This is a genomic window from Mesorhizobium sp. WSM1293, from assembly GCF_000513875.1.
Lineage (GTDB): Bacteria > Pseudomonadota > Alphaproteobacteria > Rhizobiales > Rhizobiaceae > Mesorhizobium > Mesorhizobium ciceri.
Genome location: NZ_AZUV01000033.1, coordinates 1 through 47,500, shown reverse-complemented (window position 1 = coordinate 47,500; position 47,500 = coordinate 1). Strand labels below are relative to the sequence as shown.

At 63.8% G+C, this 47,500-nt stretch carries 46 protein-coding genes and 1 tRNA gene (1 of these 47 cut by a window edge); 20 read left to right on the top strand and 27 right to left on the bottom strand.

Annotated elements, in window-relative coordinates; all coding sequences use genetic code 11:
• Nucleotides 1-1,236, top strand: the 3' portion of a protein-coding gene (locus M729_RS0127975) for a M23 family metallopeptidase (protein WP_027163525.1). It extends 732 nt beyond the left edge of the window; only the last 1,236 of its 1,968 coding nucleotides appear in the window; its start codon lies beyond the left edge, outside the window; the stop codon is at nucleotides 1,234-1,236.
• 6 nt (nucleotides 1,237-1,242) lie between these two features.
• Here the strand turns inward: M729_RS0127975 and M729_RS0127970 are convergent, their stop codons facing one another.
• Nucleotides 1,243-2,802, bottom strand: coding sequence for an MFS transporter (locus M729_RS0127970; RefSeq protein WP_027163524.1), 1,560 nt, complete (start codon nucleotides 2,800-2,802; stop codon nucleotides 1,243-1,245).
• 151 nt (nucleotides 2,803-2,953) lie between these two features.
• On the opposite strand from M729_RS0127970, the gene M729_RS0127965 reads away from it, so the two are divergent.
• Nucleotides 2,954-3,586 (top strand): TMEM175 family protein, encoded by a 633-nt coding sequence (locus M729_RS0127965; RefSeq protein WP_027163523.1) that lies wholly within the window; start codon nucleotides 2,954-2,956, stop codon nucleotides 3,584-3,586.
• On the opposite strand, the gene M729_RS0127960 is transcribed toward M729_RS0127965, so the two are convergent.
• The 8 genes from M729_RS0127960 to M729_RS0127925 all read right to left on the bottom strand — a co-directional run bounded on the left by M729_RS0127960 (nucleotide 3,560) and on the right by M729_RS0127925 (nucleotide 15,277).
• On the bottom strand, nucleotides 3,560-5,065 hold the full coding sequence (locus M729_RS0127960) for a L,D-transpeptidase family protein (protein WP_027163522.1): 1,506 nt from the start codon (nucleotides 5,063-5,065) through the stop codon (nucleotides 3,560-3,562). The two genes, M729_RS0127965 and M729_RS0127960, sit on opposite strands and share 27 nt — an antisense overlap.
• 150 nt (nucleotides 5,066-5,215) lie before the next feature.
• Nucleotides 5,216-5,581, bottom strand: coding sequence for an MmcQ/YjbR family DNA-binding protein (locus tag M729_RS0127955; protein ID WP_013529465.1), 366 nt, complete (start codon nucleotides 5,579-5,581; stop codon nucleotides 5,216-5,218).
• A gap of 59 nt (nucleotides 5,582-5,640) precedes the next feature.
• Complete coding sequence (gene clpB, locus M729_RS0127950; protein ID WP_013529464.1) at nucleotides 5,641-8,247, bottom strand: ATP-dependent chaperone ClpB; 2,607 nt, start codon at nucleotides 8,245-8,247, stop codon at nucleotides 5,641-5,643.
• Between the two features lie 219 nt (nucleotides 8,248-8,466).
• Complete coding sequence (locus M729_RS0127945; RefSeq protein WP_027163521.1) at nucleotides 8,467-9,411, bottom strand: DUF4167 domain-containing protein; 945 nt, start codon at nucleotides 9,409-9,411, stop codon at nucleotides 8,467-8,469.
• 303 nt (nucleotides 9,412-9,714) lie between these two features.
• Entirely contained in the window at nucleotides 9,715-10,587 is an 873-nt protein-coding gene (gene prmC, locus M729_RS0127940) for a peptide chain release factor N(5)-glutamine methyltransferase (protein ID WP_027163520.1), read from the bottom strand.
• Nucleotides 10,580-11,659: a peptide chain release factor 1 gene (gene prfA, locus M729_RS0127935; RefSeq protein ID WP_013529461.1), complete on the bottom strand. Its 1,080-nt coding sequence runs from the start codon at nucleotides 11,657-11,659 to the stop codon at nucleotides 10,580-10,582. Before prfA ends, prmC begins: the two co-directional genes overlap by 8 nt.
• A 10-nt stretch (nucleotides 11,660-11,669) precedes the next feature.
• The gene (gene ptsP, locus M729_RS0127930) at nucleotides 11,670-13,940 is read right to left on the bottom strand and encodes a phosphoenolpyruvate--protein phosphotransferase (protein WP_013529460.1); all 2,271 of its coding nucleotides are present in this window, start codon (nucleotides 13,938-13,940) and stop codon (nucleotides 11,670-11,672) included.
• 83 nt (nucleotides 13,941-14,023) lie between these two features.
• Nucleotides 14,024-15,277 carry an aspartate kinase gene (locus M729_RS0127925; RefSeq protein WP_013529459.1) on the bottom strand — a complete coding sequence of 418 codons (1,254 nt, stop codon included), beginning with the start codon at nucleotides 15,275-15,277 and terminating at the stop codon, nucleotides 14,024-14,026.
• Nucleotides 15,278-15,535: 258 nt separating this feature from the next.
• Here M729_RS0127925 and M729_RS0127920 point away from each other — a divergent pair, with 258 nt between their 5' ends.
• Complete coding sequence (locus M729_RS0127920; RefSeq protein WP_027163519.1) at nucleotides 15,536-17,392, top strand: CHASE3 domain-containing protein; 1,857 nt, start codon at nucleotides 15,536-15,538, stop codon at nucleotides 17,390-17,392.
• Nucleotides 17,393-17,403: 11 nt separating this feature from the next.
• On the opposite strand, the gene M729_RS0127915 is transcribed toward M729_RS0127920, so the two are convergent.
• Entirely contained in the window at nucleotides 17,404-17,973 is a 570-nt protein-coding gene (locus tag M729_RS0127915) for a putative glycolipid-binding domain-containing protein (RefSeq protein WP_027163518.1), read from the bottom strand.
• A gap of 285 nt (nucleotides 17,974-18,258) precedes the next feature.
• Between M729_RS0127915 and ubiG the strand changes: the two genes are divergently transcribed.
• On the top strand, nucleotides 18,259-19,008 hold the full coding sequence (gene ubiG / locus M729_RS0127910; RefSeq protein ID WP_027163517.1) for a bifunctional 2-polyprenyl-6-hydroxyphenol methylase/3-demethylubiquinol 3-O-methyltransferase UbiG: 750 nt from the start codon (nucleotides 18,259-18,261) through the stop codon (nucleotides 19,006-19,008).
• Between the two features lie 2 nt (nucleotides 19,009-19,010).
• Here the strand turns inward: ubiG and M729_RS0127905 are convergent, their stop codons facing one another.
• Both M729_RS0127905 and M729_RS0127900 read right to left on the bottom strand, forming a co-directional pair.
• Nucleotides 19,011-19,529 (bottom strand): flavin reductase family protein, encoded by a 519-nt coding sequence (locus M729_RS0127905; RefSeq protein WP_013529455.1) that lies wholly within the window; start codon nucleotides 19,527-19,529, stop codon nucleotides 19,011-19,013.
• A gap of 142 nt (nucleotides 19,530-19,671) precedes the next feature.
• Nucleotides 19,672-20,562 (bottom strand): DMT family transporter, encoded by an 891-nt coding sequence (locus tag M729_RS0127900; protein WP_013529454.1) that lies wholly within the window; start codon nucleotides 20,560-20,562, stop codon nucleotides 19,672-19,674.
• 96 nt (nucleotides 20,563-20,658) lie between these two features.
• On the opposite strand from M729_RS0127900, the gene M729_RS0127895 reads away from it, so the two are divergent.
• Entirely contained in the window at nucleotides 20,659-21,144 is a 486-nt protein-coding gene (locus tag M729_RS0127895; RefSeq protein WP_027163516.1) for a MarR family transcriptional regulator, read from the top strand.
• Nucleotides 21,145-21,240: 96 nt separating this feature from the next.
• Here the strand turns inward: M729_RS0127895 and M729_RS0127890 are convergent, their stop codons facing one another.
• From M729_RS0127890 to M729_RS0127870, 5 genes are read right to left on the bottom strand one after another with little or no spacing between them, the layout of a single operon-like run.
• Entirely contained in the window at nucleotides 21,241-21,903 is a 663-nt protein-coding gene (locus M729_RS0127890; protein WP_084652740.1) for a hypothetical protein, read from the bottom strand.
• A gap of 14 nt (nucleotides 21,904-21,917) precedes the next feature.
• Nucleotides 21,918-22,343, bottom strand: coding sequence for a DUF1178 family protein (locus M729_RS0127885; RefSeq protein WP_013529451.1), 426 nt, complete (start codon nucleotides 22,341-22,343; stop codon nucleotides 21,918-21,920).
• A complete protein-coding gene (locus M729_RS0127880) occupies nucleotides 22,340-23,206 on the bottom strand; it encodes a carbon-nitrogen hydrolase family protein (protein WP_027163514.1) in 867 nt (288 codons plus the stop codon). The genes M729_RS0127885 and M729_RS0127880 overlap by 4 nt, the downstream gene beginning before the upstream one ends.
• Nucleotides 23,207-23,216: 10 nt before the next feature.
• Nucleotides 23,217-23,486, bottom strand: coding sequence for a glutaredoxin 3 (gene grxC, locus M729_RS0127875; RefSeq protein ID WP_027163513.1), 270 nt, complete (start codon nucleotides 23,484-23,486; stop codon nucleotides 23,217-23,219).
• Between the two features lie 27 nt (nucleotides 23,487-23,513).
• On the bottom strand, nucleotides 23,514-24,314 hold the full coding sequence (locus tag M729_RS0127870) for a ComF family protein (RefSeq protein ID WP_027163512.1): 801 nt from the start codon (nucleotides 24,312-24,314) through the stop codon (nucleotides 23,514-23,516).
• 65 nt (nucleotides 24,315-24,379) lie between these two features.
• Between M729_RS0127870 and M729_RS0127865 the strand changes: the two genes are divergently transcribed.
• On the top strand, nucleotides 24,380-25,255 hold the full coding sequence (locus M729_RS0127865; protein WP_024503791.1) for a methyltransferase domain-containing protein: 876 nt from the start codon (nucleotides 24,380-24,382) through the stop codon (nucleotides 25,253-25,255).
• A gap of 27 nt (nucleotides 25,256-25,282) precedes the next feature.
• Here M729_RS0127865 and M729_RS0127860 read toward each other — a convergent pair whose 3' ends face one another.
• The 5 genes from M729_RS0127860 to argJ all read right to left on the bottom strand — a co-directional run bounded on the left by M729_RS0127860 (nucleotide 25,283) and on the right by argJ (nucleotide 28,459).
• Nucleotides 25,283-25,468, bottom strand: a complete 186-nt coding sequence (locus M729_RS0127860; RefSeq protein ID WP_013529446.1) for a Flp family type IVb pilin — start codon at nucleotides 25,466-25,468, stop codon at nucleotides 25,283-25,285.
• 109 nt (nucleotides 25,469-25,577) lie between these two features.
• Nucleotides 25,578-25,892, bottom strand: coding sequence for a hypothetical protein (locus M729_RS0127855; RefSeq protein WP_013529445.1), 315 nt, complete (start codon nucleotides 25,890-25,892; stop codon nucleotides 25,578-25,580).
• 128 nt (nucleotides 25,893-26,020) lie between these two features.
• The gene (mutT, locus tag M729_RS0127850; protein ID WP_027163511.1) at nucleotides 26,021-26,443 is read right to left on the bottom strand and encodes an 8-oxo-dGTP diphosphatase MutT; all 423 of its coding nucleotides are present in this window, start codon (nucleotides 26,441-26,443) and stop codon (nucleotides 26,021-26,023) included.
• Nucleotides 26,436-27,188 carry a GNAT family N-acetyltransferase gene (locus M729_RS0127845; protein WP_013529443.1) on the bottom strand — a complete coding sequence of 251 codons (753 nt, stop codon included), beginning with the start codon at nucleotides 27,186-27,188 and terminating at the stop codon, nucleotides 26,436-26,438. Before M729_RS0127845 ends, mutT begins: the two co-directional genes overlap by 8 nt.
• A gap of 29 nt (nucleotides 27,189-27,217) precedes the next feature.
• Nucleotides 27,218-28,459: a bifunctional glutamate N-acetyltransferase/amino-acid acetyltransferase ArgJ gene (argJ, locus tag M729_RS0127840; protein WP_027163510.1), complete on the bottom strand. Its 1,242-nt coding sequence runs from the start codon at nucleotides 28,457-28,459 to the stop codon at nucleotides 27,218-27,220.
• Between the two features lie 459 nt (nucleotides 28,460-28,918).
• On the opposite strand from argJ, the gene M729_RS0127835 reads away from it, so the two are divergent.
• Nucleotides 28,919-29,518 carry a TetR/AcrR family transcriptional regulator gene (locus M729_RS0127835; protein WP_027163509.1) on the top strand — a complete coding sequence of 200 codons (600 nt, stop codon included), beginning with the start codon at nucleotides 28,919-28,921 and terminating at the stop codon, nucleotides 29,516-29,518.
• A gap of 228 nt (nucleotides 29,519-29,746) precedes the next feature.
• On the opposite strand, the gene M729_RS0127830 is transcribed toward M729_RS0127835, so the two are convergent.
• On the bottom strand, nucleotides 29,747-30,664 hold the full coding sequence (locus M729_RS0127830; RefSeq protein WP_027163508.1) for a peptidylprolyl isomerase: 918 nt from the start codon (nucleotides 30,662-30,664) through the stop codon (nucleotides 29,747-29,749).
• A gap of 246 nt (nucleotides 30,665-30,910) precedes the next feature.
• Here M729_RS0127830 and secA point away from each other — a divergent pair, with 246 nt between their 5' ends.
• The 4 genes from secA (at nucleotide 30,911) to M729_RS0127810 (ending at nucleotide 38,290) form a co-directional block, all read left to right on the top strand.
• Nucleotides 30,911-33,643: a preprotein translocase subunit SecA gene (secA, locus tag M729_RS0127825; RefSeq protein WP_013529439.1), complete on the top strand. Its 2,733-nt coding sequence runs from the start codon at nucleotides 30,911-30,913 to the stop codon at nucleotides 33,641-33,643.
• 450 nt (nucleotides 33,644-34,093) lie between these two features.
• A complete protein-coding gene (locus M729_RS0127820) occupies nucleotides 34,094-35,494 on the top strand; it encodes a lipopolysaccharide biosynthesis protein (protein WP_027163507.1) in 1,401 nt (466 codons plus the stop codon).
• Entirely contained in the window at nucleotides 35,494-36,774 is a 1,281-nt protein-coding gene (locus M729_RS0127815; RefSeq protein ID WP_013529437.1) for a GNAT family N-acetyltransferase, read from the top strand. The genes M729_RS0127820 and M729_RS0127815 overlap by 1 nt, the downstream gene beginning before the upstream one ends.
• Before the next feature lie 232 nt (nucleotides 36,775-37,006).
• Entirely contained in the window at nucleotides 37,007-38,290 is a 1,284-nt protein-coding gene (locus M729_RS0127810; RefSeq protein WP_027163506.1) for a hypothetical protein, read from the top strand.
• A gap of 97 nt (nucleotides 38,291-38,387) precedes the next feature.
• On the opposite strand, the gene M729_RS0127805 is transcribed toward M729_RS0127810, so the two are convergent.
• Nucleotides 38,388-38,472, bottom strand: a tRNA-Leu gene (locus M729_RS0127805).
• 274 nt (nucleotides 38,473-38,746) lie between these two features.
• On the opposite strand from M729_RS0127805, the gene M729_RS0127800 reads away from it, so the two are divergent.
• On the top strand, nucleotides 38,747-39,334 hold the full coding sequence (locus M729_RS0127800; protein WP_013529435.1) for a YqaA family protein: 588 nt from the start codon (nucleotides 38,747-38,749) through the stop codon (nucleotides 39,332-39,334).
• Nucleotides 39,335-39,368: 34 nt separating this feature from the next.
• Nucleotides 39,369-39,887: a disulfide bond formation protein B gene (locus M729_RS0127795; protein ID WP_027163505.1), complete on the top strand. Its 519-nt coding sequence runs from the start codon at nucleotides 39,369-39,371 to the stop codon at nucleotides 39,885-39,887.
• A gap of 165 nt (nucleotides 39,888-40,052) precedes the next feature.
• On the opposite strand, the gene M729_RS0127790 is transcribed toward M729_RS0127795, so the two are convergent.
• Complete coding sequence (locus tag M729_RS0127790) at nucleotides 40,053-40,610, bottom strand: HNH endonuclease (RefSeq protein WP_006328497.1); 558 nt, start codon at nucleotides 40,608-40,610, stop codon at nucleotides 40,053-40,055.
• Nucleotides 40,611-40,738: 128 nt separating this feature from the next.
• Complete coding sequence (locus tag M729_RS0127785) at nucleotides 40,739-41,380, bottom strand: DNA-3-methyladenine glycosylase (RefSeq protein WP_013529433.1); 642 nt, start codon at nucleotides 41,378-41,380, stop codon at nucleotides 40,739-40,741.
• A 74-nt stretch (nucleotides 41,381-41,454) separates the two neighbouring features.
• On the opposite strand from M729_RS0127785, the gene gluQRS reads away from it, so the two are divergent.
• Nucleotides 41,455-42,330 (top strand): tRNA glutamyl-Q(34) synthetase GluQRS, encoded by an 876-nt coding sequence (gene gluQRS / locus M729_RS0127780; RefSeq protein WP_027163504.1) that lies wholly within the window; start codon nucleotides 41,455-41,457, stop codon nucleotides 42,328-42,330.
• A 148-nt stretch (nucleotides 42,331-42,478) separates the two neighbouring features.
• Complete coding sequence (locus M729_RS0127775) at nucleotides 42,479-43,375, top strand: DMT family transporter (RefSeq protein WP_013529431.1); 897 nt, start codon at nucleotides 42,479-42,481, stop codon at nucleotides 43,373-43,375.
• Between the two features lie 94 nt (nucleotides 43,376-43,469).
• Here M729_RS0127775 and M729_RS0127770 read toward each other — a convergent pair whose 3' ends face one another.
• A complete protein-coding gene (locus tag M729_RS0127770; RefSeq protein WP_032809466.1) occupies nucleotides 43,470-44,321 on the bottom strand; it encodes a YihY/virulence factor BrkB family protein in 852 nt (283 codons plus the stop codon).
• 55 nt (nucleotides 44,322-44,376) lie between these two features.
• On the opposite strand from M729_RS0127770, the gene M729_RS0127765 reads away from it, so the two are divergent.
• The 5 genes from M729_RS0127765 to M729_RS0127745 all read left to right on the top strand — a co-directional run.
• Nucleotides 44,377-45,243: an SDR family oxidoreductase gene (locus tag M729_RS0127765; RefSeq protein WP_084652739.1), complete on the top strand. Its 867-nt coding sequence runs from the start codon at nucleotides 44,377-44,379 to the stop codon at nucleotides 45,241-45,243.
• A 24-nt stretch (nucleotides 45,244-45,267) separates the two neighbouring features.
• The gene (locus M729_RS0127760; RefSeq protein WP_013529428.1) at nucleotides 45,268-45,459 is read left to right on the top strand and encodes a twin transmembrane helix small protein; all 192 of its coding nucleotides are present in this window, start codon (nucleotides 45,268-45,270) and stop codon (nucleotides 45,457-45,459) included.
• A gap of 25 nt (nucleotides 45,460-45,484) precedes the next feature.
• Complete coding sequence (locus M729_RS0127755) at nucleotides 45,485-46,066, top strand: cob(I)yrinic acid a,c-diamide adenosyltransferase (RefSeq protein ID WP_013529427.1); 582 nt, start codon at nucleotides 45,485-45,487, stop codon at nucleotides 46,064-46,066.
• A gap of 28 nt (nucleotides 46,067-46,094) precedes the next feature.
• Nucleotides 46,095-46,895, top strand: coding sequence for a rhomboid family intramembrane serine protease (locus M729_RS0127750; RefSeq protein WP_027163501.1), 801 nt, complete (start codon nucleotides 46,095-46,097; stop codon nucleotides 46,893-46,895).
• A 198-nt stretch (nucleotides 46,896-47,093) separates the two neighbouring features.
• Nucleotides 47,094-47,500: electron transfer flavoprotein subunit beta/FixA family protein (locus M729_RS0127745; RefSeq protein WP_032809465.1), on the top strand; the 407-nt coding region annotated here is incomplete at its 3' end.

Below are 47,500 nucleotides of genomic sequence, written 5' to 3'. Positions count from 1 at the left end.
TCCTACGACGTCAAGATCGTGCCGGAAAACGTCTCGGTGGCGCCGCGAGCCACCGTTGACGACCAGGCGCCGGCTTTCGCCGAGGAAATCATCCCCTTCACCAAGGATCTCGACGTCACCGAGGCTTTTGCTGATTCGGGCTACACAGGGGAAGACGCCACCGGAATGGCCGAAGCCATCGCCAAGTTGCTCAATGCGACGGCGCTCAAGGCTGGAACCGTGCTGCGCGTCGGCCTCGAGGTTCACGGCGATGCCGCCAAGGTCGTGCGCACCAGCGTCTACGACCGGACCCAGCACATCGTCACCATCGCGCTCAACGATCGCGGCCAGTATGTGCCGGCGCAGGAACCGGATCCGAACCCCGAATTGCTGACGGCCTTCGATGATTCGTCGGCGCCGGTGGTGGTGCGCGGCAACCTGCCCAACGTCTATGACGGCATCTATCGCGCCGCCTACTCCTACGGCATGTCCAAGGCGATGACGCAGCGGTTGATCAAGCTGCTGGCGTCCGATGTCGACTTCCAGTCTCGCCTCAGCCCCGCCGACCGCATCGAAGTCCTGTTCTCGCAGCCCGACGGCGACGATCAGACCTCGGACAGCTCCGAGCTTCTCTACGTCTCGGCGACGTTCGGCGGCCAGACCCGCAACTTCTACCGCTTCCAGATGCAGGACGGCGGCACCGACTATTTCGATGAGGACGGTTCGAGTGCCGAGCAGTTCCTGTTGCGCAATCCCTTGCCCGCCGGGAAATTCCGCTCCGGGTTCGGCGCCCGCAGGCATCCGATCCTCGGCTATGTCCGCATGCACACCGGCGTCGACTGGGCAGCCCCCATCGGCACGCCGATCATCGCCGCCGGCAACGGCACGGTCGAGAAGGTCGGCTGGGCCGGCGGTTACGGCAAGCAGATCATCATCCGCCACGCCAATGGCTACGAAACCTCATACAATCACCAGAGCGCCTTTGCCAAAGGCATCGAACCGGGCGTGCACGTCCGCCAGGGCCAGACCATCGGCTTCCTCGGCCAAACCGGCCTCGCCACCGGCCCGCATCTTCACTACGAGCTGATCGTCAACGGCACCAAGGTCGATCCGATGCGTGTCCGCCTGCCGGTCGGCAAGGTGCTGAAGGGCGATGACCTCGTCGCCTTCAAGCGCGAACGCGAACGCATCGACGAACTGTTGAAGCAGGAAGACAGCGATTCGCTGAAGGTTGCGAGCGCCAAGATCGACGGTTGATCGGCTTCAGCCTGGCGTATCTTCGGCCTTTCGCGGCCATGGCAATCGATCACCGGGAATGGTCGTCCATGCGATGACAGCCGCAAGCAGGCAAAGCAGCGCGGTCACCGAAGAAACCGCGGCAAACGCGGCGTCGCTGGCGGCGAGCCTTGTCGCATCGATGGCCGGGGCAAGCCCGGCTGGCGCCGGTTCACCAAATCCCGGGATGCCGGACGTTGCGCTCGCGTCCAGTGCATTCGCGTAGACCCACGCGGCAAGCGAGCCCATCGCCGCCACCGCGATCAGACCGCCGATGCGTGAGACGGCATTGTTGATGCCGGAGGCCGCCCCCGTGTCCTTGTCCTCCACCGCCGTCATGATCGCGGTCGACAAGGGCGACACGACCAGAGCCATGCCGAGCCCCATCAGCCCCATCAGCGGGAATGTTCCGGTCCAGAAATTGTGGATGCCGGCGTAGGTGAGCAAGGCCAGCCCGGCAAACGCAAAAGCCACGACCAGGCTGCCGCAGGCGATCGGAAAACGCGGTCCGATCCGGTCCGACAGCTTGCCGACAGGTCCCGACAAAAGCGCGATCGATGCCGACAAGGGCAGGAAGATGAAGCCGACCTCGGCCGTGCTCAGCCCCCAGCCGGCGATCAGCAGCATTGGCAGATAGAAAAGGTTGGCCGACAGCGCAAAATAGAGGAAGAACGTCGCCACATTGGCGCCGGCGAAAGCACCGACGCGAAACAGGCTGAGGTCGATCATCGGCTCGCCCTGCCGAAGCTCGAAGACGATGAAGACAGCCAGCAATACGACGCCCGCGGCAATGCTCGGCCCTGCCATGAGGCCCCCGCCGCTGGCGCTCATCGAGGTCAGCCCATAGGCAAGCGCACCGAAAGCCAATGTCGCGAGCGCTGCACCGCCGAGATCCAGGCTGCGTTTCTCCGTCGGCGCATCGGCCGGAACCTTGGCCAGCAGAAGCCAGATCGAAATCAAGCCCAGCGGCAGGTTGATGGCGAAGATCGCCCGCCAGATGCCGTCACCGAAGGCCGACAGCACGAAGCCGCCGAACACCGGGCCAAGTGCCGTGGTCAGCGCCGAAGCCGCCGCCCAGATGCCGATCGCGCGGCCGCGTTCTTTCTTCGGGTAGGCCTTGGCGATGATGGCGAGGCTGCCAGGCACCATGATTGCCGCACCGATGCCTTGCAACGCGCGAAATGCGATCAGCACAATTGCATTCGGCGCCAGCGCACAGGCAAGCGAAGCGAGGATGAACAGCGCGATGCCGGCCACGAAGGCGCGGCGCAGACCGAATCGGTCGCCGGCAGCGCCCCCGGCCAGGATCAGCGCCGACAGCGTCAACGCATAGGCATTGGAAATCCACTGCGCCTCGGCAAGGCTTGCGCCGAGATTGACGCGGATCGCTGGTGTAGCGATGGCCAGGATGGAGCCGTCTATGAAGCCAAGCGCCGAGGCCAGAATTGCCGCGACCAGCACAAATCGTCGCCGCGACTGCGGACAAAACGTTCCATTCGTGACCGGATTGGTCAGCGGGACGGCGGCGGCTTCACTTGGTGAATGCATGAAACCTTGCTTAAACCCCCAGCGCACCGGCAACAACCAGCCAGTGGCTTGCTGTCGCTGAAACCAGCCGTTTGGCCAGGGTCGCACCCTGTCAGGTGCAAATGGCGGCAACCATGCTAGGTTTCCGGAAGGTGCCGATGGGGAAACATCGATGAAGCGGCCACTTGAAGCATCGGCTGAGGGACGCGGCCGTATCGTCGGGATCACCGACGGCGTATTCGCCATCGCGCTCACCCTGATCGTTCTCGAAATCAGGGTGCCGGCGCACGAGGCGATCCATTCCGAACGCGACCTGCTCGCCGCGATCGCCGACCTGGCGCCGCGTTTCCTGACCTACGCCTTGAGCTTCCTGACGCTGACCATCTTCTGGTTTGGCCAGCAGGCGCAGCATGGTCGGATCGCCAAATCCGATCGACGGCTTGCCACGCTGAACCTTTGCTTTCTCGCCTTCATCGCCTTGCTGCCCTTCTCGACCGACCTTCTGGCCGACTTCCTCGAGTTCAGAACCGCGGTGCTGGTCTACTGGCTCAATCTGCTGGCGCTCGGCGTCACGCTATTCGCGAGCTGGCGTTATGCGGAGAAAAGCGGCTTCGTAGCAGAGGATGTCGATGCGGAAACCAAACGCACGGTCTATCTGCGCATCATCAAGGCACAGATCCTGTGGGCGGCCGGCGCCGCACTCTCGCTTGTCAGTCCCTTGCTCAGCGTCGGCTTCATCCTGATCGTGCAGTTGGTCTATGCCGCCGCGCTTCGCGGTTCACTGCTGCGCAAGGTTATCGGCTGAGGGCCCGCCGACAAACTCCACCGTCACGCCCGGCGAAACCAATTTGGCCAGCTCCCGCGCATCCCAGTTGGTCAGGCGTACGCAGCCATGGCTCTCGGTCTTGCCGATCTTCGACGGATCGGGCGTGCCGTGGATGCCGTAGGTCGGCTTATCCAGGGCGATCCAGACCGAACCGACGGGACCGTTCGGGCCCGGCGGAATGGTCAGGACCTTGTCGTTTTGACCCTGCTTGAAATTGATGCTGGGATTGTAGGTGTAGTTCGGATCGAGCGCCACGCGCGACACCGTGTGTATGCCGGACGGTGACGGCGTATCCGACGAGCCGATGGTTGCGGGATAGGCGGCGACCAGTTTGCCGCCGGCGTCATAGGCGAAAACCTCTTTCTTGTCCTTGTCGGCGACGATACGCGCCACCGGCGTCGAAACCAGCCTGCCGAAATTGGCGACCTTGATGATCGTGCCGGGACGATTGAAATCGACCTCCGGGTTGAGCGCCTTGAGATAATTCTCGTCCATGTGAAAGCGCTCCGCGAGCGCCTCGGTCACCGACGTATAGCCCATGCGGTCGAGTTGCGCCTTCTGGCTGTAGTCTTCCGGGATCGACGCGACATAAGGACCGGCCGCGTCCTCCGCTGTGATCGTGTAATTGGCGAAAGCATCGCCGCCGGATTGCGCAAGTGCCGCCTGGATGGCGACCGCGTCGGTCGATCGCAGATTGGCGCCGGTAATCTGGTTGTAGGCGGCGAGCGCCTTGTCGACATTCGAACCGAAACGCCCGTCGATGACGCCAGGCGAAGCGCCACCCCGGTCGAGCAGCACCTGAAGGGCGGCGACATCCTGGCGCGCTCCCAGCGAAAGTGCCGGGGCAACGGTGGTCTTGTCGCCGGCCTTTGGCGGCAGAGCCGCCTGATCGGCGGGTGTCGTCGGCTGGGCAGGGTCTATCGCGGCCTCGTTCAGCGGCTGGCGCTTGATTGTACCCGGCTTAGCCGGCTGCGGCGCGTCGGGATAATTGTCGTCGTAATTGCCATCGTCCTGCGGCGCTGGCGGGTAGGCTTCGACGGAATTGTCCCCATAGGGATCGTACTCATCCGCCGGCGGCGGGATAACGCGGCCTTCCTCTTCCAACTGCTTGCGCCGGAACCGCGCCATGTCTTCCGGATCGTCGAGATAGTAGCGGTCGTCGCCTTCGGGGGCGCGGCCCAGTTCGCGCAGTCGTGTCTCGCGGCGCAAGGCGCGGCGATCGAGCCGGGTCTGCGGCGGCTGGATGGCGATGACCTTGCCAGTATCGGCATCGACGATCACGCGGTTGCCCCTGGCGTCGTAGTAGATGTCGAGATTGCCGTCCTGGGCGACAAGGATGCCCCCGGTATCGGCAGCGCGGACAACCCTTGGCGCATTGTCCGTCGTCGGCGCGGCGAACGCCCCGGAAGACACAAGCCCGGCGGCTAGCGCCGAGAGGGCAAAGATCGTGCGGAACATGGTGGCCAAATTCTCCGGTCCGTAAATTTGCCGCCGCCGGCATTGTCTTCTGGCGAACCCCTTCGCCAGCAAACCAGTTACACCATCCTATGGTTCCAACATGAACCGGGCATGAAGATGGCGGTTTTCCGGCGCCTCAAGGAATATAGGCTAGCTTTCGGCAAGTCCCAATTCCTTGCGCGCCTGCCTGGTAAGCTTCAGGGCGACAAGGCGATGGCTCTCGCGCAGATAGTCCTTCAGCGCGGCATCATCCATGCTCTGGCTTGTCCGACGCTGGATCCATGTCATGCCGCGCGAGGCAAGATAGGGTGCGGGCCGTAGCCCCGGCTGTTCCTTGAGCACATCATAGGCGATATCGGAACATTTGAAGGTGACGAAGAGCTGCTGGCCATCGTCCCAGCCGCCGATCGCGAAGACCTTGGCCCCCACCTTCCAAACATGGGCGCCACCCCACTGGACGACATGGGTCGTCGAAGGCAGCGAGTCGCAGAAGCTGTTATAGTCGTCCAGTGTCATCCCCGCCCCACGTTTTATATGAAAACGCCGCGCGTCCAGGAAGGACGCGCGGCGCAGGATCAGGCTGCCGCTTCCGCCGCGACGATCGTCGGTTTGGAGCGGAAATTCAGCCGGTCGGAACCGGCTGTCACCTTGACGGTCGAGCCGTCGAGGATGTCGCCGAGCAGGATCTTCTCCGCCAGTGGGTCCTGCAATTCCTTCTGCATCACCCGCTTCAGCGGTCGCGCGCCATAGGCCGGGTCGTAGCCCTTGGCCGCCAGCCAATCCACCGCCTCCTGGTCCAGCGATAGCGTGATCTTGCGGTCGACAAGCAGGCTCTCGAGCCGCTTCAGCTGGATCTCGACGATGCGGCCCATATCCTGCCGGCGCAGCCGGTGGAACAGGATCACCTCATCGACGCGGTTGAGGAACTCCGGCCGGAACGATGCCCTGACGACGTTCATCACCTCGTCGCGCACCAGATCGACATCCTGGTCCTCGGTGAGGTTGACGAGATATTCGGCGCCGAGGTTCGACGTCATGATGATCAGCGTGTTGCGGAAGTCGACCGTGCGGCCCTGGCCGTCGGTCAGGCGGCCGTCGTCGAGCACCTGCAACAGCACGTTGAACACATCCGGATGCGCCTTCTCGATCTCGTCGAACAGCACGACCTGATAGGGCCGGCGCCGCACCGCTTCGGTCAGCGCGCCGCCTTCCTCATAGCCGACATAGCCGGGAGGCGCGCCGATCAGCCGGGCGACCGAGTGCTTTTCCATGAACTCCGACATATCGATGCGCACCATGGCGCTCTCGTCGTCGAACAGGAAGCTCGCCAGCGCCTTGGTCAACTCGGTCTTGCCGACACCCGTCGGTCCGAGGAACATGAACGAGCCGATCGGCCGGTTCGGATCCTGCAGGCCCGCGCGGGCGCGGCGCACCGCTTTCGACACAGCTTGCACCGCCTCGCCCTGGCCAACGACGCGCTTGCCGATCTCGTCTTCCATGCGCAGCAGCTTGTCGCGCTCGCCCTGCAGCATCTTGTCGACCGGAATGCCGGTCCAGCGCGAGACGATATGGGCGACGTGGTCGGGGGTAACCACCTCTTCGACCATGCCGGCTTTGCCGTCCTGGGCCTCGGCCTCCTTCAGCTTCTTTTCCAGTTCCGGAATCTTGCCATAGGCAAGCTCGCCGGCGCGCTGGAATTCACCCTTGCGCTGGGCAATGGCAAGGTCGTTGCGCGCCTCGTCGAGCTGCTTCTTCAGGTCGGCGGCGAGCCCGAGCTTCTGCTTCTCGGCCTGCCACTTGGCGGTGATCTCGGTCGATTCCTCCTCAAGGCCGACGAGTTCCTTTTCCAGGCGGGCGAGCCGGTCCTTCGAAGCATCGTCCGTCTCGACCTTCAGCGCCTCGCGCTCGATCTTGAGCTGCATGATGCGGCGATCGATCTCGTCCAGCGCCTCGGGCTTGGAATCGACCTGCATGCGCAGCCGCGATGCGGCTTCGTCGACCAGGTCGATCGCCTTGTCCGGCAGGAAGCGATCGGCGATGTAGCGGTTGGACAGCGTCGCCGCCGCCACCAGCGCTGAATCCGAAATGCGCACCTTGTGGTGCTGCTCGTATTTCTCCTTCAGGCCGCGCAGGATCGAAACGGTGTCTTCCACCGTCGGCTCGTCGACGAAAACCGGCTGGAAGCGCCGGGCAAGGGCTGCATCCTTCTCGACATGCTTGCGATACTCGTCGAGCGTGGTGGCGCCGACGCAGTGCAGTTCGCCGCGCGCCAGCGCCGGCTTCAACAGGTTGGACGCATCCATGGCGCCATCCGCCTTGCCGGCGCCGACCAGCGTGTGCATCTCGTCGATGAACAGGATGATGTTGCCGCTGGCCGAGGTGACTTCGGAGAGCACGGCCTTCAGCCGCTCCTCGAACTCGCCGCGATATTTGGCGCCGGCAATCAGCGCGCCCATGTCGAGCGCCATCAGCTGCTTGTCCTTCAGCGATTCCGGTACGTCGCCATTGACGATGCGCAGTGCCAGGCCTTCGGCGATCGCCGTCTTGCCGACGCCGGGTTCGCCGATCAGCACCGGATTGTTCTTGGTGCGGCGCGACAGCACCTGGATGGTGCGGCGGATCTCGTCGTCACGGCCGATCACGGGGTCCAGCTTGCCGGCACGGGCATCCGCAGTCAGGTCGCGCGCGTACTTCTTCAGCGCGTCGTAGCCCTGTTCGGCACTCGCCGAATCGGCGGTGCGGCCCTTGCGGACATCGTTGATGACCTGGTTGAGCGCCTGCGCGGTGACGCCGGCCTTGGCCAATATGTCGGCGGTCTTGGCCGACTTTTCCATGGCGAGCGCCTGCAAGAGCCGCTCGACCGTGACAAAACTGTCGCCGGCTTTCTTGGCCAGTTCCTCGGCGGTCGAAAACACTTTCGCCAGCGGCTGGGCCAGATAGAGCTGGCCATTGCCGCCCTCGACCTTGGGCATCGCTTCGAGCGCCGTCTCGACGCCAAGCTTGACGTCGCGGACGTTGCCGCCGGCGCGTTCGATCAGCGACGCGGCCAAGCCCTCGTCGTCGTCGACGAGCACTTTCAGGATATGTTCAGGGGTGAATTGCTGGTGGTTGCGGGAAAGCGCCATGGTCTGCGCGGACTGGATAAAGCCGCGCACGCGCTCTGAGTATTTCTCAAGGTTCATATCTGTCTCCTTCCATCACCGGCCCGCTTTGCGGCACCGGATCCGATTGCGGTGACGGACCCGCTCATTCGAGCCGGGTCCAGTTGAGGCTGATATGGTGCACAGGCCCTGAACCCTCAAGACGTCCCGATATCGGCAACCACATAATATTGCACGGCCGCCCAAACGAAAACGGCGGAGATTTCTCTCCGCCGCTCAATGCCTTGAAATGCCGTTGGGTCAGTTGTCGATATCGACATTGACCGGTTGGGCGTTGCCGCTGTCGGCCGGGGCCGCAGCCACCTCGCCGGCGTCGGTCCCGGAATTGGCATTGTCACTACCGCCATCAACCTGATCGGCGTTGACGCGCGGGCGGCGCGGACGACGCGGACGACGGGCAGCACCGCTTTCGGCGGCCGCCTCGTTGAGTTCGGCCTGGGCGGCAAGACCTGCCGGGGAAAGGTTCTCGAACGACGGAGCCGGTTCGGCCGGCGTCACAGATTCGGCCGGCGAAACGGCTTCGCCCTGGATCGGGGTCTCGTTGCCCTGGGGCTGACCACCTTGCTCGGCGGACGATGAAAAGTCGCGCTGGCCGTTCTGGCCATAGCCGCCATTGGGGCGGCGATCACGATGGCGCCCGCCATTGTTGTCGCGGCCGCCATTGTTGCGCCCGCCATTGTTATCGCGGGCCTCGCGGCCACCTTCCCGGTTCAGCGCGACCTCGGCCGGCGTACCTTCGATAACCGGCTGCGGGCCGGCGCCATGGTTGACCACCGGGATCTGGACGTCGGAAGCAGCGTTGCTGTTGTTGCCGCTATTGTCGAAATCGTCGCGGTCCTCATCGCCGTCATCGTCGAAATCATCGCGATTCTGCTGCGTGTTCTGGATTGGCATCTGCGCCTGTGCGGCCGCGATGATGCGATTGTAATGCTCGGCGTGCTGGAGATAGTTCTCCGCCATGACCCGGTCGCCGGAGCTGTGTGAATCACGGGCAAGGGTGGCGTATTTTTCGGCGATCTGCTGAGCCGAACCGCGGATCTTCACGTCCGGGCCATTGCTCTCGTAGTTGCGCGTCAGGGGATTAGGCCCCTTGCGGTTGTTGTTGTTATTGTTGTTATTGTTACCACCGCCGCCGCCATTGTTGTTGCGACCGCGCATGCGCCTGTTCTGCTGTTGTGGCCTCATCAAACTCTCTTCATTTTGAAATTTTCGAAAAACTCTTCACGAACGGAGGCGCTCATGCAGCCAGCCGTTTCGTCTCTTCACCGGCGTTCGCCCGCATCGATTGCGTTGGCGCCACGTGTCATCCTGTTCCGGTTACATCACTTGCCGGACGATTCCCGCACGAAGCTTGGGCATCGTTTGCGCAAGAAGGCAGCTATTTCCAAGGAAAACCGAATCGCTAAGAGCACTGCCTGCTTCGTCTCATCCGGTTAAGGCGACCCTAGCCGCATTCCCCGGCATTGCCAAGCGCTTTTTTGCACTGCGTCAAGGCTTTATCCTTTCAAAGACAATAACCCTGTCGTTTCCACCGAGGTCACGGAAAACACTGCCCGGCACGTAGCCGGCTGCAGTGAATATCTCGCAGACCTCGTTGCGTTGCGTATGGCCGATCTCGACCGCAATTCTGCCTTCAATTTCCAAAAACCTTGCCGCTTCCGCAGCGATGGTTCTGTAGGGGTTCAGACCGTCCGCGCCGCCATCCAGGGCTAGGCGCGGGTCGAAATTGCGGACTTCGTCCTGCAGATTTCCAATGTCTTCGGAAGATATATAGGGAGGGTTTGCGACAATTACATGGTACCGGCCGGAAACTTTTTCGAACCAGTCCGACTGCAGCGCCGTGAACCGGCCCGCAAGGCCAAGTTGCCCGGCATTGCGGGCCGCCGTCGCCAGCGCACCCGCGGACAGATCGACGCCGGTGGCATTAGCCGTCGGCACGACGCTGAGCAGCGCCAGCGCAATGGCGCCGGTGCCGGTGCCAAGATCGAGGATGCGACACTCGCCTTCCTGCGTCGCAACCGCCTTGACGAAGGGCAATATCGCCTCGACCAGCGTTTCGGTATCCGGCCGCGGTTCCAGCGTTTCCGGCGACAGCGACAGGCGCAAACCGTAGAATTCACGATAGCCGAGGATGCGATGCACAGGTTCGCCGCCGGCGCGGCGTCTCAACGCGGCATCGATTTCGGCAACAGCGCCGGCGCCGACCCTGCGTTCGGGGTCCGCAATGGCTTGCGTGCGCGTCGTGCCCGAAAAATGCTCGACGATCAGCCTCGCATCGAGCGCCGGGTCGTCGACGGTGCTGCCGAGCCGAGCCCGCGCTTCCCGCAGCAGCGGCCCGAGCGCGTTGGGCAGGTCAGTCATCGATGCCGATGTCGGCGAGCAGCTTGGACTGATGATCGGCGATCAGCGCGTTGATGATCTCGTCGAGTTCGCCCATCATCACCCGGTCGAGCTTGTAGAGCGTCAAATTGATGCGATGGTCGGTGACGCGCCCTTGCGGGAAATTATAGGTGCGGATGCGTTCCGAGCGGTCACCGGAGCCGACCTGTGACTTGCGCGATTCGGAGCGCTCCTCGTCAGCCTTGCCGCGTTCGAGATCATAGAGGCGGGCGCGCAGGATCTGCATCGCCTTGGCGCGGTTCTGGTGCTGCGATTTCTCAGCCTGCACGACCATGATGCCGGTCGGCAGATGGGTGATGCGGACCGCCGAATCGGTGGTGTTGACGTGCTGGCCGCCCGAACCCGAGGCGCGCATCGTGTCGATGCGGATATCTTCGGCCCTGATGTCGATGTCGACCTCTTCGGCTTCGGGCAGCACCGCGACGGTTGCCGCCGACGTGTGGATGCGCCCGCTGGCCTCGGTCGCCGGCACGCGCTGTACGCGGTGCACGCCGGATTCGAATTTCAGATGCGCAAAGACGCCCTTGCCCGACACCGTGGCGATGATTTCCTTGTAGCCGCCGGCGTCGCCATCGCTGGCCGAGGCGGTCTCGAAACGCCAGCCGCGTTCGGCGGCGTAGCGTTCGTACATGCGAAACAGGTCGCCGGCGAAAAGCGCGGCCTCATCGCCGCCGGTGCCGGCGCGGATTTCGAGAATGGCGTTCTTGTCGTCGGCGGCATCCCTGGGCAACAGCAGGATCTGAATGTCCTTCTGCAGCGCCTCGATGCGGTCCTCGACCCCTGGCAGCTCGGCCTCGGCCAGCGCCCGCATCTCGGCGTCGGTGCCCCTGTCGGCAAGCATGGCTTCGAGGTCGGCCTGTTCATGCTCGGCCGCGCGCAGCGCCCTGACCTTGGCCACCATGTCCTGGATTTCGGCATATTCGGACGCCATCCGCACATAGGCGTCCGGCGCCGGGCCGGCCGACATCTGCGCTTCGAGCATCTCGAAACGCTTGACGACTTGATCCATACGATCGCGGGGCAAATTGACCATGATGAGGCTGCTATAACGGGATCGAACGGTCGTCGGCAAAGGCCTGCAGCAGCGCCCGCATCGGCAGGCCCTGTGCCGGAGCCATCAGATTGTCGTCGAAAAACGCCTTCAATTCGTCCAGCGGCAGTTCCGTCAGCATCGCCTTGACCGGCCCGATCGAGGCCGGCGACATCGAGATCGAGCGGAAACCAAGGCCGATCAACGCCATCGCCGAGATCGGCTTGCCGGCGAGTTCGCCGCACAGCGTCACCGGCGTGTGATTGCGGACGCCGGCATCGGCGATCTGCTTGAGGACGCGCAAGAAGGGTGCCGACAGCGTGTCGAAGCGGTTGGCCAGTTGCGTGTTGCCGCGGTCGACGGCCATGACGAACTGGAACAAATCGTTCGAACCGACCGAGACGAAATCGACCGCTTTCATCAATTCATCGAGTTGGAACAGCAGCGATGGCACTTCAAGCATCGCCCCCAGCTTCAGGCTGGTCGGCAAATGATGGGCAAAGCGCGACAAATGCCGCACCTCGCGGTCGATGATCTCGCGTGCCTGGGCGATCTCGCCGAGTTCGGTCACCATCGGCAGCATCAGCTTCAATTCGCGCCCGCCGCTGGCCTTGAGCAAAGCGCGTATCTGGGTGCGTAGCAGGCCCGGCCGGTCGAGCGTCAGGCGGATCGCCCGCCAGCCAAGCGCCGGGTTCTCTTCCTGGATCGCGCCCTTGAAATAGGGCAGCACCTTGTCGCCGCCAATGTCGATGGTGCGGAAGGTGACGGGCTTGCCGCGCGCCGCTTCGAGCACGTCGCGGTAGAGCTTTTCCTGGGCCTCGGCCCGGGGAAAGGTGGAAGCGACCATGAATTGCAATTCGGTGCGGAACAGACCGATGCCGGCCGCGCCCGCTTCGGCAAGCTGCGGCAGGTCGACGGCGAGACCGGCATTCATCAGCAAATCGACCTGTACACCATCCCTGGTCGTCGACGGCTTCTTGCGCAGTTCGCGGTAGACCTCTTGCCGGCGCGCCCTGAAACGCACTTTTTCGGCATAAGCGGCCTCGAGATCTGGCTGCGGCCGCAAATGGATCACGCCCTCCTCGCCGTCGACGATGATGGCATCGCCGTTTTCCGCCATGGAAACAGCGCCCTTCATCTGGCCGGCGACGGGGATGCCCATGGCACGCGCGACGATGACGACGTGGCTGGTCGCTGCACCGTCCTCGAGCACCAGCCCGCGCATCTTGTCGCGGGGATAATCGAGCAGTTCGGCAGCCCCCATCGAACGGGCGACGATGATGGCGTCCTTAGGCAGCGATGCCGCGACATCTTCCGGCCCGCGCCCCATCAGCTGGCGCAGCAGGCGGTTGGCGAGGTCGTCGAAATCGCTCATCCGCTCGCGCAGATAGGGATCGGTCATGTGCAGCATGCGGGCGCGCATGTCGCTCTGCACCTTTTCCACCGCCGCTTCGGCCGTCAGGCCGTTGCGGATCGCCTCTTCCAGCCGTCGCACCCAGCCGCGATCGTTGGCGAACATGCGATAGGCTTCCAGCACCTGGCGATGCTCGCCCTCGAAGGCGACGTCGCGGCGTTCCAGCATGTCGTCGATGGACAGCCTGAGCGAGCTGAGTGAGGTCTCCAACCGGCGAACCTCTTCCTCGCTGTCCTCGTTGAACAGATTGGTGACGACGATGCGCGGCTCGTGCAGCACGACATGGCCAAGCCCGACGCCTTCATTGAAGGACAGGCCGGTGAAGCTGACAGGACGGCGCAGATCGAGTTCGAGGCCGGGCCGGGTCAGCCGCGCCAGATCGCCTGTGGCGATCATCTCGGCGATCACCATCGCCGTGGTTTCCAGCGCCTCGACCTCGTCGTCGCGGTAGTGGCGCATGGTCTTGTTCTGCACCACCAGCACGCCCAGCGTGCGCCCTGCCCGCAGCACCGGCACGCCCAGGAACGAGTTGTAGATCTCTTCCCCGGTCTCCGGCAGGTAGGCGAAGGCAGGGTGTTCCTGCGCATTGGACAGGTTGAGCGGCCGCGCGCTGGCGGCGATGGTGCCGACCAGGCCTTGGCCCAGCCGCAACTGCGCCAAATGGACGGCGTTCGGGTTCAGGCCTTCGGTGGCGTAGAGTTCGAGCACCGAATCGGCACGCAGCACATAGAGCGAGCAGACTTCCGCGACCATGTTGGAGGCGATGTCGCGCACAATCCGGTCAAGCCGCTCCTGCGGCTCCAGCGGCTCCTGCATGAGCTCGCGGAGCCGTTTGAGCAAAACGCGCGGGCCACTGGCCTGATCACGCATCGCGGCTTGTTCTCCAATGGGCATTCTGCCCGCCGCAGTTTCCACCGCGACCGGCGCACACGCAACAACTCAAATCGTTCTCGCTACTGCTTATCCAGACCGTAGACGGAATGCAAAGTACGAACCGCAAGTTCCGTATACGGGCCGTCGATCAGGATCGAAATCTTGATCTCCGAGGTCGTGATGGCGCGGATGTTGATCGATTTGTCGGCCAGCGCCTTGAAAGCGGTGGCGGCGACGCCGGCATGGCTCCTCATGCCGATGCCGATGACCGAAACCTTCGACATGCCGGCTTCCGACTGCACGACATCGTAGCCGATCGAGGCCTTGAGGCGTTCAAGCACGGCCAGCGCCTTGTCGACATCGCCCGACGGCACGGTAAAGGTCATGTCGGTGAACTTGCCGTCCTCGGAAATGTTCTGGACGATCATGTCGACATTGATGTTGGCCTCGGCCAGCGGCCCGAAGATGCCGGCGGCAACGCCCGGCCGGTCGCCGACCCGGCGCAGTGAAATCTGCGCTTCGTCCTTGGCGTAGGCAATTCCGGTGACGACCTGCTGTTCCACGATCTCTTCCTCGTCGCAAATGAGCGTTCCGGGCGGATTGAGCAAATCCCCCATTCCGGGCGCATCGGGATCGTCGAAGGACGACCGCACGAAGGTACGCACCCTGTGCACCATGGCAAGCTCGACCGAACGCACCTGCAGAACCTTGGCGCCGAGCGAGGCCATTTCAAGCATTTCCTCGAACGAGATCTTGGCCAGCCGCCGCGCCTTGGGCTCGATGCGTGGATCGGTGGTGTAGACCCCGTCGACATCGGTGTAGATGTCACAGCGATCGGCTTTGACCGCCGCAGCGATGGCGACAGCACTGGTGTCGGAGCCGCCGCGGCCGAGCGTGGCAATACGATTGTCCGGGCCGATGCCCTGGAACCCGGCAATCACCGCCACCTGGCCCTCGCCGAAGCGCTTGATCAGGAACGCACCGTCAATGTCGAGGATGCGCGCCGCCCCATGCGCATTATCGGTCTTGATCGGGATCTGCCAGCCCTGCCAGGAGCGGGCGTGCACGCCCATGTTCTGCAAAGTGATGGCCAGCAGGCCGGCCGTGACCTGCTCGCCGGAAGCGACGACCGCATCATATTCGCGTGCGTCATGCATCGGCGAGGCCTCGCGCGTCCAGCCGACCAGTTCGTTGGTCTTCCCGGCCATCGCCGAAACGACCACCGCCACCTCATGGCCGGCGTCGACCTCGCGTTTGACGTGACGCGCCACGTTGCGGATGCGGGCGATGTCGGCGACCGAGGTTCCGCCGAATTTCATCACGATGCGCGCCATGGGAGCGAAATGCCTTTGCCTGAAGCCGGATCCCAGCCAAAAGCCGGAATCCCGAAAAGCGGAAGGCCGGCTGACGCCGGCCGCTGAATGCGCGGCCTCCTTAGCCAAATGACGAAGGTTTCGCAAGGCTGGCGGCCAATTGCCGGCTCCAGAAGCCGGCATATTGCCTTCCGCCCCGGCGCCGCCTACGAAATGCTGCCTGCGGGGAATTCTTTTGGTTCGGCATAGCAGATGATGATTGCTCGGTTTCGACGTGCCATGCGATGGCAATCGCTCCCGCTTGTCGCAGGCTTTGCGGTGCTGGCGCTTATTGTCGGCAGCCGTGCCATGCTGGTCGAGGAACAGCGGGCCAACCGCGCCGCCGCGCGCGAGGCAATCGAATATCAGCAATTGCTTTCGGGTCTGCTTTCTCTGGCACAGGAAGCCGAGAACGGCCAGCGTGGCTACCTGCTGACCGGCGAGAAATCCTATCTCGAACCCTACCGGAGCGCTGTCGGCGCCATTCCGGGGCAACTTGCCCGTATCGACAGCTTGACCGCCCCCGACGACCAGTTCGTCCAGCCGATCAACCACATCAAGGACGCGCTTTCGCAAAAGCAGGCTGAACTGGCCGAGACGATTGCCCTGTACGACCAGGGCAATGCGACGAAAGCGCTGGATCTGATTCGCAGCGGCCAGGGCAAGGCAGTCATGGACGAAATCCGAACCAGCATGGATACGGTCCGACGCATCAGCGCCGCAGCCGTCGCCGCGCGCGACGCGCATACCGACCAGGTCGAGACCTGGCTACGCATCGGTTCGGTGGCGGCACTGCTGGCGATCTTCCTGCTTGCCGGCTACGCGATCAGGGAATCGCGCCGCCGCTTCCTTGAGGTGGTCGTCGCCCAGGAGGAGTTGGTGCGCAAGAACGTCGCGCTCGGCAGTGAGATCGAGACACGTGAAAAGGCAGAATCCCAGATCCGCCAGATGCACAAGATGGAGGCAGTCGGCCAGCTTACAGGCGGCATCGCCCACGACTTCAACAACATGCTGGCGGTGATCATCAGCGCCATGAACCTCGCCCAGCGCAAGCTGGCGCGCGGCGAGCACGACATCGCACAATTCATCGACGCGGCGATCGATGCCGCGACCCGTGCCGCCAATCTGACGGCCCGGCTGCTCGCCTTCTCGCGTCAGCAGCCGCTGGCGCCGCAGATCGTCGACGCCAACCGCCTGCTGACCGGGATGTCCGACCTGATCCGTAGGGCACTCGGCGAAACCATCCGCATCGAAACGGTGCTGGCGGGAGGCTTGTGGAAAACCCATGCCGACCCGAGCCAGATCGAGAACGCCGTTCTCAACCTGGCCGTCAACGCCCGCGACGCCATGGGCGATGACGGCAAGCTGACCATCGAGACCGCCAACAGCCATCTCGACGACAGCTACGCCGCCGCCCATGCAGAAGTCGCGGCCGGCCAGTATGTGATGATCGCCGTCAGCGATACCGGTTCGGGCATGACCCCCGATGTCATGGCCAAGGCCTTCGAACCCTTCTTCACCACCAAGCCGGTCAACAAGGGCACCGGCCTTGGATTGAGCCAGGTGTTCGGCTTCGTCAAACAGTCGGGCGGCCACGTCAACATCTATTCCGAGCCCGGCGAAGGCACGACAATCAAGATCTACTTGCCGCGGTATTTCGGCGCCGAAGAGCCGGCCGTGCCCACCGGGCGCGGCGACAACTCCGCCGCACCGGTCGCCGAAACGATCCTTGTCGTCGAGGATGATGCCCGCGTGCGGGTCTCCACCACCGAGGCCATACGCGAACTCGGATACACCGTCATTGATGCCGCGAGTGGCGAGGAAGCGTTGCAGAAACTGGCGGAAAACCCGAAGGTCGCCCTGCTGTTCACCGACATCGTCATGCCCGTCATGAACGGCCGCAAGCTGGCGGAAGAGGCCGTTGCCCGCATGCCGCTGCTGAAGGTGATCTTCACCACCGGCTTCACCAGGAACGCCGTGGTCCACAACGGCGTGCTCGACCACGACGTGCATTTCCTCGCCAAGCCCTTCACCATCGAGCAACTGGCAGCGAAACTGCGTGACGTGCTTGGCACGACGCAGGTCGCAGCGGACTGATCACAATCGCTTCAGCCTGACGCAGCCGCGCTTCTCCAAAGGCCGGGATAGTCGACAACGAAGCCGTGCGGCGAGACGTTGAGGGTCTCGTCATAGCCGAACACCGGCGCGGCATAGGCATAGCGAACCGTGTCGAGACGCCGATAGGTCTGATCGAGGCGCACCAGGCTCAGTTCAGGGAAAGTCAGGTAGGCGGCCGGGGCAGGCGACGCTTCGCCGATCCCGAGGCCATACCGGCGGATCGCCAGCAGGTTCGATGCCGGTGTGAAGCCAAGATCGACGTCGACAAGACCGTCGACACCCTGCTGGACTTCGCCGTTCAGCGTCCACTGGCCGTTGAAATCGCGTTCGATCGCATAGTGCAGCTGGCGCGTGCCGAGAAAGCCTTCGACAAGCGCCGCCCGTGTGTGCCAGCCGGCATCGCAATCCACCCCGTAGGCGAGGCAGCACGGCTTGCCGTCCTGGATGAAGATGGCTTGTCCCTTGAGGCTGTGCCCGCCATCGGTCTGCGCAAGCAGACAGGCATCATGCCCCTCCACGTCCAGCCGATGCCAGAGGATCGAAGCCGTCATTGCTGTCATCGTCACCTCCTTCGAGTTCAAAACGATGATGTGTTCCTTCGCCCGCCAGGCCAATTGTGTTCACCGCGGCGCACTCCAGCTGACATGCCCTGACAGAATCCGGCTCCCTGCCGGCAGAGGAAAATTGTTGCCTTGACATTCGCGGCTTCACGCCCGACTTCCTAGCGCATGGCCCCGAAATCGAAGTCGATTTCGGAAAGGTTCATGCGCAGAATCTAAAGTGCTACAGCGTCCTTTGCGCGTCCAAGAGGACGCGCGGCGCTGTAGTGTCGAGGAGACCAACCTATGCCAGAGCCCCGACGATCGACGATCGATGCCGGAGAAGTGGAACGCTTTTCCGCCCTTGCCGCCGAATGGTGGAACCCGAACGGCAAGTTCCGTCCCCTGCACAAATTCAATCCGGTCCGGCTGGCCTATATCCGCGACCAGATAGCGACGCGCTTCGGCCGTGACCCACGCGCTGCAAGGCCTTTCGAGGGACTGCGCATCCTCGACATCGGTTGCGGCGGCGGACTTTTGTGCGAGCCGATGGCGCGGCTTGGCGCCGAGGTTGTGGGCGCGGATGCCTCCGAAACCAACATCGAAGTGGCCAAGCTGCACGCCGCCGAAGGCAATGTCAGCGTCGACTATCGCGCCACGACGGCCGAGGACCTTGCCGACGCCGGCGAGAAATTCGACGTCATCCTCAACATGGAAGTGGTCGAGCATGTCGCCGACATCGACCTGTTCGTCGCCAAATGCGGCGAGATGGTGCGGCCCGGCGGCATCATGTTCGTGGCCACCATCAACCGCACGCTGAAGGCGCTGGGCTTAGCCATCATCGGCGCCGAATATGTGCTGCGCTGGCTGCCGCGCGGCACCCACCAGTTCGGCAAGCTGGTGCGCCCGGAAGAGCTCGAAAAGGCGCTTGGCGGCGCCGGCCTGACCATCATCGACAGCACCGGCGTCACCTACAATCCGCTGGCCGACCGCTGGGCGCGGTCGAAGGACATGGACGTCAACTACATGGTCCTGGCGGAAAAAGGCTCGGTCTGACCTTATTCAGAATTCAGCGGCCGGTAGCCGCCGCGCCAGTAGATCAGCGCCTGGCCGGCATCGGACGTGCGCACGGCCTCGACCGAACCGATGACGATGGAATGCGTGCCGCGATCGATCATCTCGTCGAGGCTGCAGTCGAATGCGGCCACCGCATCCGAAAGCAGCAAGGCTCCGGTCTTGAGCGTCACCCATTCGGCGCCCTCATAGCGGTCCTTGCCCTTGATGCCGCCGAAGCCGGAGAACCGCTCGGCCACGCGCTGATGCTGGGGGCCAAGCGAGTTGACGCCGAAATGCCGGTAGCGTTCGATCACCGGCCAGGTCGACGATGACCGGTTGACACAGGCGATCACCTTGGGCGGCTCGGCCGACAGCGAGACGACCGAAATGACCACCAGACCGGAGCGGTCCTCGCCGGTGCCGGCGGTGATGACGCTGACATTGCCGACGATCAGCCGCATCGCGGCGCGAAAATCAGCTACATCGACGGCAGTCCCCTCGGATGTCTTCGGTTCGGTCATGGCTTGCTCCAGAGCACGATTCCAAAAAGGGAAAGGTCCTCGGAAAAGACCACGCTCAAACAAGAAGATAAAGCAGATCTGGATACAAATTCAGGTGAGATCGGCTCCAGGCGCGAAGGCAGTTCGGATCCCCTGCGACCGCTCACGCCTTCTGGCTTTGTGCCCTGGTGGTGATGAACACGCCGGCGGTGATGATGAGCGCGCCTGCCCAGGTCAGCAGTTGATAGTGCTCGCCGAGGAAGAGGGTTCCGGCAAACAGGCCGACGGCCGCCGCCACATAACCGATCTGGCTGAGATAGACCGGACCGCCGACCGCCTGCAGCCGGAAGAAGAACGCGAACATCGCCGATGCCGACGCAACCTGCGCGACGACGACCAGCGGCACGCCGCCGAGTGGGACGAAAGCTTCGCCGCCGAACAGGAGGAGAATGCCGGCAAGCAGCATCGCCGCCGACGCCAGATGGCTGCCGACGGCAAGCTCGATCGGGCCGGTACCGTCCGGCCAGTCGACCGTGCGATAGATGTTGCCGGCGGCAAGGCTGACCGGGATGAGCAACCCCATCGCCACCCAGAACAAATCGGCCGGCTGGCCGGCCTCGCCGCGCGTCACCGCGACCATGACGGCGCCGACGAAGCCGACGGCGATGCCGGCAATGCCCAGCATGTTGGGGCGCCGGACACGCAGCAGGATCGAGAACACCAGCGTGATGACCGGCGACAGCGTGAACATGATGCCGGTGTAGCCGGCGCCCAGATGCGGGATGGCCGAGAACATCAGGAGATTGGGGACAGCATAGGACACCGCGGCGGTGACGAAGAAATAGCGCAATTTGTGCGCGGTGAGCCGGACCCGCTTGCCGCGAGCCAAGAGCATGCACAGCAAGACCCCGCCGGCGCCGAGCGAGATGACGAAGGCCCAGACCATGGCCGGCACGCCGGCAGCCGTGGCGAGCTTGCCGAACGGTAGCGTCAGGCCGAGCAGGCCGCCGGTGACGACCAGCAGGCCGAGCGCCGAATCCCAGAGAAGTTTCATTGACCGAATCCTGTAGCGCGGCCCTTGGCCGGCATTGCATGTTACGATAAGATAATGGAAAGATTCTTAACGTCAAGATATATGATGGTGAGACAATTGGACAGGGCAGCACGAGCGATCGAGCAATGGAAGCGGGAGCGGCCCGATCTGGATGTCTCGCCGATGGGTGTGCTCGGACGGCTGAACGAGGCCTCCTCGCTGATCGCCCGCGAGCGCCTGGCGCCGTTGTTTGCCCGTTATAGATTGCAGTCCGGGGAATTCGACGTGCTGGCAACGCTGCGCCGTTCAGGCTCTCCCTACGCGCTGACGCCAACCGCCCTCTATGAAGCGACGATGGTGACATCAGGCGCCATGACCAACAGGCTCGACCGGCTCGAGACGTCCGGATTGATCCTTCGCGGGCCGCATCCCAACGATAGGCGCGGCATTGTCGTGAGGCTGACCGACAAGGGCCTGGCCTTGATCGATGAGGCCGTTACCGCCCACGTGGCCAACGAACACGAGGTTCTCTCGGGCTTGACGCCGGCCGAACAGGAGACGCTCTCTCGGCTGCTTGAGAAATTGATCGGGAGTGTGGGCTAGAGCAATTCTAGGAAAAGTTTTCCGTCTAGTATTGCGTCAAAACAAAGAGTTAGAGCAGCTCGCCGTTTCCGTGAAACGGTGAAATGCTCTAGCCGGTCAGTTCATAGGCTGCCGCGAGAACCGGCGCCGGTGTTTCCAGCGCTGGTATGATACGGTGAGGTGGACAAGCCGGGTCGGCATGTTGAGGTAGAGCAGAGCATCTCGCAAACCACTGAGATTTCGCTCACTCATCGCCTTGTCGGAAAAGTCCGGCATGGCCTCAAGTGTCGCTTCAGCTTGCTGGCCCCGGCCCTTTCCTGTCGGCAATCTGGCCGCAAAGGCTATTTCTCGACGCAGACAGACCTGCTCGACGCGATCCCGCAACGCCTCTTCGTAGCCGATACCGCATCGCATAAGCCGCGCGTGGGTGGCCTCATGGACGATAATCGAAGCGACCAATTCCGGCGTCGTCTCTTCGCTGATGATATGGCGCTCGTCCAATTCGCATGCCTTAGAAGAGTTTGCCCATTGCGCGACGGAAGCAGGAAGGGTTGTGACAAATACCTGTCTTACGTCACCAAGCAGCCGTCTGTAGCGCACTGGATCAAAATCACGAATAAGCTGAAGCGCCTCGACGATCTTGTCGGTGCCCTTGTCGCTGATGATGAGCAACCCGTCGATCGTTCGGGTACCGCTAAGCTTGACGGCGCCCCAGCGGGCCAATCGGCCAACGACGGCTCTTATGCTGCGTCGCGGCTCAATCGCTTCTGGGTCGCGCAAAGCTCCCTCGGAACTCAGTTGCGGTCGTCCGGAAACACCGGGATCGGCATGAACTCGACGCCGTCCTCGACCAGGCTCTTGGCTTCGTCCAGCGTCGCCTCGCCATAGATGCCACGCGGGTCGCTCTCGCCGAAATGGATCTTTCGCGCTTCCTCGGCGAACTTGTCGCCGACATAATCGGCATTCTCGCGCACCTTCTCGGCCATCGCCTTCAGCTGCGCCAAAGCCTGCTTCTGCGCCTCGCCCATGGCCAGCGCTATGGTTTCCTGCTTGCGCGCCGTGGAGACGGCCGGCGCCATCAGTGCTTTCTGCACCTTGTGCGAACCGCAGCTCGGGCAATCGACGAAGCCGCGCTTCTTCTGGGTGTCGAAATCGTCGTTGCTGCGGAACCAGCCTTCGAATTCGTGCTCGTGCTCGCAGATCAGGGCAAAGCGGATCAAGAGGCTGCACCCCTGAGCCGCGGCGCCTCGCCCGAGCCGGCATTGACGGCGAAATCCCGCGCATTCCTGAGATTGGGGATCTTCTTGCGCGCGGCAAGCGACTGCGCCGGGTCGATCTCGGCGACGATCACCGCCGGTTCGTCATGCGCGGCTTCCGCAATGATCCGGCCCCACGGATCGACGATCAGCGAATGGCCGTAAGTCTCGCGGCCGTCTTCATGCAAGCCACCCTGCGCGGCGGCGACGACATAGGCGCCGTTCTCGATGGCGCGCGCCCTGAGTAGCACGTGCCAGTGCGCCTCGCCCGTCTGGCGGGTGAAGGCAGCCGGTACGGAAAGCAGGTCTGCGCCGGCCAACGCCTCGGCGCGGAAGAGTTGCGGAAAGCGCAGATCGTAGCAAACGGCGAAGCCGAGCTTTGCACCCTCGATGTCGGTGACGACGGCCTCGGTTCCCGGTTCATAGGCGGCGGACTCACGCCAGCTCTCGCCATTGTCGAGATCGACGTCGAACATGTGGATCTTGTCGTAGGCGGCGAGCGCAGCACCATCCGGCCCGAACAGCAGCGCCCGGTTGGCGAGCTTGCCGTCGGCGCGCAGAATGGCGGTCGAGCCGATATGCAGGAAGATGCCGAGCTCCTTGGCCAGCCTGCGCGCGGTCGCGACGACGATGTCCTTGTCCTCCGACGTGAACGATGCGGCGCGAGCTTCCTTGTCGCGGATCAGCGCCCCGGTCATTTCCGGCGTCTGGATGTAGGTGGCACCCAGGCTGGCTGCTTCACGCACCAGCCGTTCGAGATCGACGGCGTTGCGCTCTGGGCTCTCGCCCGAACGCATCTGGATCGCAGCGGCCTTGAAAACACCCATCGTCATTCCCTTAATTCGTCGCGCCGTTGGCGAGCAATTTGTCCAGCCGGCCTTCGGCCTCCATCTCGTGCAGGTCGTCACAGCCGCCGACATGCGTATCGCCGATGAAAATCTGCGGAAAGGTCGTGCGGCCATGCGCCCGGGAGATCATCTCCTGGCGCAATTCCGGCGAGAAGGAGGCATCGTGCTCGGTAAAGGCTATGCCCTTGCGCTCGAGCAGCCGCTTGGCTGCCGTGCAATAGCCGCACATCATGCGGGTGTAGATCGTGACATCGGTCATGACGAATTTCCGCTGTTCGTTGCCGACTTATATAGTCGCGGACTCGTCCGCCCGAAAGTCCCCCGGCAACACACGCGCAAAGGTCAGCACGTCGACGGCGGCCGCACCTCCCCTTTTCAGCGCCTTGGTGGCGGAACGCACCGTGGCGCCGGTGGTGTAGACATCGTCGACCAAAAGCACCCTGCGGCCGGCGATCTGGATTTCCGCCTCGGCGGGCACCCGGAACGCGGCCCGCACATTCTCCTCGCGTTCGCCGCGCTCCAACCCGACCTGCTGGCGGGTGAGTTTCACGCGCCGCACCGCCGAGGGGGCGAAGGGCAATCCGCTAAGTGCCGACACCGCCCTTGCCAGTTCCGCCGACTGGTTGAAGCGCCGCCTGAAAAACCGCCGCCAGTGCAGCGGCACCGGCACCACCACATCCGCTTCGGCGATGAGATCGGCACCCGCACGCATCATCCAGCGCGCCATCCAAGGTGCCAGATCCGTGCGATCCTGGTATTTCAACCCTTGCACCATCTGGCGCGCAACGCCGGAATAGGCGACCGCCGCCCGCGCCCGCTCGAAAGGCGGCGGATCGGCAATCGCCTCGGCCGACAGAAAGCCTTCGCCCATATGGTGGGTGAACGGCGTACCCATGACAGGGCACCATGGCCGCTCCAGCAGCCTGAGCTTCGGCCAGCAGGCGCCGCACAGCACGCCCGGTTGCGAGACATGCCGGCGGCAACCGGCGCAGACCGGCGGAAACAGCATCCGCGCCGGCCAGCCGACAACCGACCGGGCCAGGTTCGTGATCCCGATGGACTTGATCTTGGGCATCGGATCGGCCACGTGGTTGCTCCTGCGCGCCACTATATCAACGATCTCGGAGCGTGGACAAACAAAGGATCTGCCCGTTGCAGCCAATAATGGATACCTCTCTGTGGCTGACGCACAAGCGGCGCGCGCTTGCCCGTCCGGTCGACGGCGCGGACTTCCTCATGCGTCGCACGGCCGAGGACCTTGCCGACCGGCTGGGCGCCGTCGAGCGCCGGTTCGGCAAGGCGGCCGTGCTGTTTTGCCAGACGCCGGCGGCGGCCGAAACGCTCGCTGAAAGCGGCAAGGTCGCCGACATTGTCCGCGTCGAGACGGATACGGCTTTCCTGAGCGGTGGCGATGCCGGCCTGATCGCACCGCTTGAAACCGTGCCGTTCGAGCCGGAAAGCCTCGATCTGGCGGTGTCGCTCTTGTCGCTGCAGGCCATGAACGACATCCCAGGCATGCTGATCCAGATCCGCCGTGCGTTGCGGCCGGATGGGCTTTTCCTCGGCGCCTTTGCCGGCGCCGGTACGCTTTTCGAGTTGCGCGAAAGCCTGCTTGCGGCCGAGACCGAGCTTTACGGCGGCGCCAGCCCGCGTGTCGCCCCGTTCACCGACGTGCGCGATGCCGGTGCGCTGCTGCAGCGCGCCGGTCTCGCTCTGCCGGTCGCCGACGTCGAGACGGTGACGGTGCGCTATGCCAGCCTGTTCAACCTGATCGCGGATCTGCGGGCCATGGGCGAGACCAATGCGCTCACCGATCGCAGCCGGCGGCCGGGCTCGCGCAAGCTGTTTGCCCGTGCGGCGGAAATCTACGCCGAGCGGTTTTCCGACCCCGACGGCCGCGTCAGGGCAAGTTTCTCGATTGTCTGGATGTCCGGCTGGGCGCCCGACGCTTCACAGCAAAAGCCGCTGAAGCCAGGGTCGGCCAAGGTCTCGCTGAAAACAATCCTGGAGGCGCCCGACGGGCAATGATCCTGCCCCAGGCGCGGAAAAGCCGGATCAGGGAGTGGGTGCGAAAGCGTTCGCAAGCTTGCTGTTGTTGTCGCTGAACAGCCAGATGATCCCGTCGCGGACCTCACCGATGCCGCCGACGATGGCAAGCGACAGCACGGCGATGATCACGCCATATTCGACGGCCGTGGCGCCGGTCTCGTCGTTCAGAAAACCCAGCAGCACTGCTTTCATGGCCTCAACCCCTCTGTCCGGGACCTTACAGCCGACCTGTTAAGAAAGGTTAACGGCAAAGGCTTAACAGGCGGTGAAACCGCCGCCTTTGCGAAATTTCTTAACCATGTCAGCAGTCGCCGCTGCTCCGGCCATTGGACCTGATGATGCAGACCGAGCTCGGCTGCGGCTGCAGCACGCTGCGGCGCAGCGTGTAGGTTTCGCGATGGCCGATCGAGCCTGTGGCCGCCATGTCGAGCCCGCCGAAACCGTCACGGGCCGACAGCGAGCGTGTCTGGCTGTCGAGGAAAGGGGTTGCGATCAGCGCCAGCGCCACCGCGGCCGAACCGAACAGAAGCGTTATGCGCAATATGCCCATGCCCGCATCGGCGGCGCGAAACCCCCGCTCGGGCCGGATCGAGTCCCAATCCCTGTCTAGGCTCATGCTATCGCTCCCCGGCAATCGACGGCTCGGCCGCGAACGGCCATGCTTCAATTTTTCACGACGAGATAAATCTTCCATTAATGCTGGCTGATACAACGCCTCGGCCAGGAACCGGCCGGACGGGAGCCTCAGAGAAGATCGATGAGGAACGGGATCAGCGGCTCATCGGCCGGCGGCATCGGATACTCGCGCATCTGCTTCGGCCTTACCCATTTCAGCGCCTGCCCTTCCCTGGGCTGCGCGATACCGCGAAAGCGGCGGCAGATGAACAGCGGCATCAGCAGGTGGAAATCGTCGTAGGAATGGCTGGCGAAAATGAGCGGCGCCAGGCACGGGATGTCGGTTTCGATGCCGATTTCCTCATGCAGTTCGCGAATGATGCATTGTTCGGGCGTCTCGCCCGGCTCGACCTTGCCGCCGGGAAATTCCCACAGCCCGGCAAGTTGCTTGCCCTGAGGCCGCCGCGCCAGAAGCACCCGGCCGTCGGCATCGACCAGCGCGCAGGCGGCGACCAGCAGCAGGCGCTTGCCGGCAATCACGACATCATTCATGACCCGGCGGCCGCCGGTAGTGGTAGCGATAGACTTCCTCGAAGCCGAGCGAATGGTAGAGCGCCAGTGCCGGCACATTGTTGGCCTCGACCTGCAGCCAGGCTTCCCGTGCGCCCCGCAGCCGTGCCCATTTCAGTGCCGACAGGATCAGGTTGCGGCCGTGGCCCCTGTTGCGTGCCGACTTGTCGGTGGCGACTTCGAACAGGCCGGCGAGATCGCCGTCATGCACGCAGATCAGCGTCGCCAGCGCTTCTGACCCATCTTCGAGCGCGAACAGCCCGGCTTCGGGCTGGATGGCGCCGATGATCTCCGACAGGCCGGGGCGCAGCGAAACATCCGAACCGCTGACCTTGAGCGACGCGCCGATGAAGCGGCTGATGTCTTTGAGCGGGATCTGGTCCATGGCAGCGTCGAGTTGCGCATCGGCCAGCGGCAGCCGCATGACCAGCGACTCGTCGAACCGGCTCCATCCCTCACGGTCGAGATGACTGGCAAGATCGGGACCCGACAACGGCGACATGCGGAATGTCAGCGGCCTGCCATAGGCATCGAAACGGCGGCTGGCCCGGCCGATACGGTCGGCAATGTGCTGGATGTCGCCGGGATCGAGCGGATTGACCGAGTTCAGCCGCTTGGCCGGATGGCCGGCGGTCAGCCGCACCACCCAGGTGCCGTCATAGTGGACGGCGGCCGCCGGCCAGGCGCGAAAGCCGGCCGCCTCGTAACGGCGCACGATCGCGAGCATGCTTGCCGGATGCCTGGAGCTCAAAACCGTCAGCTCCGGTAATCGCCATTGATGGCGACATATTCCTTGGTGAGGTCGCAGGTCCACACCGTCGCCTTGCCGCGGCCGATGCCGATATCGGCGCGGATGCGGATGTCGTCGCGCTTCATGTAGGCCGACGTCGCGGCCTCGGAATAGCCGGGGTCGCGCTCGCCTTCATGCGCCAGCCTGTTGTCGCCGAACCAGATCGACAGCCGGTCGCGATCGGCGGGTTCGCCGGCCTTGCCGACGGCCATGACGACGCGTCCCCAATTGGCGTCCTCGCCGGCGACTGCCGTTTTGACCAGCGGCGAATTGGCGATCGACAGCGCGATGCGCTTGGCCGAGCGCGCCGATTTGGCGCCGGTGACGGTGACTTCGACCTGCTTGCGGGCGCCTTCGCCGTCGCGCACCACCTGCAGCGCCAGCGATTTCAGCACCTTGCCGAGCGCCCGGCGGAACGTGCCGATACGGGCATCCTTGGGATCGGTTATCTCCGGCGCGCCGCGCCTGGCGGCCTTGCCGGTGGCGAAGATCAGCAGCGTGTCGCTGGTCGAGGTGTCGCTGTCGACGGTGACCGCGTTGAAAGTCTTGGCCGTGCCGCGCGACAACAGATCCTGCAGGACAGGGGCGGCGATCGGCGCGTCGGTGGCGATGAAGGAGAGCATCGTCGCCATGTCGGGCGCGATCATGCCGGCGCCCTTGGAAATGCCGTTGATGGTGACATCGGTGTCGCCGAGCTTGACGGTCGCGGTCGCCACTTTCGGATAGGTATCCGTGGTCATGATCGCCTTTGCCGCTTCGGTCCACAGCTCGGGCTTGCCGTTGCTGACCAGCCCCGCGAGCAGATGGCTGAATTTGCTGGTGTCGAGCGGCTCGCCGATGACGCCGGTCGAGGCCATGAAAACCTCCGCTGCCGTGCAGCCGGCCGCCTTCGCCGCCGCCTCGCCGGTCAGTGCGGTCGACTCGCGGCCCTTCTTGCCGGTGAAGGCGTTGGCGTTGCCCGAATTGACGACCAGCACCCGCGCCTTGCCCGCGCCGAGATTCTGCCGGCAGAAATCCACCGGCGCCGAGGGGCATTTCGATTTCGTGAACACGCCGGCGACCGCAGTGCCTTCATCGAAGACCATGGTCAAAAGATCGGTGCGGCCCTTGTACTTTATCCCGGCCTCGGCGGTGGCGATGCGCACCCCCTCGATTTCTGGCATTTTCGGGTATTTCTTCGGCGCAAGCGGCGAAATCGTCGTGGACATGGAGGCCTCGGGCGGGAAAATCGCAAGGGAAGGCCGGTTTGCCCGATAGACCGCGCCGGCGCAAGGGCGTTTTCGTCGCTCTTGTCCGGGAGCTCGAACTCGCCCCTGGGAGCAGGGCTCCGAGACGTCGCAAGCCCATGCAGTAGACATCGTCCGACGGCCGGTCCGGCGGTGTCAGCCAGTTTGCGCCGGCCGCGTTCATGTTAGTAGGAATTTATTCTTGACAGGGTGAGAGCAGCTATGCTACATTTTCGTCCATGGTGCTGATTTGCGCCAGTGACCCGCCTCCGGCGGGTTTTGCTTTTGGGGGCTCACCAACCGAGACGCCGGTAAGATTCCAGAAAAACGACCAACCCCTGCCCCGACCTTGCCAGCCTCCAGAAGCTTCAAAACGCGCCGTTTCGTTTGAGCGTCGGGTCACCTATATTGCCGGCGAAGTGTTTGGCGAGGACGACAGAGATGGCCGAGGACGCCGATCCGGCGCGCAGATCGATCGGTGCGCGGCGCAATCCCGACAGCGCCGAGGCCATTCTCCAAGCCGCCGAGACCGTACTGGTCGAAGCCGGTTATGCCGGTTTCTCGATCGAGGCGGTGGCGCGGCGGGCCCGCGCCGGCAAACCCACCATCTATCGCTGGTGGCCGAGCAAGGCGGCGTTGCTGCTTGAGGTCTACCAGCGCCAGAAGCGCGTCGATGTTCCCGATACCGGGCGGCTGGAGGAGGATCTCGTCGGCTTCCTGAAAAACCTGTTCGCCCACTGGCGCGAGACATCGTCGGGAAGCGTGTTCCGGTCGCTGATCGCCGAGGCACAGTCGGACGCGACCGCTGCCGCGGCCCTTGCCGACTACTCACTGGGCCGACGGTCCCATACCGGCCAGATCATCGAACGCGCCAAGGCAAGGGGCGAAATCCCGGCCGAAATCGATTCAGCTGTTGTCGCCGACCTGATCGCCTCCTTCGCCTGGAGACATCTGCTGACCAACCGGCTCGACGAGGACGAAGCGACCATCGGCAAGGCCGTCAACTACGTGATGCGAGGCATAGCTCACAACGCGCTTTAGCAGCCAGCAGCCAATTGTCGGATTCAGGCGCTGCCCTCATCATGGTGCGCCACGGATTCCCGGTGTGCTCAGGGGGTGCGCCACGGATTCCCGTCATCCTCGGGCTTGTCCCGAGGATCTGCCGACATCAGCATAAGTGCTTGAATATGACAGCTATTCTTCCCAAGGCCGTAGATCCTCGGGACAAGCCCGAGGATCTACGGTGATAGCAGTCTGTTAGAATGAAACTTACTTGGCGCTTTCCAGCGTATCGACCGCCTTCTTCAGGTTGGCGTCGGGGATCTCGACCTTGGCGCCGGCGCGCAGCGACTTGACCAGCGCGAAATACTTGTCGCGGATGACGGCCTGCTTGGCTTGGTCCTTGACGTCGTCGAAGGCCGGCGGCTGCTTGGTGCGCTTGTCTTCAAGCTTGATGACATGCCAGCCGAACTGCGTTTGCACCGGCTGCTCGGTGTATTTGCCGACCTCGAGCGCGGAGGCCGCCTTGTCGAACTCCGGCACCATCTGGCCAGGTCCGAACCAGCCGAGATCGCCGCCGCTGGTCTTGCCTGACGGATCGCTGGTGTGCTCGTTGGCGAGCTTCTGGAAGTCGGCGCCGCCGTCGAGCTGCTTGATGATCGCCTCGGCCTCTTCCTTCGTCTTCACGAGGATGTGACGGGCATGCAGCTCGTTGGTGGGCGGCGTGTTGGCGATTTCCTGGTCGTAACGGGCGCGGACCTCGGCGTCGGTGACCTTGTCGACGACACCCTTCTCGACCATCTCGCCATGCAGCGCGCGCTGCTGCAGGAAGGCCATGCGGCGCTGGAAGTCGGGATCCTTGTCGAGCCCTGTGGTGACCGCCTGGGCGGCCATGACGCGGATCTCGATGGCAGCCGAAAGGGCGGCGGCACGGCGCTGCTCGGGCGGCAATTGTGCGAACTGCTGCGACAATTCCCCTTCGGCAAGCACCAGATCTGCTTCGGTCAGGGGCTGACCGTTGACCGTGGCGATAACCTTATTGGGATCGACCGGTGCCGCGGCTGGCGCTGCTGCATCCGCCGGAGCGGGAGCGGTTTGCTGCGCCGTCACAGGCGAGAGCGAAAGGGCCGACAGGCCGACGGCCAAGCCAAGGCTGGCGAGCGACGCACGGCGAAACAACAGGGACATAGGGGGACTCCGGTGGGGATTGTTAAGAGAGGTGCTTCCAGATCGGCCAGATTGTGGCGGAATTTGGCGCAGCCAGCAGGGCCAGCGCGGCGTTGACATCAGTTGAGCCCCCTCTTATCTGTCCAACGACTTTGCGTCCAGAACCGTTTTCCGGGCGCTTTTTGTGTTTGTCCACGTTCACGTGGAATTGATGGGGCCGCCCGGCGCTCATCTCAAGATTGAGAATTCTATCGAAAGGACCATTGGATGGTCAGTCTCGGCGGTCTCGCCCGTAAGGTTTTCGGTTCCTCCAACGACCGTCGGGTCAAATCGACCCGGCCCCGTGTCGAGGCGATCAACGCCATGGAAAACGAGATGCGGGCGCTTTCCGATGAGGAATTGGTCGGCCGCACCGCGAAATTCCGCCAGGACATCGCCAACGGCGCCACGCTCGACGACCTGTTGGTGCCGGCCTTCGCCACCGCCCGCGAGGCCGCGCGCCGCGTGCTCGGCATGCGCCCCTTCGATGTCCAGCTGATCGGCGGCATGGTGCTGCACAATGGCGGCATTGCCGAGATGCGCACCGGCGAGGGCAAGACCCTGGTCGCGACGCTGCCGGTCTACCTCAACGCGCTTGCCGGCAAGGGCGTCCACGTCGTCACCGTCAACGACTATCTGGCCACCCGCGACTCCGAATGGATGGGCCGCGTCTACAAATTCCTCGGCCTCTCGGTCGGCGTCATCGTCCACGGCCTGTCCGACGAGGAGCGCAGCGCCGCCTACGCCGCCGATGTCACCTACGCCACCAACAACGAGCTCGGCTTCGACTATCTGCGCGACAACATGAAATACGAGCGCGCCCAGATGGTGCAGCGCGGTCACAATTACGCGATCGTCGACGAAGTCGATTCCATCCTGGTCGACGAGGCACGCACGCCGTTGATCATTTCCGGTCCACTCGAGGACCGTTCGGAAATGTACAACACCATCGACACCTTCATCATCCAGCTGCAGCCGCAGGATTATGAGATCGACGAGAAGCAGAAGACCTCGATCTTCACCGAGGAAGGCACCGAGAAGCTCGAGAACCTTTTGCGCGACGCCGGCCTGCTCAAGGGCGAGTCGCTCTACGACGTCGAGAACGTCGCCATCGTCCACCACGTCAACAACGCGCTGAAGGCGCACCGGCTGTTCCAGAAGGACAAGGACTATATCGTCCGCAACGGCGAGATCGTCATCATCGACGAGTTCACCGGCCGCATGATGCCGGGCCGCCGCTATTCGGAAGGCCTGCACCAGGCGCTCGAAGCCAAGGAGCATGTGGCGATCCAGCCGGAGAACCAGACGCTCGCCTCCGTCACCTTCCAGAACTATTTCCGCCTCTACAAGAAGCTGTCCGGCATGACCGGCACGGCGCTGACCGAGGCAGAGGAATTCGGCAACATCTACGGCCTCGAAGTCACCGAGATCCCGACCAATTTGCCGGTGATCCGCATCGACGAGGACGACGAGGTCTATCGGACGGTCGAGGAGAAATACAAGGCGATCGTCAGGGAGATCCGCGAAGCCAGCGCCAAGGGCCAGCCGACGCTGGTCGGCACCACCTCCATCGAAAAGTCCGAGCAGCTGGCCGAGCGCCTGCGCAAGGAAGGTTTTACCGATTTCGAAGTGCTGAACGCCCGCCATCACGAGCGCGAGGCGGCGATCGTCGCCCAGGCCGGCAAGCCCGGCGCCATCACCATCGCCACCAACATGGCCGGCCGCGGCACCGACATCAAGCTCGGCGGCAATGCCGAGATGCGGATCGAGGAAGAGCTGGGCGACATGCCGGCCGGCCCCGAACGCGAGGCGCGGGAAAAGGAAATCATTGCCGACATTGAGCGGCTGAAGGAAAAGGCATTGGCCGCCGGCGGCCTCTATGTGCTGGCCACCGAACGCCACGAATCGCGCCGCATCGACAACCAGCTGCGTGGCCGCTCCGGTCGCCAGGGCGACCCCGGCCGCTCGAAATTCTTCCTGTCCCTGCAGGACGATCTGATGCGCATCTTCGGCTCCGAGCGCATGGACGGCATGCTGCAGAAGCTCGGCCTCAAGGAAGACGAGGCGATCATCCATCCATGGATCAACAAGGCGCTGGAAAAGGCGCAGAAGAAGGTCGAGGCGCGCAACTTCGACATCCGCAAGAACCTGTTGAAATATGACGACGTCTCCAACGACCAGCGCAAGGTGGTGTTCGAGCAGCGCATCGAACTGATGGACGGCGAAGGCCTCTCCGAAACGATCGCCGAGATGCGCGAAGGCGTCATCGACGAGATCGTCGCCAAGGCCATTCCCGAAAATGCCTATGCCGAGCAGTGGAACGTTGCCGGGCTAAAGGCCGAGATCGCCGAGTTCCTGAACCTCGACCTGCCGGTCGAGGACTGGGCCAAGGAAGAGGGCATCGCCGAGGACGACATCCGCGAGCGCATCGCGCAGGCCGCCGAAGCCGCCGCCAAGGAGCGCGCCGAGCGTTTTGGCCCCGAGGTGATGAATTACGTCGAGCGCTCGGTGGTGCTGCAGACGCTCGACCATCTGTGGCGCGAGCACATCGTCAATCTCGACCATCTGCGTTCGGTCGTCGGCTTCCGCGGCTACGCCCAGCGCGATCCGCTGCAGGAGTACAAGGGCGAGGCGTTCGAACTCTTCCAGGCCATGCTTGGCAATCTGCGCCAGGCCGTCACCGCGCAGCTGATGCGCGTCGAACTGGTCCGTCAGGCCGCCGAAGCCCCGCCTCCGGAAGCCCCCGACATGTTCGGCACCCATATCGACGGCACAACCGGCGAGAACGACTTCGAAGGCGGCGAAACCGCCCTCCTGGTCCGCCCGGAGACGACCGCAATCGTCGCCCCCGAAGACCGCGACCCCAACAACCAGGCCACCTGGGGCAAAGTCGGCCGCAACGAAGCCTGCCCCTGCGGCTCGGGGAAGAAATACAAGCACTGCCATGGGGCGTTCGCGTAAAGAGCGCAGCGCTATTCCTTCCCCCCGTTCACAGGGAGAAGGTGCCGGCAGGCAGATGAGGGGCGGCTCGGATTTTCGCGATTAGCCAATCTCCCCACCTGAGGGGGAGATGGCCGGCAGGCCAGAGGGGGGCGCTGTCCCGCCGACTAAGCCGCCTCGAACTCGAACTTCAGCTGCGCGGCCTCTTCCTCTGGCAGCCAAGGCACCATCTGAGGCACGATCTTGCGATAAAGCCGGGTGCTATCCTGATCGGCAACGTCTCCGTGCTCCGCGCCTCGGCGATGATGAGACAGCGGCGCAACCTCAAACGCCTGCGCCGCCCCTCACCCGCCTGCCGGCACGTTCTCCCCCGTATAGGACGGGGCGAAGGAACTTCTCACCCAACCGTTTCTTAATGTGTCTCCGCTACACCAACGCCTGAAAAGAAGCGGAAAACGGAGAGAAATCGGGGTGCGCTTTTCCGCGGCCACGACTGCCGGGCGGTTCTTGCCGCAGCGTTGGGCGCTGCGCATGGAGCCGTTGCTTGGCCGCATCGATGCCGTGCTGTTCACCGCCGACGAGCGCGGCGAGGCGAGCCGCATGTCGGTCATCGCCTTCTCGGTCCGCATCGTCAGCGCCGTCATCGCCTTCGTCAGCCAGGTGCTGATGGCACGCTGGATGGGCTCGTTCGAATATGGCATCTTCGTCCTCGTCTGGGTGACGATGGTCATCGTCGGCAATCTCGCCTGCCTGGGCTTCCACACCTCGGTCATCCGCTACATTCCCGAATACCGCGAGCGCGGCTTGATGGATGAGCTGCGCGGCATCGTGCTGGCCAGCCGCCTGTTCGTGCTGATCGCCTCGACGCTGATTGCCGGGCTCGGCGCGCTCGGCGTCTGGCTGGCGGCACCCTGGATCGAAAGCTACTATGTGATCCCGTTCATCCTCGGCGTCATCTGCCTGCCGATGATCGCCATGTCCGACCTTCTGTCGGGCCTGGCACGCGCCAACAGCTGGGCGCTGTTTGCCCTGTCGCCGACCTATCTGGTGCGGCCGGTGCTGATCCTGCTGTTCATGGCGCTGATGCTGTTTGCGGGCTACGCACCCGATGCCAGGACCGCAATCTTTGCTTCGATCGCCGCCACCTACGCCACAACGCTCGGCCAGCTTATCGGTGTCACCCAGCGCATGGAACGGCAGATTCCGGCCGGGCCGATGAAGGTCCATTTCGCGCAATGGTTCATCGTCTCGCTGCCGATCTTCCTGGTCGAGAGCTTCTTCTTCCTGCTCACCAATGCCGACGTGCTGATGGTCGGCGCCTATATGGACCCCAATGACGTCGCCGTCTATTTCGCCACGGTGAAGACCCTGGCGCTGGTGCATTTCGTCTACTTCGCCGTCAAGGCCGGCGTTGCCCAGCGCTACGCCCAGTTCACCCATGGCGACCCGCAAAGGCTCGCCGCCTTTGCCCGCGAGACGGTGTCGTGGACGTTCTGGCCTTCGCTGTTGATGGCGCTGCTGGTGCTGGCGCTCGGCGAGCCGATGCTGGTGCTGTTCGGCCCGGAATTCAGCAGCGGCTATCCCTTGCTGTTCCTGCTCGTCTTCGGCGTCGCGGCGCGCGCCGCCGTCGGCCCCTGCGAAAGCCTGCTGACGATGAGCGGCAACCAGAACATCTGCGCCGCCGTCTATGCCATGACGCTGGCCTTCAACATCGCCCTCAACGTGGTGCTGATCCCGATGTTCGGCCTGTGGGGCGCGGCCATGGCCACCGCCTTTGCCATGATCTTCGAAGCCGGCGCGCTGTCCTTCACGGTGTGGCGCAAGCTCGGCATCGTCATGCTTATCTTCGTGCCTGCGAAAGGAGCCGCGTGATGGCTGCCATCCCGTTGCTTGAGGAAACCAGCGGCGGCACCGCCGGCGCCATGGTGTCGGGCCTTGCCGGGCTGACCCGTGACGCCGACCCCGCCCATATCGAGATTCTCGCCAACAACCGGCCCGAGCGCAAGCTCGCCATCTACCCGGCATCCGCCGGCTTCGACCTGGTCGAGGAGCTGGATTATCTCTGCGCCCGCACGGTCGAGCCCAACGTGTTCTTCAACCCGCGTTTCCTTGCGCCCGCCATGCCGCGGCTGGAGGATCGCGAGGTGCGGCTGGCGGTCATCCGCGACGGCGACGAATACCGCAACCGGCTGCGCCTTCTGGTGCCGTTCTCGGTGGAACGGCCGGTGGTGCCGCTCGGCGTGCCGGTGATGCGCACATGGTCGAGCCCGTTCGGTCCGCTCGGCACGCCGCTGGTCGACCGCGACGACCCGGTGGGCGTCGTCGAGGATTTCTTCTCGATGCTGTCGCGCCCGCATCTCAAGCTGCCGAAAGTGTTCGTCCTGCCCGATGTCCGCCTCGATGGCCCGGTGGCGAGCCTGTTTGCCACCGTGGCCGAGACGCGCGGCCTGATGCTGGTCACCACCGGCCAGACCCTGCGTCCGGCGCTGGAGAGCGAGCGCGACGGCGATGACTATCTGAAGGCCTCGCTGCGTTCGCACCATTATCGCGAGTTCCGGCGGCTGAAGCGGCGCCTTGGCGACCTCGGCAGGCTGGAGCATGTTGTGGCGCGCGGCCCCGAAGACATCCGCCACGCCATCGAGAACTTCCTGACGCTGGAGGCGGCCGGCTGGAAGGGCCGCGAACGCACCGCCATGGCGATCGACCGTTTCCGCGCCGCCTTCGCCCGCGAAGCCGTGCACCGGCTGGCCGAGCAGGACATGTGCCGCATCCATTCGCTGACGCTCGACGGCCGCACCATTGCCTGCCTGATCGTCTTCGTCGAAGCCGGCATCGCCTACACCTGGAAGACCGCCTATGACGAGACGCTGGCCAGCTATTCGCCGGGCACCTTGCTGATGATCGAGGTGACCAGGCAGCATCTCGACGATCCCAACATCATGATGACCGATTCCTGCGCCGTGCCCGACCATCCGGTGATGAGCCGGCTATGGGCCGAGCGCAAGCCGATGGGCACGCTGGTGATCGGCCTGACGCCGGACGCCGACCGCCTCACCCGCCAGGCCGCCTCGCAACTGCACCTCTACCGCGAAACCCGCAACATGGCCCGCCTGCTGCGCAACCGCATGAAGAGCTTGTTGGGGCGGCGCTGAGAAAAGGCAAGGGTGCGGTTCTGGAAGGATGGCACATTTTCGCTGCAATATTTGACACAGAGGTGGCCGGGACTTTACTTCGATTGCCCAAGAGGCAAGCGCTAAGATCGACTTCCGCTTCAAAAAAACGAGATTTTTTGCAGCAATTTTCCGGTGAAACCCGGCAAGATCTACTCGCATTCTTGTCCTTGATGCACGATAGTCTAGTGATTCGGTCCGCGATGAGAGAAAAATGTCGCTGAATCATGAGGCCAACGGCGCCCGGCACATCAGTGCGAACGACAGCGCCGTTGTCCGAAGGGCCGACGAAGACTTCGAAGAACTGATTCGAAGCATCCGAGCCGCCACGCATCAAGCTTTGCCTCTCTTCGAAGAGGAGCCCGTGACCGGATTGGCCCAGTCAGACACGCTGGCCGCCTCCCTCGGCTCGACTTCGGCCCGGACGGGCTCGAGCCAGGCCCACGCCATGCGCGGCTCCTCGCTCTTGTCCAACGATGACGACTTGGCGTGGTCGCTGGTTGAGGACTATGTGGCCAGGCTCGATGCGCAAACGCACGATGCCGACGCTCCCGAGACGGACAAATGGGACTTGCAGGAAGAGGTGGCGAAGCTGCAACGCTTGCAGGATCGCACCTCGAAAGAGCTTGGGCGAAAATCGCGCGAGCTATCGATCGCAAGCAAGACCATCGCCGACCTGGAGGTCCAACTCAACAGGGCACGGCAGACCATTGCGCAGGCGGATAGGCATGCCGGCCAGCGCGCAACACGGTTCCTCGAAGCGAATGTCGAGGTCGAGCGCCTGGGACGGAACCTGGCGCGCGTGTCGGGGCAACTCCGCGACGAGACCATGACCAGGCAAGCCGCCGAGCAGGCGCGTGAGGACGTTGCATCGCGGCTCGCCAGCTTGCAACAGGCCGCCATGCTGCTTCGTTCCAAGGTCGCGGACTACCAGCTCCACAACGAACGACTGACCGGCAAACTATCTGCGCAGATGCTTGTACAGCAGGACCTGCAGGCGCGGCTGTCCACGGTCGAGCATCAGCGCGGCGTTCTCGGCGATTGCGCCGCCGCCGCGCAGGAACGGGCCGTGGAACTTGAAAAGAGGTTGCGCTCGCTCCAGCGCAGCGCCCCCGATCAAAGCGTGGTCCGCGCAACGCCGAGCGCCGGGCAGCGCGCCGAGGACGTGGCCGAGCATCGGCGCCAAACCTCGGAAACCGAGATTGCGAAATTACGCCAGGAGCGCGACGCGGCGCGCCGGGACTGTGGCGCGGTGAAGGTTCAACTCGCCGATCTCCGCTTGCGCGGCATGACCGACGAACTCGCGCATGCCCGTTGCCGCAACGAGAACCGCCAGCTTCACCAAAGGCTGGAAACGCTGACACGCCAGGATCCGCCCAGCGGACCGGCAGCCGATGACAGCGCCGACCTAGAACGGACATTCGACGAATTGCTGGCAGCTGGCGAGATCGGCCCGGCCAATGACGGCGACCCCAGCGTGGCGCGCAAAGCGTGTTGATCGCCTGCTGAGACATATCGGGAGCCAAAGCGACCGTGACGCCCTTCGTCTATTGAACTTCGAGTGACCCGCCACCCGAAGCTCGGAGAGCGAAGGGTGGTGCCCCTAGCCGGGATCGAACCAGCACTCCTTGCGGAACTCGATTTTGAGTCGAGCGCGTCTACCAATTCCGCCATAGGGGCTCAGGCCGGGCGGCCTGGATGGCGCGGGACTATACGGTTGGAGGCCTGTTCGTCAACTGGCCAATTCCTCGTCGCCCCGGATGCGACCAAACTGCGCCTTTCGATTTCGTGACGGGGCTGCCATTGTGCAGCGCGGAAAATCTTTCTAGACAGGCGGCGCATCAAAGCGCGGCACGTCTGCGGGGACGGATGGCGTGCGCTGGGTCTTTGTTCTGTGCATGCCGTTACACCCCAACCTGCCTGCGCAATTGAACGACACGCATTAGGAGTGCCGATGCTTCGCGGACTTTACGACTGGACCCTGTCGCTGGCGGCCCGCAAATCCGCCGAATGGTGGCTGGCCTTCATCGCCTTCGTCGAAAGCTCGGTGTTCCTGGTGCCGGCCGACGTGCTCTATCTGCCGATGGCGCTGTCGCGGCCGGACCGCGCCTACCGCTATGCGCTGATCGCCACCGTCGCCTCGGTGCTGGGCGGCATCGCCGGCTGGTTCATCGGCCACTATGCCTATGACGCGGTCGCCAGGCCGATCCTCGAATTCTACGGCAAGTACGACGAGTTCGAGCAACTGCGCGCGGGCGCCGGCGTCGGCTTCATCGTCCTGATGCTGATCACGTCGGGTGCCGCCCACCTGCCGCCGATCAAGGTGGTGACGATCCTGTCCGGTGTCATCGGCGTCAATTTGCTGCTGTTCATCGTGCTGGCGATCGTGGCCCGCGGCGCCCGCTTCCTGCTGCTCGCCTGGCTGCTGCGCCGCTATGGCGAACCGATCCGCGAATTCATCGAAAAGCGCCTCGGTCTGATCGCCGGCGCCGGCGCGGTTGCCCTGATTTTGCTCTATATCCTGGTCAAATACGCGTTCTGAACATTACCATTGCGAGCCGGACGGACCGATTGAAATGACAGCGACCATGAATGCCGACACCGGACGCCAGCGCACGCTGACCGCCTTGTTCCTCGCCGTCGCCATGGCCGCCACTGTCGGCTCGGCGCTCGGCTTCCAGTATCTCGGCGGCTACATCCCCTGCCACCTCTGCCTCGAACAGCGCACACCCTACTATATCGGCGTGCCGCTGATGGTGCTGGCGGTGATTGCGTCGATGCTGCACGCACCGGCATGGCTGACACGCGGCCTGCTGGCCGTCGGCGGCATCCTGATGCTCTACGGCCTCTATCTCGGCGTCTACCACTCCGGCGTCGAATGGCAGTGGTGGGCCGGCCCGACCGATTGCACGGCGGGCGCCGGGCCGGTCGACACCGGCGGCAAGGGCGTGCTCGACGCGCTCGACAAATTCGTGCCGCCATCCTGCGACAAGGCCGCCTTGCGCATCCTTGGCCTGTCGCTGGCCGGCTGGAACGCCATCGCCAGCCTGATCCTCGCCGCCGTCGCCTTCCGAGCCGCTTTCGCCCGCGACTAAACCAATTCGATTGAACGGCGCGACGCAGAGTTCGAGCAAAAATTCGCCAGGCTGAGTCGGATGGCGCGGCTTTCGAGAACCGGAGCGGAGCGTACTGAAGTACGTGAGCACCGGAAGCGCAGAAAGCTGCGTCAGGCGGCCAGCATGGCGGATTTGTGCCGAACTCTATGGTTCGAGTTCGACATCCCAGTAGAGATAATCCATCCAGCTTTCATGCAGATGGTTGGGCGGGAACAGGCGGCCATTGTTGTGCAGATCGTGCACCGTCGGCTGGAAAGGCTTCTGCAACGGCCACATCTTGGCATGCGCCGGCATCATGCCGCCCTTCCTCAAATTGCACGGCGAACAGGCGGCAACGACATTCTCCCACGTCGTCGCGCCGCCGCGATGGCGGGGGATGACGTGATCGAAGGTCAGGTCCTCCGGCGTGCCGCAATACTGGCACTGGAAGCGATCGCGCAGGAAGACGTTGAAGCGGGTGAAGGCCGGGTGCCTGGAGGGCTTCACATAGGCCTTAAGACTGACAACGCTCGGCAGCTTCATCGAGAAGGTCGGCGAGGAGACGGCGTGCTCGTATTCGGCGACGATGTTCACCCGGTCGAGGAACACCGCCTTGATAGCGTCCTGCCACGACCAGAGCGACAAGGGGTAATAGCTGAGCGGACGGTAATCCGCATTCAGCACCAGTGCTGGAAGCCCATCCGGAGATACGGCAACCGTCACGTGTTCACCTCCTTGGTTCTAGACCCGAACGGCACGGATACTGTAAGCCCGACATGACAGGGATGTGAAGCGGATTGTCGCGTCGCTGAAGCGCCAAAAATGCATGATTTTTATGATTTTTCGCGGATTCAGGCCGGCGGCGCGGCGTCCCGCCCTCTGGTTTCACGATAATAGGACCAGAAAAGCCGCGATGCGACACCTCGCCACGGGCTCCATGATTCGGCCAATGCGATCAGCGTTTTCTCCGGCGGACGCGGCTCGATGCCGAGCGCGTGGCCGACCGCGCTCTGCAGCGCGACATCACGCGCGGGGAAAATGTCGGGGTGCCCGGCGGCGAATAAAAGGTACACTTCCGCCGTCCACGGGCCGATGCCGGACACCGCCGTCATCGTCGTGATCGCCTCCTCGGCATCGAGCGAACAGAGGTGATGCAGGTCGAGGCCGTCGACCACGGCCTGGGCAATTGCGATCAGGCCACGCTGCTTCGGCCGCGACAGGCCGGCCTCGCGAAACATGTCCTCGCCGGCGGCCAGGATGGCCTGCGGCGTCAGCGGATCGACGAGCTTGGTCAGCCGGCCGAAGATCGCATCGGCGCTGGCGCGGGACACTTGCTGCGAGACGACGATCGACGCCAGGCTTCGAAACCCCGGTTCGGACAGCCGCAGCGGCACCTCGCCGGCCATGCCGCGCACCTTTTCCAGGCGCGGGTCGATCACGCAAAGCGCATCGAGCCCCCGGGCAATGTCGTCCGATGTCGCGATACGCTGCATGCTTTCTTGTTCCTGAACCGGCAGCACGGTAGCAATTGGCAAAACCGCCGCACAACCCGATTGCCGCCGCAGAGATGACACTCCTGACATTCCGCTTCGCGCCCAGCCCCAATGGCGACCTGCATCTCGGCCACGCCTATTCGGCGCTGCTCAACCGGAAGCTGGCGGCACGGGCGGACGGCCGCCTGCTGCTGCGCATCGAGGATATCGACACGACGCGCTGCACGCCGCAATTCGAGGCCGGCGTGCTTGCCGACCTGGAATGGCTGGGGCTTGGCTGGGAAGAGCCGGTGCGCCGCCAATCCGAGCATTTCGCCGAATACCAGGCGGTGCTCGAGCGGCTGGTCCGGGAGGAACTCGTCTATCCCGCCTTCATGAGCCGTGGCGAGATCCGCGCCTTCATCACCGACAGTGAAAAGCGTGGGCGCGACTGGCCGCGCGATCCTGATGGCGTGCCGCTCTACCCCGCCGCGGACAAGGCGCTGCCAGTCAAGGAACGCCAGCGGCGGATCGCCGGGAATGCACCCTTCGCCTGGCGGCTGGATGTCGATGCCGCCTTGGCGCGTGTCGGCAAGGACCTGTCTTGGACCGAATTCGCCGACGAGACGCTTTCCGCGACACGCTCGATCGAAGCCCGTCCGCAGGACTGGGGCGACGTGATCGTGGCGCGCCGCGATATCCCGACCAGCTACCACCTCGCCGTCGTCATGGACGATGCCCTGCAAGGTGTCAGCCACGTCGTGCGCGGACAAGATCTGTTTTCCGCCACCGGCGTGCAGCGCCTGCTGCAGCAACTCCTGGGACTGCCGCAACCGGCCTATTTCCATCATCGCCTCATCCTCGGGCCCGACGGGCGAAAACTGTCCAAGAGCCTGGGCGATACCGGCCTTGCCGCCTTGCGCCATGCCGGCGCATCGCCTGACGACATCAGGCGAATGGTCGGGCTTTGAGCCCGGTGAGACCAGGGAGCCACTCCCCCAGATGGGCCGGCGTTGAATTCCGGTGATCTATGGATCAACCGTTTCGCTTTGCGCGCCAGGGTGAACGGGATTAGAGCATCGCCACGGCAATTCTCTCCAGTGCGGCGGACCCCGGAACATGCACAGCATCAAGCGGTTCATTCCCGCCACCTTCGTCGTTCTGTGGGCGACCGGCTTCATTGGCGCACGCTACGCCATGCCATGGGCGGAGCCGTTCACCTTCCTCGCCGCGCGGTTCGTCATCGCCGCCATCCTGCTGGCCGTCCTGATGCTTGTATTGGGTTCGAAAAAAGCCACCCGCGAGGAGGCGCTGCATGCCACCGGCGCGGGCATCCTGATGCATGGCGTCTATCTCGGCGCTGTGTTCTGGGCCATCCACAGGGGCATGCCGGCCGGCTTTTCGGCCCTCATCGTCGGCCTGCAGCCGCTGATCACGGCGGTGCTGGCCGGCAAATTCCTCGGCGAGGCGATCCTGCCGCGCCATTGGCTTGGCCTTGGCATCGGCCTTATCGGCATCGTCATCGTGCTGTGGCCGAAGCTCGGCGCGCTCGGCGGCGGCGTGACCGCGGCGACATTGACAGCCTCGCTGGTTTCGGTGCTCGGCATGAGCGCCGGCACCATCTGGCAGAAGCGCTTTGCCTCCGGCGGCGACCTCGTCGCGGCGACCATGTGGCAATATGTCGGCGGTGGCTCGCTGATGCTCGTCGCCTCCCTCGCCTTCGAAACCCACACCGTCGTCATCAATGGCGAACTGATCTTCGCCATGGCCTGGCTGGTGCTGGTGCTGTCGCTCGGCGCCATCTTCCTCCTGATGGTGATGATCCGCGACGGCGAGATGTCGAAGGTGGCCTCGCTGTTCTACCTGGTGCCGGCGGTGACGGCGATCATCGCCTGGGCCCTGTTCGACGAGCAACTCAACGCACTTCAGATTTCCGGCATGGCGATCACGACATTCGGCGTTGGCCTGGCAACGGCGCGGCAGGCCAAGGGAAGAACTGTGGAATTGAGGAATTGAGGAATTGAGGAATTGAGGAAGAAGCACAGACAGCGCCGGATATGGCCCGCTTTTTCTCCAATTCTTCAGTTCTTCAATTCCTCAATTCGACCTGTCATCCGACCCGCGCGCGCGCCTCCAGGTAGCGGCTGATCGCGGCATTGAGCTCGCCGCCGAGGATGAAGATCGCCGAGACCATGTAGAGGAAGACCACGGCGATCATGATCGAGGCCAGGCCGGCATAGGTCGTCACATAGGACGAGAAGTGGTCGAGATAGGTGGCGAAGATGGTCGAACCGATAAGCCATGCCGCCAGCGTGAAGACGATGCCCGGCACCAGCGAGACGAAGCGGCGCTTGCCCGCCGGCAGCCAGAAATGGACGGCAAACAATCCGCCGACAATGACCGCCGAAGCGATGACGTAACGCCATAGCGTAATGGTGCCCATATAGGGCTTGATCCAGTCGATATGGGCTTCCGCGAGCCGCGCCAGCAGCGGCGCGAACACCAGGAGCACGCTGATCGCCAGGAAACCGGCCGTGGCGATGAGAACGAAGACGATGCTCTGCACCCGGCGGTAGATGATGCCGCGCGTTTCCGAGACGCGGTAGGCGCGGTTGAGCGACGTGCGCAGCGCCTCGATGCCGTTCGAGGCAAAATAGGCCGCAAGCACCACACCATAGGTCAAAAGGTCGGTGCGCCTGACGGTCAGCACATTGAGCACTTCGCGCGCGATCGGCTTGGCGATCTGTTCGGGCCAGGTGTCGAAGACCAGATGCACGGCCGTGTCGGAGAACGCCTGCGCGCCGAGGAAGCTCGCCAGCGTCGTCGCGAAGATCAGGAACGGGAACAGCGCCATCAGCGAGGTGATCGCCAGATGGCTGGCCATCGCCCAGCCGTCATCGGTGTTGAAATGGCCAAGTGCGTCGTAGAGGACCCGCTTGAGGGCTACGATCTTCCGCAACAAGAACCGCGCCCTCCAATTGTCTCCACGCCGGGAATATGGGAAGGGATTGCGGCAAATGGCAACCCTTGGCGAAACCACGAACAGTCCGGCGCAGAAGTTGCGCTCGATTATCATCACCGGTGCGTCTTCGGGAATAGGCGCGTACTGCGCCCGCGCGTTGAAGGCGGAGGGCTGGCGGGTGTTCGCAACGGCGCGCAAGCCACAGGACCTCGCCGCGCTCGAAGCCGATGGCATCGAGGCCTTCTATCTCGATTATTGCGAGCCGGACTCCATCGCCGCGCTGGTGACGGCGGTGCTCGACCGCACCGGCGGCCGGCTCGACGCCCTGTTCAACAACGGCGCGTATGCGCAGCCGGGCGCCGTCGAGGATCTGCCCGTTGCCGCGCTCAAGCAGCAGTTCGAGGCGAATTTCTTCGGCTGGCATGATTTGACCCGCCGGCTGGTGCCGGTGATGCGCCGCCAGGGTCACGGCCGCATCGTCCACTGCTCCTCGATCCTTGGCCTCGTGCCGGTGCGCTTTCGCGGCGCCTATTCTGCGTCGAAGCACGCACTGGAGGCCTTGATGCTCTGCCAGCGCCAGGAACTGGCGGGCAGCGGCGTCCACGTTTCGCTGATCGAGCCGGGGCCGGTGAAGTCGAAGATCGCCAGCAATGGCCTCATTTGGTTTCTCAGCAACATCGACCACGAGAATTCCGTGCACCGCGTGGACTATGCGGCGCAACTCGAGCGACTGCGGGCCGGCGGCAGCCAATCGGCCTTGAAGCCAGGGCCGGAAGTGGTTCATGCGGCGCTGCGCCATGCACTTCTGTCGCGGCGCCCACGCCCGCACTATGTGGTAACAGTGCCCGCCAGGATCGGTGCGGTGCTCAGACGCATCCTGCCGGCATCGATGCTTTACCGCCTGATGGCCAAACGCGCCTGAACGCCAAACAACTGGAACGAAGCAATGGCAACCGTCTTCAACATTCTCGCCATTCTGGTCATGGTCGCCGTTGCGGTCGTGCTTGTTCGCGGCCTCATCAACATGATGCGCGGCGGCTCCGGCGTCACCTCGAACAAGCTGATGCAGGCACGAGTCATGCTGCAGGCCGTGGCGCTGGTGCTGATCCTGCTGGCGGTGTATTTCACCCGCAAGTGAGGATGCCGGCGGCCGGGGAGGCGAAATGGTCAAGCTCAACAAGATCTACACCCGCACCGGCGATGATGGCACCACGGGTCTCGGCACCGGCGAGAGGCGGCTGAAATCCGATCTGCGGGTAGAGGCCTACGGCACGGTCGACGAGGCCAATGCCTGCATCGGCATCGCCAGGGTCCACACGGCCGCGGCCCATCCCGCGATCGACGCCATGCTGTCCCGCATCCAGAACGATCTGTTCGATCTCGGCGCCGATCTCGCCGTACCCGACGACGGCAAGCCGCTCGGCTATGAGCCGCTTCGCATCGTCGCCGTGCAGACCGACCGGGTCGAAAAGGACATCGACCTTCTCAACAAGGAGCTTCAGCCGCTCAAATCCTTCGTGCTCAATGGCGGCACAGCGGCGGCGGCGGCACTTCACCTTGCCCGCACCGTGGCAAGGCGAGCCGAAAGGCTGATGGTCGCACTGGCCCAGGACCCGAACGAGCACGTCAACCGCGACGGTCTGAAATACATCAACCGCGTCTCGGATTTCCTGTTTGTCGCCGCCCGGGCGGTCAATGACAACGGAAACGCCGACGTGCTATGGGTTCCCGGCAAGAACCGCTGATTGTCGAAAGCGGAAGAGGGCCTGGGGCATGTTCATCCCGCTTTACGACACCAACAGGCTGCGCCACATCCGCCTGCAATATGTGACCATCGGGCTGATCGTGGCCAACGCCCTGGTCTACCTCGCCACCGCGCTCGGCGGCGAGAGTTTCTCCAATGCCGCCGTGCTTGGTCTCGGCTTCATCCCGTCGGTCGTTCATGACACCGCCGAGCTCGATCCCCGTTTTATCGTCATCCCCGAAAGCCTGAGCTACCTCACCTATTCCTTCCTGCATGCCGACATCTTCCACCTCGGCGGCAACATGCTGTTCCTGTGGGTGTTCGGCGACAATGTCGAGGACGCGCTCGGTCACATCCGCTACCTCATCTTCTACCTGTTGTGCGCGATCGCCGGCGCCGCCTTCCAGGGCCTCGTCGCCTGGGACTCGCAGGTGCCGCTGATCGGTGCCTCGGGCGCCATCGCCGGCGTGGTCGTCGCCTATCTGATCCTTTATCCCAGGGTGAAGGTCTGGGTGTTGGCCTTCGCCCGCATCCCGCTGCGCATTCCGGCCTTCATCCCGCTCATCCTGTGGGTCCTTTTCCAGGTGGTGATGTTTGCCGCCGGCGGCGAGGATCAGATCTCCTGGGCCTGCCATATCGGCGGCATCATCGCCGGCGCCGTTCTGGTGCTTGTCTTGCGTAGCCGCGGCGTGCCGCTGTTTGCCGGCGCCGACGAAGACGTCGCGCCCGCCGCGCCCGACCAGCCGCCGGTTGCCACGGAACCGCTGATCCCCGATCAACCCGCCGCGACACCGCGCTGGGGACGCGGAAACGCTTCCAGTTCGGACTGAACCGATTTGAGCCACTTGCAGCGTATTGACGTGCAGGGTTGCCGCAACTACGGAAACGTCTCCGCCGCAACCTAGGGCGGGCAAAGACCAGAATTTCCATCCGGCCAGAATTTCCACCTGGAATGTCGGCTTTCGACAACTCAGAACGGGCGCAGGCTGTTATAGCGCGCCCAATTAGCGTGAAGAGGTGACAGGCAAATGAAGATCCTTGTGCCCGTGAAGCGGGTTGTGGATGCGAACGTCAAGGTTCGCGTGAAGGCTGATGGTTCGGCGGTGGAGCTCGCCAACGTCAAGATGGCGATGAACCCGTTCGACGAGATCGCGGTTGAAGAAGCGATCCGGCTGAAGGAAGCNGGCAAGGCGGAAGAAATCATCGTCGTCTCGATCGGCCCGCAGCAGGCGCAGGAAACCCTGCGCACGGCGCTCGCCATGGGCGCCGACCGCGCCATCCTGGTCAAGACCGACGAACAGACCGAGCCGCTCGGCGTCGCCAAGGTGCTGAAGGGCGTCGTCGACGCCGAGCAGCCCGGCCTCGTCATCCTCGGCAAGCAGGCGATCGACGACGATTCCAACCAGACCGGCCAGATGCTGGCGGCACTGTTAGG

Excerpts from the sequence above, each read along its gene's own strand:
- M729_RS0127970 (WP_027163524.1), bottom strand. The coding sequence starts at position 2,802 with ATGCATTCACCAAGTGAAGCCGCCGCCGTCCCGCTGACCAATCCGGTC.
- M729_RS0127965 (WP_027163523.1), top strand. The coding sequence starts at position 2,954 with ATGAAGCGGCCACTTGAAGCATCGGCTGAGGGACGCGGCCGTATCGTC.
- M729_RS0127960 (WP_027163522.1), bottom strand. The coding sequence starts at position 5,065 with ATGTTCCGCACGATCTTTGCCCTCTCGGCGCTAGCCGCCGGGCTTGTG.
- M729_RS0127955 (WP_013529465.1), bottom strand. The coding sequence starts at position 5,581 with ATGACACTGGACGACTATAACAGCTTCTGCGACTCGCTGCCTTCGACG.
- clpB (WP_013529464.1), bottom strand. The coding sequence starts at position 8,247 with ATGAACCTTGAGAAATACTCAGAGCGCGTGCGCGGCTTTATCCAGTCC.
- M729_RS0127945 (WP_027163521.1), bottom strand. The coding sequence starts at position 9,411 with ATGAGGCCACAACAGCAGAACAGGCGCATGCGCGGTCGCAACAACAAT.
- prmC (WP_027163520.1), bottom strand. The coding sequence starts at position 10,587 with ATGACTGACCTGCCCAACGCGCTCGGGCCGCTGCTGCGGGAAGCGCGG.
- prfA (WP_013529461.1), bottom strand. The coding sequence starts at position 11,659 with ATGGTCAATTTGCCCCGCGATCGTATGGATCAAGTCGTCAAGCGTTTC.
- ptsP (WP_013529460.1), bottom strand. The coding sequence starts at position 13,940 with ATGCGTGATCAGGCCAGTGGCCCGCGCGTTTTGCTCAAACGGCTCCGC.
- M729_RS0127925 (WP_013529459.1), bottom strand. The coding sequence starts at position 15,277 with ATGGCGCGCATCGTGATGAAATTCGGCGGAACCTCGGTCGCCGACATC.
- M729_RS0127920 (WP_027163519.1), top strand. The coding sequence starts at position 15,536 with ATGCGATGGCAATCGCTCCCGCTTGTCGCAGGCTTTGCGGTGCTGGCG.
- M729_RS0127915 (WP_027163518.1), bottom strand. The coding sequence starts at position 17,973 with ATGACAGCAATGACGGCTTCGATCCTCTGGCATCGGCTGGACGTGGAG.
- ubiG (WP_027163517.1), top strand. The coding sequence starts at position 18,259 with ATGCCAGAGCCCCGACGATCGACGATCGATGCCGGAGAAGTGGAACGC.
- M729_RS0127905 (WP_013529455.1), bottom strand. The coding sequence starts at position 19,529 with ATGACCGAACCGAAGACATCCGAGGGGACTGCCGTCGATGTAGCTGAT.
- M729_RS0127900 (WP_013529454.1), bottom strand. The coding sequence starts at position 20,562 with ATGAAACTTCTCTGGGATTCGGCGCTCGGCCTGCTGGTCGTCACCGGC.
- M729_RS0127880 (WP_027163514.1), bottom strand. The coding sequence starts at position 23,206 with ATGGGTGTTTTCAAGGCCGCTGCGATCCAGATGCGTTCGGGCGAGAGC.
- grxC (WP_027163513.1), bottom strand. The coding sequence starts at position 23,486 with ATGACCGATGTCACGATCTACACCCGCATGATGTGCGGCTATTGCACG.
- M729_RS0127860 (WP_013529446.1), bottom strand. The coding sequence starts at position 25,468 with ATGAAAGCAGTGCTGCTGGGTTTTCTGAACGACGAGACCGGCGCCACG.
- M729_RS0127855 (WP_013529445.1), bottom strand. The coding sequence starts at position 25,892 with ATGAGCCTAGACAGGGATTGGGACTCGATCCGGCCCGAGCGGGGGTTT.
- mutT (WP_027163511.1), bottom strand. The coding sequence starts at position 26,443 with ATGAATGATGTCGTGATTGCCGGCAAGCGCCTGCTGCTGGTCGCCGCC.
- M729_RS0127845 (WP_013529443.1), bottom strand. The coding sequence starts at position 27,188 with ATGCTCGCGATCGTGCGCCGTTACGAGGCGGCCGGCTTTCGCGCCTGG.
- argJ (WP_027163510.1), bottom strand. The coding sequence starts at position 28,459 with ATGTCCACGACGATTTCGCCGCTTGCGCCGAAGAAATACCCGAAAATG.
- M729_RS0127835 (WP_027163509.1), top strand. The coding sequence starts at position 28,919 with ATGGCCGAGGACGCCGATCCGGCGCGCAGATCGATCGGTGCGCGGCGC.
- M729_RS0127830 (WP_027163508.1), bottom strand. The coding sequence starts at position 30,664 with ATGTCCCTGTTGTTTCGCCGTGCGTCGCTCGCCAGCCTTGGCTTGGCC.
- secA (WP_013529439.1), top strand. The coding sequence starts at position 30,911 with ATGGTCAGTCTCGGCGGTCTCGCCCGTAAGGTTTTCGGTTCCTCCAAC.
- M729_RS0127815 (WP_013529437.1), top strand. The coding sequence starts at position 35,494 with ATGGCTGCCATCCCGTTGCTTGAGGAAACCAGCGGCGGCACCGCCGGC.
- M729_RS0127810 (WP_027163506.1), top strand. The coding sequence starts at position 37,007 with ATGTCGCTGAATCATGAGGCCAACGGCGCCCGGCACATCAGTGCGAAC.
- M729_RS0127800 (WP_013529435.1), top strand. The coding sequence starts at position 38,747 with ATGCTTCGCGGACTTTACGACTGGACCCTGTCGCTGGCGGCCCGCAAA.
- M729_RS0127795 (WP_027163505.1), top strand. The coding sequence starts at position 39,369 with ATGACAGCGACCATGAATGCCGACACCGGACGCCAGCGCACGCTGACC.
- M729_RS0127785 (WP_013529433.1), bottom strand. The coding sequence starts at position 41,380 with ATGCAGCGTATCGCGACATCGGACGACATTGCCCGGGGGCTCGATGCG.
- gluQRS (WP_027163504.1), top strand. The coding sequence starts at position 41,455 with ATGACACTCCTGACATTCCGCTTCGCGCCCAGCCCCAATGGCGACCTG.
- M729_RS0127775 (WP_013529431.1), top strand. The coding sequence starts at position 42,479 with ATGCACAGCATCAAGCGGTTCATTCCCGCCACCTTCGTCGTTCTGTGG.
- M729_RS0127765 (WP_084652739.1), top strand. The coding sequence starts at position 44,377 with ATGGCAACCCTTGGCGAAACCACGAACAGTCCGGCGCAGAAGTTGCGC.
- M729_RS0127760 (WP_013529428.1), top strand. The coding sequence starts at position 45,268 with ATGGCAACCGTCTTCAACATTCTCGCCATTCTGGTCATGGTCGCCGTT.
- M729_RS0127755 (WP_013529427.1), top strand. The coding sequence starts at position 45,485 with ATGGTCAAGCTCAACAAGATCTACACCCGCACCGGCGATGATGGCACC.
- M729_RS0127750 (WP_027163501.1), top strand. The coding sequence starts at position 46,095 with ATGTTCATCCCGCTTTACGACACCAACAGGCTGCGCCACATCCGCCTG.